At 65.0% G+C, this 53,456-nt stretch carries 58 protein-coding genes (1 of these 58 cut by a window edge); 45 read left to right on the top strand and 13 right to left on the bottom strand.

Annotation, left to right across the window (positions count from 1 at the left end):
• The 31 genes from ACFPME_RS16620 to ACFPME_RS16470 form a co-directional block, all read left to right on the top strand.
• The coding region (locus tag ACFPME_RS16620; protein ID WP_465269163.1) for an EF-Tu C-terminal domain-related protein at positions 1-179 on the top strand (179 nt) is incomplete at its 5' end.
• A gap of 433 nt (positions 180-612) precedes the next feature.
• Positions 613-924 (top strand): 30S ribosomal protein S10, encoded by a 312-nt coding sequence (gene rpsJ / locus ACFPME_RS16615; protein ID WP_007082173.1) that lies wholly within the window; start codon positions 613-615, stop codon positions 922-924.
• 20 nt (positions 925-944) lie between these two features.
• Positions 945-1,586: a 50S ribosomal protein L3 gene (gene rplC, locus ACFPME_RS16610; protein ID WP_377306776.1), complete on the top strand. Its 642-nt coding sequence runs from the start codon at positions 945-947 to the stop codon at positions 1,584-1,586.
• 11 nt (positions 1,587-1,597) lie between these two features.
• Complete coding sequence (gene rplD, locus ACFPME_RS16605; protein WP_377306775.1) at positions 1,598-2,215, top strand: 50S ribosomal protein L4; 618 nt, start codon at positions 1,598-1,600, stop codon at positions 2,213-2,215.
• A complete protein-coding gene (gene rplW / locus ACFPME_RS16600) occupies positions 2,212-2,505 on the top strand; it encodes a 50S ribosomal protein L23 (protein WP_056386840.1) in 294 nt (97 codons plus the stop codon). The genes rplD and rplW overlap by 4 nt, the downstream gene beginning before the upstream one ends.
• A gap of 17 nt (positions 2,506-2,522) precedes the next feature.
• Complete coding sequence (rplB, locus tag ACFPME_RS16595; protein ID WP_007808200.1) at positions 2,523-3,347, top strand: 50S ribosomal protein L2; 825 nt, start codon at positions 2,523-2,525, stop codon at positions 3,345-3,347.
• A 12-nt stretch (positions 3,348-3,359) separates the two neighbouring features.
• Positions 3,360-3,632, top strand: coding sequence for a 30S ribosomal protein S19 (rpsS, locus tag ACFPME_RS16590; protein WP_056386835.1), 273 nt, complete (start codon positions 3,360-3,362; stop codon positions 3,630-3,632).
• Complete coding sequence (gene rplV, locus ACFPME_RS16585; protein ID WP_113723926.1) at positions 3,632-3,967, top strand: 50S ribosomal protein L22; 336 nt, start codon at positions 3,632-3,634, stop codon at positions 3,965-3,967. Before rpsS ends, rplV begins: the two co-directional genes overlap by 1 nt.
• 15 nt (positions 3,968-3,982) lie before the next feature.
• Complete coding sequence (gene rpsC / locus ACFPME_RS16580; protein WP_113723927.1) at positions 3,983-4,735, top strand: 30S ribosomal protein S3; 753 nt, start codon at positions 3,983-3,985, stop codon at positions 4,733-4,735.
• An 11-nt stretch (positions 4,736-4,746) separates the two neighbouring features.
• On the top strand, positions 4,747-5,160 hold the full coding sequence (rplP, locus tag ACFPME_RS16575; RefSeq protein ID WP_113723928.1) for a 50S ribosomal protein L16: 414 nt from the start codon (positions 4,747-4,749) through the stop codon (positions 5,158-5,160).
• A complete protein-coding gene (gene rpmC / locus ACFPME_RS16570) occupies positions 5,160-5,345 on the top strand; it encodes a 50S ribosomal protein L29 (RefSeq protein WP_007082182.1) in 186 nt (61 codons plus the stop codon). Before rplP ends, rpmC begins: the two co-directional genes overlap by 1 nt.
• A gap of 12 nt (positions 5,346-5,357) precedes the next feature.
• Positions 5,358-5,648 (top strand): 30S ribosomal protein S17, encoded by a 291-nt coding sequence (gene rpsQ, locus ACFPME_RS16565; RefSeq protein WP_377306773.1) that lies wholly within the window; start codon positions 5,358-5,360, stop codon positions 5,646-5,648.
• Positions 5,649-5,662: 14 nt separating this feature from the next.
• Positions 5,663-6,031: a 50S ribosomal protein L14 gene (rplN, locus tag ACFPME_RS16560; RefSeq protein ID WP_007513359.1), complete on the top strand. Its 369-nt coding sequence runs from the start codon at positions 5,663-5,665 to the stop codon at positions 6,029-6,031.
• A gap of 15 nt (positions 6,032-6,046) precedes the next feature.
• Complete coding sequence (rplX, locus tag ACFPME_RS16555) at positions 6,047-6,361, top strand: 50S ribosomal protein L24 (RefSeq protein WP_077516239.1); 315 nt, start codon at positions 6,047-6,049, stop codon at positions 6,359-6,361.
• A gap of 8 nt (positions 6,362-6,369) precedes the next feature.
• On the top strand, positions 6,370-6,912 hold the full coding sequence (rplE, locus tag ACFPME_RS16550) for a 50S ribosomal protein L5 (protein ID WP_189440971.1): 543 nt from the start codon (positions 6,370-6,372) through the stop codon (positions 6,910-6,912).
• Between the two features lie 14 nt (positions 6,913-6,926).
• Entirely contained in the window at positions 6,927-7,232 is a 306-nt protein-coding gene (rpsN, locus tag ACFPME_RS16545; protein WP_140649722.1) for a 30S ribosomal protein S14, read from the top strand.
• A 223-nt stretch (positions 7,233-7,455) separates the two neighbouring features.
• The gene (gene rpsH, locus ACFPME_RS16540) at positions 7,456-7,851 is read left to right on the top strand and encodes a 30S ribosomal protein S8 (protein ID WP_377306772.1); all 396 of its coding nucleotides are present in this window, start codon (positions 7,456-7,458) and stop codon (positions 7,849-7,851) included.
• 11 nt (positions 7,852-7,862) lie between these two features.
• Positions 7,863-8,390, top strand: coding sequence for a 50S ribosomal protein L6 (gene rplF, locus ACFPME_RS16535; protein ID WP_377306771.1), 528 nt, complete (start codon positions 7,863-7,865; stop codon positions 8,388-8,390).
• A gap of 87 nt (positions 8,391-8,477) precedes the next feature.
• A complete protein-coding gene (gene rplR, locus ACFPME_RS16530) occupies positions 8,478-8,831 on the top strand; it encodes a 50S ribosomal protein L18 (protein WP_377306770.1) in 354 nt (117 codons plus the stop codon).
• A 129-nt stretch (positions 8,832-8,960) separates the two neighbouring features.
• A complete protein-coding gene (gene rpsE / locus ACFPME_RS16525) occupies positions 8,961-9,470 on the top strand; it encodes a 30S ribosomal protein S5 (protein ID WP_072759978.1) in 510 nt (169 codons plus the stop codon).
• Positions 9,463-9,663, top strand: a complete 201-nt coding sequence (rpmD, locus tag ACFPME_RS16520; protein ID WP_068095376.1) for a 50S ribosomal protein L30 — start codon at positions 9,463-9,465, stop codon at positions 9,661-9,663. Before rpsE ends, rpmD begins: the two co-directional genes overlap by 8 nt.
• A 5-nt stretch (positions 9,664-9,668) precedes the next feature.
• Complete coding sequence (rplO, locus tag ACFPME_RS16515; protein WP_377306769.1) at positions 9,669-10,100, top strand: 50S ribosomal protein L15; 432 nt, start codon at positions 9,669-9,671, stop codon at positions 10,098-10,100.
• Between the two features lie 4 nt (positions 10,101-10,104).
• Positions 10,105-11,427 (top strand): preprotein translocase subunit SecY, encoded by a 1,323-nt coding sequence (secY, locus tag ACFPME_RS16510; protein ID WP_377306768.1) that lies wholly within the window; start codon positions 10,105-10,107, stop codon positions 11,425-11,427.
• Positions 11,428-11,553: 126 nt separating this feature from the next.
• The gene (rpsM, locus tag ACFPME_RS16505) at positions 11,554-11,910 is read left to right on the top strand and encodes a 30S ribosomal protein S13 (RefSeq protein ID WP_149364222.1); all 357 of its coding nucleotides are present in this window, start codon (positions 11,554-11,556) and stop codon (positions 11,908-11,910) included.
• An 11-nt stretch (positions 11,911-11,921) separates the two neighbouring features.
• On the top strand, positions 11,922-12,308 hold the full coding sequence (gene rpsK / locus ACFPME_RS16500) for a 30S ribosomal protein S11 (protein ID WP_113723938.1): 387 nt from the start codon (positions 11,922-11,924) through the stop codon (positions 12,306-12,308).
• Between the two features lie 10 nt (positions 12,309-12,318).
• Positions 12,319-12,945, top strand: coding sequence for a 30S ribosomal protein S4 (gene rpsD / locus ACFPME_RS16495; protein ID WP_113723939.1), 627 nt, complete (start codon positions 12,319-12,321; stop codon positions 12,943-12,945).
• 15 nt (positions 12,946-12,960) lie between these two features.
• Entirely contained in the window at positions 12,961-13,959 is a 999-nt protein-coding gene (locus ACFPME_RS16490) for a DNA-directed RNA polymerase subunit alpha (protein WP_377306767.1), read from the top strand.
• A 40-nt stretch (positions 13,960-13,999) separates the two neighbouring features.
• Positions 14,000-14,383, top strand: coding sequence for a 50S ribosomal protein L17 (rplQ, locus tag ACFPME_RS16485; protein WP_377306766.1), 384 nt, complete (start codon positions 14,000-14,002; stop codon positions 14,381-14,383).
• 188 nt (positions 14,384-14,571) lie between these two features.
• A complete protein-coding gene (locus ACFPME_RS16480) occupies positions 14,572-15,075 on the top strand; it encodes a disulfide bond formation protein B (protein WP_377306765.1) in 504 nt (167 codons plus the stop codon).
• Between the two features lie 29 nt (positions 15,076-15,104).
• Positions 15,105-16,481: a class II 3-deoxy-7-phosphoheptulonate synthase gene (locus tag ACFPME_RS16475; protein ID WP_377306801.1), complete on the top strand. Its 1,377-nt coding sequence runs from the start codon at positions 15,105-15,107 to the stop codon at positions 16,479-16,481.
• A gap of 104 nt (positions 16,482-16,585) precedes the next feature.
• Positions 16,586-17,395: a hypothetical protein gene (locus ACFPME_RS16470; protein ID WP_377306763.1), complete on the top strand. Its 810-nt coding sequence runs from the start codon at positions 16,586-16,588 to the stop codon at positions 17,393-17,395.
• On the opposite strand, the gene ACFPME_RS16465 is transcribed toward ACFPME_RS16470, so the two are convergent.
• The gene (locus ACFPME_RS16465; protein ID WP_377306762.1) at positions 17,392-19,008 is read right to left on the bottom strand and encodes an amidase; all 1,617 of its coding nucleotides are present in this window, start codon (positions 19,006-19,008) and stop codon (positions 17,392-17,394) included. The genes ACFPME_RS16470 and ACFPME_RS16465 overlap by 4 nt on opposite strands.
• Positions 19,009-19,109: 101 nt before the next feature.
• On the opposite strand from ACFPME_RS16465, the gene ACFPME_RS16460 reads away from it, so the two are divergent.
• Positions 19,110-19,856, top strand: coding sequence for a c-type cytochrome (locus ACFPME_RS16460; protein WP_377306761.1), 747 nt, complete (start codon positions 19,110-19,112; stop codon positions 19,854-19,856).
• Positions 19,853-21,145: a c-type cytochrome gene (locus ACFPME_RS16455; protein WP_377306760.1), complete on the top strand. Its 1,293-nt coding sequence runs from the start codon at positions 19,853-19,855 to the stop codon at positions 21,143-21,145. The genes ACFPME_RS16460 and ACFPME_RS16455 overlap by 4 nt, the downstream gene beginning before the upstream one ends.
• A gap of 7 nt (positions 21,146-21,152) precedes the next feature.
• On the opposite strand, the gene ACFPME_RS16450 is transcribed toward ACFPME_RS16455, so the two are convergent.
• On the bottom strand, positions 21,153-21,683 hold the full coding sequence (locus tag ACFPME_RS16450; RefSeq protein ID WP_377306759.1) for a mismatch-specific DNA-glycosylase: 531 nt from the start codon (positions 21,681-21,683) through the stop codon (positions 21,153-21,155).
• Positions 21,667-22,359 (bottom strand): Dph6-related ATP pyrophosphatase, encoded by a 693-nt coding sequence (locus ACFPME_RS16445; protein WP_377306758.1) that lies wholly within the window; start codon positions 22,357-22,359, stop codon positions 21,667-21,669. Before ACFPME_RS16445 ends, ACFPME_RS16450 begins: the two co-directional genes overlap by 17 nt.
• A 184-nt stretch (positions 22,360-22,543) precedes the next feature.
• Between ACFPME_RS16445 and rng the strand changes: the two genes are divergently transcribed.
• Both rng and ACFPME_RS16435 read left to right on the top strand, forming a co-directional pair.
• Positions 22,544-24,016, top strand: a complete 1,473-nt coding sequence (rng, locus tag ACFPME_RS16440; protein WP_377306757.1) for a ribonuclease G — start codon at positions 22,544-22,546, stop codon at positions 24,014-24,016.
• Between the two features lie 36 nt (positions 24,017-24,052).
• Positions 24,053-28,018 carry a YhdP family protein gene (locus tag ACFPME_RS16435; RefSeq protein ID WP_377306756.1) on the top strand — a complete coding sequence of 1,322 codons (3,966 nt, stop codon included), beginning with the start codon at positions 24,053-24,055 and terminating at the stop codon, positions 28,016-28,018.
• Here ACFPME_RS16435 and ACFPME_RS16430 read toward each other — a convergent pair.
• Positions 28,015-29,214 carry a sterol desaturase family protein gene (locus tag ACFPME_RS16430; protein WP_377306755.1) on the bottom strand — a complete coding sequence of 400 codons (1,200 nt, stop codon included), beginning with the start codon at positions 29,212-29,214 and terminating at the stop codon, positions 28,015-28,017. The genes ACFPME_RS16435 and ACFPME_RS16430 overlap by 4 nt on opposite strands.
• A gap of 133 nt (positions 29,215-29,347) precedes the next feature.
• Here ACFPME_RS16430 and tldD point away from each other — a divergent pair, with 133 nt between their 5' ends.
• Positions 29,348-30,787 carry a metalloprotease TldD gene (tldD, locus tag ACFPME_RS16425; protein WP_377306754.1) on the top strand — a complete coding sequence of 480 codons (1,440 nt, stop codon included), beginning with the start codon at positions 29,348-29,350 and terminating at the stop codon, positions 30,785-30,787.
• Between the two features lie 271 nt (positions 30,788-31,058).
• Here tldD and ACFPME_RS16420 read toward each other — a convergent pair whose 3' ends face one another.
• Both ACFPME_RS16420 and proC read right to left on the bottom strand, forming a co-directional pair.
• Positions 31,059-31,634 (bottom strand): YggT family protein, encoded by a 576-nt coding sequence (locus ACFPME_RS16420; protein WP_377306753.1) that lies wholly within the window; start codon positions 31,632-31,634, stop codon positions 31,059-31,061.
• Positions 31,631-32,455, bottom strand: coding sequence for a pyrroline-5-carboxylate reductase (gene proC / locus ACFPME_RS16415; protein WP_377306752.1), 825 nt, complete (start codon positions 32,453-32,455; stop codon positions 31,631-31,633). The genes ACFPME_RS16420 and proC overlap by 4 nt, the downstream gene beginning before the upstream one ends.
• A 369-nt stretch (positions 32,456-32,824) precedes the next feature.
• Between proC and ACFPME_RS16410 the strand changes: the two genes are divergently transcribed.
• On the top strand, positions 32,825-33,862 hold the full coding sequence (locus ACFPME_RS16410; protein WP_377306751.1) for a type IV pilus twitching motility protein PilT: 1,038 nt from the start codon (positions 32,825-32,827) through the stop codon (positions 33,860-33,862).
• Between the two features lie 110 nt (positions 33,863-33,972).
• On the top strand, positions 33,973-35,142 hold the full coding sequence (locus tag ACFPME_RS16405) for a PilT/PilU family type 4a pilus ATPase (protein ID WP_140652219.1): 1,170 nt from the start codon (positions 33,973-33,975) through the stop codon (positions 35,140-35,142).
• 72 nt (positions 35,143-35,214) lie between these two features.
• Here the strand turns inward: ACFPME_RS16405 and ACFPME_RS16400 are convergent, their stop codons facing one another.
• The 7 genes from ACFPME_RS16400 to gshB all read right to left on the bottom strand — a co-directional run bounded on the left by ACFPME_RS16400 (position 35,215) and on the right by gshB (position 41,599).
• The gene (locus ACFPME_RS16400; RefSeq protein WP_377306750.1) at positions 35,215-35,595 is read right to left on the bottom strand and encodes a BON domain-containing protein; all 381 of its coding nucleotides are present in this window, start codon (positions 35,593-35,595) and stop codon (positions 35,215-35,217) included.
• 241 nt (positions 35,596-35,836) lie between these two features.
• Positions 35,837-37,627: a hypothetical protein gene (locus tag ACFPME_RS16395; RefSeq protein WP_377306749.1), complete on the bottom strand. Its 1,791-nt coding sequence runs from the start codon at positions 37,625-37,627 to the stop codon at positions 35,837-35,839.
• Between the two features lie 118 nt (positions 37,628-37,745).
• Positions 37,746-38,672, bottom strand: coding sequence for an aspartate carbamoyltransferase catalytic subunit (locus ACFPME_RS16390; protein WP_377306748.1), 927 nt, complete (start codon positions 38,670-38,672; stop codon positions 37,746-37,748).
• Positions 38,673-38,709: 37 nt separating this feature from the next.
• Complete coding sequence (gene ruvX, locus ACFPME_RS16385; protein ID WP_377306747.1) at positions 38,710-39,156, bottom strand: Holliday junction resolvase RuvX; 447 nt, start codon at positions 39,154-39,156, stop codon at positions 38,710-38,712.
• On the bottom strand, positions 39,153-39,722 hold the full coding sequence (locus ACFPME_RS16380; protein WP_377306746.1) for a YqgE/AlgH family protein: 570 nt from the start codon (positions 39,720-39,722) through the stop codon (positions 39,153-39,155). Before ACFPME_RS16380 ends, ruvX begins: the two co-directional genes overlap by 4 nt.
• Positions 39,723-39,758: 36 nt before the next feature.
• Positions 39,759-40,625, bottom strand: a complete 867-nt coding sequence (locus tag ACFPME_RS16375; RefSeq protein ID WP_377306744.1) for a TonB family protein — start codon at positions 40,623-40,625, stop codon at positions 39,759-39,761.
• Positions 40,622-41,599, bottom strand: coding sequence for a glutathione synthase (gshB, locus tag ACFPME_RS16370; RefSeq protein ID WP_377306743.1), 978 nt, complete (start codon positions 41,597-41,599; stop codon positions 40,622-40,624). Before gshB ends, ACFPME_RS16375 begins: the two co-directional genes overlap by 4 nt.
• 407 nt (positions 41,600-42,006) lie before the next feature.
• Here gshB and pilG point away from each other — a divergent pair, with 407 nt between their 5' ends.
• From pilG to ACFPME_RS16335, 7 genes are all read left to right on the top strand, one after another.
• Positions 42,007-42,372 (top strand): twitching motility response regulator PilG, encoded by a 366-nt coding sequence (gene pilG / locus ACFPME_RS16365; protein ID WP_083573040.1) that lies wholly within the window; start codon positions 42,007-42,009, stop codon positions 42,370-42,372.
• A 22-nt stretch (positions 42,373-42,394) separates the two neighbouring features.
• The gene (locus ACFPME_RS16360) at positions 42,395-42,766 is read left to right on the top strand and encodes a response regulator (RefSeq protein ID WP_377306742.1); all 372 of its coding nucleotides are present in this window, start codon (positions 42,395-42,397) and stop codon (positions 42,764-42,766) included.
• Positions 42,763-43,302, top strand: a complete 540-nt coding sequence (locus ACFPME_RS16355; RefSeq protein ID WP_377306740.1) for a chemotaxis protein CheW — start codon at positions 42,763-42,765, stop codon at positions 43,300-43,302. Before ACFPME_RS16360 ends, ACFPME_RS16355 begins: the two co-directional genes overlap by 4 nt.
• A gap of 130 nt (positions 43,303-43,432) precedes the next feature.
• A complete protein-coding gene (locus ACFPME_RS16350; RefSeq protein ID WP_377306739.1) occupies positions 43,433-45,463 on the top strand; it encodes a methyl-accepting chemotaxis protein in 2,031 nt (676 codons plus the stop codon).
• A 103-nt stretch (positions 45,464-45,566) separates the two neighbouring features.
• Positions 45,567-51,626, top strand: coding sequence for an Hpt domain-containing protein (locus tag ACFPME_RS16345; protein WP_377306738.1), 6,060 nt, complete (start codon positions 45,567-45,569; stop codon positions 51,624-51,626).
• Entirely contained in the window at positions 51,619-53,349 is a 1,731-nt protein-coding gene (locus ACFPME_RS16340; RefSeq protein WP_377306737.1) for a chemotaxis protein CheB, read from the top strand. Before ACFPME_RS16345 ends, ACFPME_RS16340 begins: the two co-directional genes overlap by 8 nt.
• Positions 53,346-53,456, top strand: the beginning of a protein-coding gene (locus tag ACFPME_RS16335; protein WP_377306736.1) for a chemotaxis protein CheW. 426 nt of this gene lie beyond the right edge of the window; 111 of the gene's 537 nt are visible here — the first part of the coding sequence; it begins with the start codon at positions 53,346-53,348; the stop codon falls past the right edge of the window. Before ACFPME_RS16340 ends, ACFPME_RS16335 begins: the two co-directional genes overlap by 4 nt.

Raw genomic sequence — 53,456 nt, 5'->3', positions numbered from 1 at the left:
CCGACGTGACCGGCGCCTGCCAGTTGCCGGACGGCGTGGAGATGGTGATGCCGGGCGACAACGTGAAGATGGTGGTGAGCCTGATCCACCCGATCGCGATGGACGAAGGCCTGCGTTTCGCCATCCGCGAAGGCGGCCGCACCGTCGGCGCCGGCGTGGTGGCCAAGGTCATCAAGTAGGAAGCCTGCGTCGCACAAGGCTGTTCGCAGCCTTGCTGCGGGAAGCGCCTGCACCCGTATCCGTGGAGGCGGCCGTTTTGACGAAATCGTCAGCGGCTACTTCACTAAGGGGATATTTGCAGGTATACTTCGCAGCTTGCTTGTCGACCGAGCCTTGGTTCTGGTCGACCTACCGCGAAATGAGGCACAGGAAGTGCTTCGAGTTCGCCGGCCGGGATGGCCCTCGCAGTGGAATGTTTCGCAGGTTCTGCCTGCTGACGATGTTCCGTTGCGTGATGCAAATTCTGTCCAGGCGAGCCGAATAGCGCTCGCCTGGTCTTTTCGAATTGGGGCCGTGAATGTTCATGGTCGCCGATGTGGTGCAAAGGGTTGTGCGGGGCGGTGAGAAGCCGCTTCGTTTCACATTACGTTCTTTCGACAACAGGACACGGTTATGGCGAACCAGAAGATTCGGATTCGGCTGAAAGCGTACGATCATCGTCTGATCGACCGCTCTGCCAGCGAGATCGTCGAGACGGCTAAGCGCACGGGTGCCACGGTACTCGGCCCGATTCCACTCCCGACCAAGATCGAGCGTTACACCATCCTGACGTCGCCGCACGTCGACAAGGATGCACGCGACCAGTACGAGACCCGTACCCACAAGCGTGTGCTCGACATCGTCGACCCGAACGACAAAACCGTGGACGCGCTCATGAAGCTTGATCTCGCCGCTGGCGTCGATGTTCAGATCAAGCTCGGTTGAGCGACAGACAGGATACGAAGATGAGTATCGGATTGGTTGGCCGCAAATGCGGCATGAGCCGACTCTTCACTGAAGATGGCCGCTCGATTCCGGTGACGCTGATTGAAGCGACGCCGAACCGCGTGACCCAGTTGAAGACGGACGATAACGATGGCTACAGCGCCGTCCAGGTTTCGGCGGGCACCAAGCGCGCGAACCTGTTGACGCAGCCGCTGAAGGGCCATTACGCGAAGGCCAAGGTTGAGCCGGGTCGTGGTCTGTGGGAATTCCGCGTGTCTGCCGACGATCTCGGCAAGTACACCGTGGGCAGCGAGATCAAGGCTGACGACGTGTTCACCGTAGGCCAGATCGTCGACGTTGCCGGCGTGTCGAAAGGCAAGGGCTTCCAGGGCACGATCAAGCGCTGGAACTTCAAGATGGGTGATGCCACCCACGGTAACTCGCTGTCGCATCGCGCACCGGGCTCCATCGGTCAGCGCCAGACTCCGGGTCGCGTGTTCCCTGGCAAGAAGATGTCCGGCCACATGGGTGCGGTGAACCGCACGCAGCAGGGTCTGGAAGTGGTCAAGGTCGACGCCGAGCGTCATCTGATCGCGGTGAAGGGTGCGGTGCCGGGTGCAACCGGTGGCGACGTCATCATCCGCCCGACGACGAAGAGCTGAGGAGAGACGCCATGGAACTCAATGTTATTGGCGCGTCATCGCCTACCAAGCAAGCGCTCAGCGTGTCGGACGAAGTGTTCGGCGGTGAGTACAAGAAGGCCCTGGTCCATCAGGTCGTGATCGCCTATCAGGCGGCCGGCCGTGCCGGTACCCAGTCGCAGCTGTCGCGCGGCGAGATGTCCGGTACCACCAAGAAATTCAAGAAGCAGAAGGGCGGCGGCGCCCGTCACGGTGACTACCGTGCACCGATCTTCGTTGGTGGTGGCCGCACCTTCGCAGCCAAACCGCGCAGCTACGAGCAGAAGGTCAACCGCAAGGCTTACCGTGTCGCCATCCGCTCGATCTTTTCCGAGCTGATTCGTCAGGATCGCCTGAAGGTCGTCGAGAGCTTCGGCATCGAGACGCCGAAGACCTCCGCGATGGTGGCCAAGCTGGCCGAGCTGGAAGTATCCGGTCGCGTGCTGCTGGTGTCGGAAGACGCCAACGAGGCCGTGTTCCTGGCTGCACGCAACATTCCTTACATCCACGTACTGGATGTGATGGGTTTGAATCCGGTCAGCCTGGTCGGTTCCGACCATGTGGTGGTCACGGTTGACGCGGTGAAGAAGATCGAGGAGTGGCTGGCATGAACAACGAACGCATTCTCGATACGCTGCGCGCGCCGCACATCTCCGAGAAGTCGGCGCGGTTGGCCGAGCACAACCAGTACGTATTCGTGGTCGCCCCTGCGGCAACCAAGGCCGATGTCCGCGCTGCCGTGGAAAAGCTGTTCGACGTCAAGGTCGAACAGGTGAACCTCGTCAACACCAAGGGCAAGGTCAAAGCCTTCCGTCAACGCGCTGGCAGCCGCCAGGGCAAGCGTAAGGCCTATGTGCGTCTTGCCGATGGCCAGACCATCGACGTTTCCGCCAAGGCCTGAGCCAGGAGTTCTGTGAGATGGCACTAATCAACCACAAGCCGACCTCGCCGGGTCGTCGTGACGCAGTCAGCGTCAAGACGGAAGGTCTGTACAAGGGCGCGCCGTACGCGGCGTTGACCGAGTCGCAGTCCCGCACCGGCGGTCGCAATCATCATGGCCGCATCACCGTGCGTCATCGCGGCGGCGGTCACAAGCAGCATTACCGCATCATCGACTTCAAGCGTGACAAGGAAGGCATTGCCGCCCGCGTCGAGCGCATCGAGTACGATCCGAACCGCACCGCGCACATCGCGCTGCTGTGCTACGCCGATGGCGAGCGTCGTTACATCATCGCGCCGAAGGGCGTGCAGGTGGACGATCGTCTGGTGTCCGGTCGTGATGCGCCGATCAAGGCCGGCAACTGCCTGCAGCTGCGCAACATCCCGATGGGCAGCACGATCCATTGCATCGAGCTGCGTCCGGGCAAGGGTGCGCAGATCGCCCGCAGCGCCGGTGCCTCGGTGCAGCTGGTGGCACGCGAGTCCGGTTACGCCACGCTGCGTCTGCGCTCCGGCGAGATGCGTCGCGTCTCGGTCGATTGCCGCGCCACCATCGGTGAAGTCGGCAACGGCGAGCACAGCTTGAAGAAGCTGGGCAAGGCCGGCGCCAAGCGCTGGCTGGGTATTCGTCCGACCGTTCGCGGTGTGGTGATGAACCCGGTCGACCATCCGCACGGCGGTGGCGAAGGCAAGACTTCTGGCGGTCGTCATCCGGTCAGCCCGTGGGGCACGCCGGCGAAGGGTTACAAGACCCGTAACAACAAGCGCACGCAGCAGTTCATCGTGCGTCGTCGTACCAAGTAACAGGAAGCCGACATGCCGCGTTCTCTGAAGAAAGGTCCGTTCGTCGACCTTCACCTCGTAAAGAAGGTGGAAGCTGCGGTTTCCGCCCACAACAAGCGTCCGATCAAGACCTGGTCGCGTCGCTCGATGATCCTGCCGGAAATGGTTGGCTTGACCATCGCTATTCACAACGGCCGTCAGCACGTACCCGTACTGATCAACGAGAACATGGTCGGGCACAAGCTCGGCGAGTTCGCGGTGACCCGTACGTTCAAGGGCCATGTCGGCGACAAGAAGGGCAAGTGATGAGCACTGAAGCCAAAGCGATCCTGCGTGGCGCCCGCATTTCGGCGCAAAAGGCACGCCTGGTGGCTGATCTCGTCCGCGGGCTTCCCGTGGGTCGGGCCAGCGACGTGCTCACCTACACCAACAAGAAGGCTGCGCTCCTTGTCCGCAAGGTCCTGCTGTCGGCCGTCGCCAACGCCGAGAACAATCTCGGCGCCGATGTCGACGAACTGAAAGTGGCCAGCATCTTCGTTGATGAAGGTCCGGCGATGAAACGCATGCATGCCCGCGCCAAAGGCCGCGGCTCGCGCATTCTCAAGCGCACCAGCCACATTACTGTGGTTGTTGGTAACTGACCGAGGATAGAGACGATGGGTCATAAAGTTCATCCCACCGGTATCCGCCTCGGCATTGCCAAGGACTGGAACTCGAAGTGGTTCGCCAACAAGCGTGATTACGCCACGTACCTCGTGGCCGACATCAAAGTGCGCGACATGCTGAAGAAGAAGCTGGCTGCCGCCGGTATCTCCCGCATCCAGATCGAGCGTCCGGCGAAAACCGCACGCGTGACGATCCACACCGCCCGCCCGGGCGTGGTGATCGGCAAGAAGGGCGAGGATATCGAGAAGCTGCGCAAGGAAGTTAGCGACATGATGGGCGTTCCGACGCACATCAACGTCAACGAGGTGCGCAAGCCCGAGCTGGACGCGCAGCTGGTTGCCGAGTCGATCGCGCAGCAGCTGGAGCGTCGCATCATGTTCCGCCGTGCCATGAAGCGCTCGGTCGGCAACGCGATGCGCCTTGGCGCACTGGGCATCAAGATCAACGTATCCGGTCGCTTGAACGGTGCCGAGATCGCCCGTTCCGAGTGGAGCCGCGAAGGCCGTGTGCCGCTGCATACCCTGCGCGCCGACATCGACTACGGCTTTGCCGAGGCGAAGACCACCTACGGCATCATCGGCATCAAGGTGTGGGTCTACAAGGGCGAGATCTTCGATCTGGCAGCAGCATCCCAGGAGTCGAAGGACGAGCCGTCGCAGCCGCGCCGCGAAGGTGGCGAAGGTCGTCGTAATGATTCGCGTCGCGAGGCCGGTGACGGCCGTCGCGAGCGGTCTGCGAAGTAAGGAGAGTTGCCATGTTGCAACCTAAGCGAACCAAATACCGCAAGCAGTTCAAAGGCCGTAACGACGGCTTGGCCCAGTGTTCCAATCTCGTCAGCTTCGGCGAGTACGGGCTGAAGGCCATCACGCATGGTGCGCTTACCGCGCGCCAGATCGAAGCGGCCCGTCGTTGCATCACCCGTTACGTCAAGCGTGGCGGCAAGCTGTGGATCCGCGTGTTCCCGGACAAGCCGATCACCAAGAAGCCGATTGAAGTGCGCATGGGCGCCGGCAAGGGCAGCGTGGAGTTCTGGGTTGCCCAGATCCAGCCCGGCCGGATGCTTTACGAGATCGAGGGCCTCGATGAGGTCACGGCGCGTGAGGCGTTCCGTCTGGCGGCAGCAAAGCTGTCGGTGCAGACCCAGTTCGTGACCAGGGCGGTGATGTGATGGCCAGCAAAGATATCAATAACCAGTCGGCCGACGAGTTGAAGCAGCATCTGCTGGACCTGCGCAAGGAGCAGTTCAATCTGCGCATGCAGAAGGGTTCCGGCCAGCTCACTCAGCCGCACCAGCTTCGCCGCGTTCGGCGTGACATCGCCCGCACGAAGTTCGTGCTCGGCGGCAAGAAGTAAGGGACGGCCGACATGAGCGCTACCAAGATCCAAGAAGTCCAGGTTCAATCGGACACCAAGCAGGCGCGTACCCTCGAAGGGCGCGTCACCAGCAACAAGATGGACAAGACGGTCACCGTGCTGGTCGAGCGTCAGGTTCAGCACTGGCTGCTCGGCAAGATCATCCGCCGGTCGACCAAGCTGCACGCACAGGACGACCTGGGTGCGAACGAGGGTGACCTCGTGCGTATCGCCGAATGCCGTCCGTTGTCCAAGACCAAACATCATCGCGTGGTTGAAATCATCACGCGCGCCAACGTCTAAGGGAGGGTGCAATCATGATCCAGATGCAAAGCACGCTTTCCGCAGCGGACAACAGCGGCGCGAAGGAACTGATGTGCATCAAGGTGCTCGGCGGCTCCAAGCGCCGTTACGCCGCGATCGGTGACGTCATCAAGGTCACCGTGAAGGATGCGATTCCCCGCGGCAAGGTCAAGAAGGGCGAGGTGTACAATGCCGTGGTGGTGCGTACCGCCAAGGGTGTACGCCGTCCCGATGGTTCGCTGATCCGTTTCGACGGCAATGCAGCGGTCCTCCTCAACAACAAGCTCGAGCCTATCGGCACCCGTATTTTCGGACCGGTTACCCGCGAGCTGCGCAGCGAGAAGTTCATGAAGATCGTCTCGCTCGCGCCCGAAGTGCTCTGAGCGGAGATCACAAGAATGAACCGTATCCGTAAGGGTGATCAGGTCCTCGTGATCACCGGCAAGAACAAGGGTCAGCGTGGCGATGTGCTGCGTGTTGCGGACGACCGTGTGTTCGTCTCCAACGTGAATCTGATCAAGCGTCACACCAAGCCGAACCCGCAGGCCAACCAGGCTGGCGGTATCGTCGAGCGTGAAGCCTCGATCCATCTCTCCAATGTGCAGCTGTTCAACCCCGCCACGAACAAGGGTGAACGCGTCGGCACCAAAACGCTCGAAGATGGGCGCAAGGTCCGCGTGTTCCGTTCGACTGGCGAGGTCGTGGACGCGTAAGGAACACGATCATGACGCGCCTTGAAAATTTTTATAAAGAGCAGGTAGTTGCCAAGCTCACCGAGCAGTTCGGCTACCAGAACGTGATGCAGGTCCCCCGCATCACCAAGATCACGCTGAACATGGGCGTGGGCGAAGCTGCGGGCAACAAGAAAGTGCTCGAGAACGCCGTGGCCGACATGGCCAAGATCGCGGGCCAGAAGCCGATCACGACCAAGGCGCGCGTATCCGTTGCCTCGTTCAAGATCCGCGACGGCTGGCCGATCGGCTGCAAGGTCACCTTGCGCCGCGCCCAGATGTGGGAGTTCATGGATCGCCTGATCAACATCTCGCTGCCGCGCGTGCGCGACTTCCGCGGTGTCTCGGCGAAAGCGTTCGATGGCCGTGGCAACTACAACTTCGGTATCAAGGAACAGATCATCTTCCCTGAAATCGACTTCGACCAGGTCGATGCGCTGCGTGGCATGGATATCTCCATCACCACCACCGCCAAGACCGATGAAGAAGCGAAAGCCCTGCTGGCAGCGTTCAGCTTCCCGTTCCGCAACTGATAGGCGCGTAATCCATGGCCAAGACATCAATGGTGAACCGCGATATCAAGCGGACCAAACTCGTCAAGAAGTATGCCGCCAAGCGCGGTGAACTGAAGGCGATCGTGCTGAGCTCCACCGCCTCCTACGAGGAGAAGATGGAAGCGCAGACCAAGCTGCAGAAGCTGCCGCGCGACGCCAGCCCGGTGCGCCAGCGCACTCGTTGCGCGTTGACCGGTCGCCCGCGTGCCGTCTACGCAAAGTTCGGCCTTGGCCGCAACAAGCTGCGTGAAGCGACCATGCGCGGCGACGTGCCTGGTCTGCGCAAGGCCAGCTGGTAACAATTACTTTGCAGGACCGGCTGACGGGCAAGCCCCGTCAGCCGCTCACCTGGCTGCACCAACCTGCAGCCGCTGGATGCGATTACCGCATCGTTATTCGCTAAAACCTGAAAATGCTGTTATAGTCGGCGGTCTGCGCAAAGCAGGCCGGCGTCCATGCCGGCTCACAATCTGATTGATTTCCGGTTCTATCGGATATCGGTGCACTCTGAAGGATGTTTTCATGAGCATGACTGATCCCATCGCCGATCTGTTCACGCGCGTCCGCAATGCCCAGGCCATGGGTAAGCCGACCGTGCGTATGCCGTCGTCGAAATTGAAGTTGGCAATCGCCAACCTTCTCAAGAACGAGGGCTACATCCTCGATGCCAAGACTTCCGCTGAGGAAGGCAAGCCGGTGCTCGAGCTCAAGCTCAAATATTTCGAGGGCCAGCCGGCCATCGAGACCATCTCCCGTGTCAGCCGGTCCGGCCTGCGTGTGTATCGCGGCAAGGACGAGCTGCCGAAGATCCTCGGCGGCCTGGGTATCTCGATCATTTCGACTTCCGCCGGTCTTCTGACCGATGCGCAGGCCCGTGCCAAGGGTCTGGGCGGCGAAGTCATCGGCCAAGTGGCGTAAGGAGTCTTTCGATGTCACGTGTTGCCAAACAACCTGTTTCCCTGCCCAAAGGCGTCGAGCTGACGGTCGGTAGCGACAACATCTCCGTGAAGGGCCCCAAGGGCACGCTGACCGTGCACCACCTGCCGGGCGTGACCGTCACCGTCGACAATGGCGTGGCCAGCATCAGCCTGGCCGAAGGTACCGACGACAAGTTCGGTGGTACCGCGCGTGCACTGCTGGCCAATATGGTCACCGGCGTCTCCACGGGTTACGAGCGCAAGCTTGAGCTGGTCGGCGTGGGTTACCGCGTTGCCATGCAGGGCAAGTCGCTGAACCTGAGCCTGGGATTTTCCCACCCGGTGGTGTTCGAGGCGCCGGAAGGCATCAGCATCGAGACCCCGACGCAGACCGAGGTCCTGATCAAGGGCACGGACAAGCAAGTGGTCGGCCAAGTGGCTGCCAAAATTCGCGGTTTCCGCCCACCGGAGCCCTACAAGGGGAAGGGTGTGCGCTACGCCGGTGAGAAGATCACGCTGAAGGAAGCCAAGAAGGCGTAATGCGGGTCCGTTCGTGAGGGTCTGGCCAAAGGCCGGATTTTCCAGAAGAGCCCATGCACAAGCCGATCCGCTTTCAAGGAACTAACGATGAACAAGAACGAAAATCGCCTGCGCCGCGCCAAGTCCACGCGTTGCCATATCCGCAAGCTGGCCGTGGCCCGTTTGTCGGTGCATCGCACCGGTCAGCACCTGTACGCGCAGGTGTTCGACGCTACCGGTCTGAACGTGGTGGCCGCGGCCTCCACCGTGCAGAAGTCGGTGGCCGAGGGTCTCAAGGGCACCAAGAACCTGGCCGCTGCTGCCGCAGTTGGAAAGGCCGTCGCTGAGCGGGCACTGGCTGCGGGCATCGACGCCGTGGCTTTCGACCGCTCCGGTTTCCGTTTTCACGGTCGCATCAAGGCGCTGGCCGATGCGGCGCGCGAAGCGGGTCTGAAGTTCTAAGAGACGGAGTCGGGAGCCGGGTCCAACGCCCAGACCCAGCATTCCCGGTTCGCAACACCGCAGCACACAACTATAAGCGGCCACGCCGCAAGCAAAAGTCCCGGATGGTCCGGGCATACGGAAAAGAACATGTCTTCTACCGATCGCGAAAATTCCGACGGCCTGCTGGAAAAGTTGATTGCCGTCAACCGTGTGGCCAAGACCGTCAAGGGCGGCCGCCAGATGAGTTTCACCGCACTGACCGTGGTCGGTGATGGCGAGGGCAAGGTCGGCTTCGGCTATGGCAAGGCGCGTGAAGTGCCGGTGGCCATTTCCAAGGCCATGGAGCGCGCCCGCCGCCAGATGGTCAACATCGAGCTGAACAACGGCACTCTGTGGTACGCCATCAAGGCCAACCACGGTGCGGCCCGCGTCTACATGCAGCCTGCTTCCGAGGGTACCGGCGTGATCGCCGGCGGCGCCATGCGTGCCGTGCTGGAAGTGGTTGGCGTCAAGAACGTGCTGGCCAAGGCGGTTGGCTCGCGTAACCCGATCAACCTGGTGCGCGCCACCATCAAGGGCCTGCAGGCGGTTGCCTCGCCCAAGAAGATCGCCGCCAAGCGTGGCAAGACCCTGGATGAGGTGCTCGGCAATGGCTAAGTCTCAACAAACCGCCGACAAGACCGTGCGCGTGCGCCTGGTCAAGGGCCTGCGCGGCGTGCAGGCGCGTCATCGCCTCAGCGTCAAGGCGCTGGGTCTGGGCAAGATCAACGACGTCCGTGAACTGAAGGACAGCCCGCAGGTTCGCGGTCTGATCAATACGGTCTATTACCTGGTCCGGGTCGAGGAGTAAGCATCATGCGTTTGAATGACATCCAGCCAGCCGCCGGTTCACACAAGACGCGGTTGCGCGTCGGTCGCGGCATCGGTTCGGGCATGGGCAAGACCGCCGGTCGTGGTCACAAGGGTCAGCATGCCCGCGCGGGCGGCACCCACAAGTACGGATTCGAGGGCGGCCAGATGCCGCTGAATCGCCGGATGCCGAAGGTCGGTTTCCGTTCGAAGTTGAAAGCCGGCAGCCAGGAAGTGTTCCTGTATCAGCTGGCCAACCTCAAGGGTGACGTGATCGACGTCGTCGCGCTGCATCAGGCTGGCCTGATCAATAGCCGCGCGAAGAAGGTCAAGGTCGTTCTGAAGGGTGAAATCGGTCGCGCGGTGAAGTTGTCCGGTCTGCTGGCTACCGCCGGCGCCAAGGCAGCCATCGAAGCGGCCGGCGGCAGCGTGGAGTAATCAGGTGGCTGCAGCCAAGGGCAATGCGCTCGGCAAGCTCGGAAAGCTGACGGAGCTTCGTCAGCGCATCTTCTTCGTGATCGGTGCGCTGGTGGTGTTCCGGCTTGGCTCGTTCATTCCGGTTCCCGGGGTCAATCCGGAAGCGATGACCAGTCTGGTCAACGGCAACGGCCTGATGGACATGTTCAACATGTTCTCGGGTGGCGCACTGGCGCGGTTCTCGGTGTTCGCGCTGGGCGTGATCCCGTACATCTCGGCGTCGATCGTGTTCCAGATGATGGGCTCGGTGATACCGAGCCTGCAGGGGCTGCGCAAGGAAGGCGAGGCCGGCAAACGCAAGATGACGATGTATACGCGCTATGCCACCGTGGCCCTGGCAGCGTTCCAGTCGTTCGGTATTGCGGTGGCGTTGCAGAATCAGGTTGCCGCTGGCGGCGCGCCGGTGGTCTACACGCCGGGTTTCGGTTTCATCATGTCGTCCGTGGTGGGGCTTACCGCCGGCACGATGTTCCTGATGTGGCTGGGCGAGCAGATGACCGAGCGCGGCATCGGCAACGGTATCTCACTGCTGATTTTCGCCGGTATCGTGGCTGGTCTGCCGGGTGCAGTGGTTCACACCCTGGGCATGGCCAACAATGGTGAATTGACGCTGATCATGCTGTTGATGGTGTTCGGTCTTTCGCTGGCGGTAACGGCGTTCGTGGTGTTCATGGAACGTGCCCAGCGGCGCATCACGGTGAATTACGCGCGGCGGTCCGGCGGGCAGAAGGCCTACCAGAACCAGAGCTCGAACCTGCCGTTGAAGATCAACATGGCGGGTGTGATTCCGCCGATCTTCGCATCGAGCCTGCTGATGTTTCCGGCGACGGCGATCAGTTGGTTCAGCACGGGTCAGCAGTCGCGCTGGTTGCAGGATCTGACGCAGTCGCTCAGCCCCGGCAACCCGTTGTATGAAATTGTGTCATCGGTGCTGATCATCACTTTCGCGTTCTTCTACACGGCGATCGTGTTCAACGCCGACGAGACGGCCGACAACCTCAAACGGTCGGGGGCGCTGATACCGGGCATCCGTCCGGGCAAGGCCACGTCCAGCTACATCGATGCTGTGATGACTCGTCTGACCGGCGTGGGCGCGTTGTACCTGGTGCTGGTATGTCTGGTGCCGTCGTTCATGCAGAACGCCTGGCACGTGCCGTTCTATTTCGGCGGCACGTCGCTGCTGATCGTGGTGGTGGTGGTGATGGATTTCACGGCACAGGTGCAGGCGCATCTTGTCAGTCACCAGTACGAGAGTCTGCTCAAGAAGGCCAATCTGCGTCGCAGCTGAGCTGCAGTCGGGGCGGTCAAAGTCGGAGGGTGGCGTCGCCGTAGTGGCGCAGGGCTTTCCAGTTCGGGTAATTCAGGTTAAAATTGCGCGTTTACCGCGCACGAAACGCATCGGAGAAAGAACATCATGGCGCGCATCGCGGGTGTCAATTTGCCGGTCCAGAAGCATGTCTGGGTTGGTCTGCAGAGCATTTACGGTATCGGCCGCAGCCGGGCCAGGAAAGTCTGCGTGGATGCTGGCGTGGTTCCCACCACCCAGATCAAGTCCCTCAGTGAAGGCGAGGTGGAGAAGATCCGCCACGAGATCGGCAAGTACATCGTCGAAGGCGATCTGCGCCGTGAGGTGGGCATGGCCATCAAGCGTTTGATGGACCTGGGCTGCTACCGCGGTCTGCGCCACCGTCGTGGCCTGCCGGTGCGCGGCCAGCGCACGCGTACCAATGCACGTACCCGCAAGGGTCCCCGTCGCGCGATCAAGAAGTAACGGATCCGAATATGGCTAAGCCGGTTAAAGCAAAGAAGAAGATCAAGCGCGTTGTCACGGATGCCGTGGCCCACGTGCAGGCCTCCTTCAACAACACCATCGTCACCATCACCGATCGCCAGGGCAACGCCTTGTCGTGGGCTACTGCCGGCGGCGCCGGTTTTCGTGGTTCGCGCAAATCGACCCCGTTCGCTGCCCAGGTTGCCGCCGAGAAGGCTGGCCGCGCTGCAGGCGACTACGGCGTGAAGACTGTCGAAGTGCGCATCAAGGGCCCAGGCCCGGGGCGTGAGTCGGCGGTGCGTTCGTTGAACGCGCTGGGCTACAAGGTGCTCAACATCATCGACGTCACGCCGATTCCGCACAATGGCTGCCGTCCCCCCAAGAAGCGTCGAGTCTAAGGAGTAACCCATGGCCCGTTATCGTGGAGCTACCTGCAAACTCGCCCGTCGCGAGGGTGCGGATCTCAGTCTGAAGAGCCCGGCGCGCGCGCTGGACTCCAAGTGCAAACTGGAAAACAAGCCCGGCCAGCATGGCGCGAACAAGCGCATGCGCATGTCCGATTACGCCGTTCAGCTTCGCGAGAAGCAGAAGGTCAAGCGTATCTATGGCGTGCTTGAGCGCCAGTTCGCCAACTACTATTCCAAGGCGGCGACATCCAAAGGCAACACCGGTGAAAACCTGTTGCGCCTGCTCGAGAGCCGTCTGGACAACGTCGTCTATCGCATGGGCTTCGCGGTTACCCGCGCCCAGGCCCGCCAGCTGGTCGCCCACAAGGCGATCCTGGTCAATGGCAAGAAGGTCAACATTCCTTCCTACCAGGTACGCCCGGGCGACGCGATCGCATTGACCGAGAAGGCACGCACCCAGTTGCGCGTGCAGGAAGCTGCGACCGTGTTCGACACCATGGACTTGCGTCCGATATGGGTCGAGGTCGACGCCAAGAAATTCGAAGGTACGTTCAAGTCGGTGCCGGATCGCGGTGACCTGCCGTCCGATATCAATGAAGCATTGATCGTCGAGCTTTACTCGAAGTAATCACCGGAGCTCTGCATGGCAGTTTCGTCAACTAGTGTGCTGCGGCCTCGGGGCCTCAGCGTCGAACAGCTCGGAGCCAACCGCGCCAAGGTGGTGGTCGAGCCGCTCGAGCGTGGCTTCGGCCATACCCTGGGCAACGCGCTGCGCCGCGTACTGCTCTCCTCGATCCCTGGTAGTGCCATCGTCGAGGTTGAAATCGATGGCGTGCTGCACGAATACACCACCCTGGAAGGCTTGCAGGAGGACGTCATCGAAGTCCTGCTCAACCTCAAGGACGTGGCGATCCGTCAGCATACGGGTGATGAAGTCACCCTGACCCTGTCCAAGAAGGGCAAGGGCGTGGTCACGGCCGGCGACATCGTCGTCGACCACTCGGTGGAAATCATCAACCCCGAGCACGTGATCTGCCACCTGACCAAGGACATCGCGCTCAACATGCGTCTGAAGGTGCGACGCGGCGTCGGCTACCAGCCGGCCAGCACGCGCCAGCATCCGGATGACGAGGCCCGTCCGATCGGTCGTCTGCAGCTCGACGCGTCGTTCGCGCCGGTGTTGCGCGTGGCTTACGAAGTGGATGCCGCTCGTGTCGAGCAGCGCACGAATCTCGATAAGTTGATTCTCGATATTGAGACCAATGGAACGATCGGTGCGGAAGACGCGGTTCGCAAGGCCGCAGAGATCATCAACGACCAGCTGTCGGTGTTTGGCGACTTCTCGCGTCGCGAGAGCGCCACCGACAAGGCGGAGAAGAGCGGTTTCGATCCGCTGCTGCTGCGTCCGATCGACGATCTCGAGCTCACCGTGCGTTCGGCAAACTGCCTGAAGGCCGAGAGCATCTACTACATCGGCGATCTGGTACAGAAGACCGAAGTCGAGCTGCTGAAGACGCCGAACCTGGGCAAGAAGTCGCTGACCGAGATCAAGGACGTGCTGGGCGGGCGTGGTCTCGCACTCGGCATGAAACTCGAGAACTGGCCACCGCCGGGTCTCTCGCACGGCATGCAATTGGGCTGAGGTTGTAGCTCGGCCCCTTTAAAGAACTGGAACCAAGACCATGCGCCACCAAAAATCCGGACGCAAACTCAACCGCACCAGCAGCCATCGCGAAGCCATGTTTCGCAACATGGCCTCGTCGCTGGTCAAGCATGAGCTGATCCGTACTACCCTGCCCAAGGCGAAGGAACTTCGCCGTGTTGCCGAGCCGCTGATCACGCTGGCCAAGACCGACGGTGTGGCCAATCGCCGACTCGCCTTCTCGCGCATGCGCGACAAGGAAGCGGTTGGCAAGCTGTTCGTCGAGCTGGGCCCGCGTTACAAGGAGCGTCCTGGCGGTTACCTGCGCATCCTGAAGTGCGGCTTCCGCCCGGGCGACAACGCGCCGATGGCGTATGTCGAGCTGGTCGGTCGCCCTCAGGTCGAGGCCGTCGACGCCGAATAGGCTTTGCTGGCTTGCCCGAGCGGATGGACGTCAAGACGTCCATTCATGAAACCCGGCAGTGCCCCTGCCGGGTTTTTTTTGTCGCAAGCGGCGGGCGGGCGGAATTTTCGATCTCGGAACAGAGCAACATTGCTGACAGCGCGGCGGCGAAGAGGTAATGTCGTCGTTCCGCAACGCAACATTTCGCCATGAACCCTTTCCGCTGGTCCTATCGTGTCATTTTTTTCACGGGCTTCCTCGTCTGCGTCGGCTTGCTCGGCTTCGCATTGTTCGCGGAGAAGTACTGGCATCTGTTCCCGTGTCCGCTGTGCATCTTCCAGCGCGTCGGCTTCATCGTGATGGCTGTGTTCTTTCTGCTGGGCGCGTTGCACGCGCCACGTAGCGGTACGCGCTGGATCTATACCGGCGGCGTGTTGCTGGGTGCGCTGTTCGGGATGGTCGTGGCGGGCCGGCATTTGTGGATCCAGTCGTTGCCGGCGGACCAGATCCCGTCGTGCGGCCCGCCGCTGGACTATATGTTCAGCGCCTTTCCGTTTGCCCGTGTACTGCAACTGGTGTTCACCGGGTCGGGTGAATGCGCCACGGTGGAGCCGATCCTGGGCCTGCCAATGCCGGCGTGGACGCTGTTGTGGTTCGTCGTGCTGGCTGTGCTCGCCATCGTGGCCACCCGTCGCCGGCAGGTGCAGCAATGAGCGCTTTCACCTCGATCAAGGCTGTACCGATGAATGCCGGATTGCCCGACGCCGTCACGCCCGAGAGCTGGGCTCCCGACTCCTGGCAGGACCGCGTGGCGCTGCAACAGCCGCGCTACGACGATGCCGCCGAATTGGCCGAGGCCTGTGCGCATCTCGCGCAGCTGCCGCCGCTGGTGACTTCGTGGGAGGTGCTGGCGCTCAAGCAATCGCTGGCCGAGGCGCAGGAAGGCCATCGGTTCCTGTTGCAGGGAGGCGATTGCGCGGAGAGTTTTGCCGACTGCACCAGCCCGCTGATTTCCAATCGCCTGAAGGTGCTGCTGCAGATGAGCCTGGTGCTGGTGCATGGCTTGAAGAAGCCGGTGCTGCGCGTAGGCCGCTTCGCCGGGCAATATGCGAAGCCGCGCTCGGCCGACACCGAGACGCGCGACGGCGTGACCTTGCCGAGCTTCCGTGGCGACGTGGTGAACAGCCCGGCGTTCACCGCCGAGGCGCGCCGGCCCGATCCGCAGCGATTGATCCAGGCGCATGCACACTCCGCGCTGACCATGAACTTCGTGCGCGCGCTGATCGATGGCGGCTTCGCCGATTTGCATCATCCGGAATACTGGGACCTGGCGTGGGTCGAGCATTCCCCGCTGGCCGCCGAGTACCGGCAGATGGTTGCCGGCATCGGCGACTCGTTGCGTTTCATGGAAACCCTGGCCGGCCCGATCGCCGGCTTCTCCAGGGTGGATTTCTTCACTTCGCACGAAGCGCTGTTGCTGCACTACGAGCAGTCGCTGACCCGCCAGGTGCCGCGCCATCCAGGCTGGTTCAACCTGTCCACCCATTTCCCCTGGATCGGCATGCGCACGGCCTCGCTCGACGGCGCGCATGTGGAGTACTTCCGCGGCATCCGCAATCCAGTGGCGGTCAAGGTCGGCCCTTCGGTGACGCCAGAGCAGCTATTGCCGTTGATCGATGCGCTGAACCCGCACGACGAGCCCGGCCGCCTGACGCTGATCCACCGCATGGGGAATGCGAAGATCGGCACCGCTCTTCCGCCGCTGCTGCAGGCGGTGAAAAGGGAAGGGCGCCGCGTGTTGTGGGTGGCCGATCCGATGCACGGCAATACCGAAAGCACCTCGAATGGCTACAAGACCCGCCGCTTCGACAACATTCGCGGCGAGCTCGATCAGGCGTTCGACCTCCATGCGGCGGCTGGTACCCGCCTTGGCGGCGTGCACCTGGAGCTGACTGGCGAGGACGTCACCGAGTGCATGGGCGGCGCGCGCGACCTGTCGGAAACCGATCTCGATCGCGCCTACAAGTCGATGGTCGATCCACGCCTCAACTACGAACAATCGCTGGAGCTGGCGATGCTGATCGTGCGCAAGTCGGTCGGCGGCGGCGCCGGCGCCTGAGTGATCGGCCATGACGGATGTCATGGCCGATCACTGGCACGTTGCACTGGAGTGCAGGTGCCGGATGGGTGAGGATCGGCCCTTCCGAAGGGGAGCATCGAACAGTGACCGGGAAGAACCTTGCGGCGCCGCGCGTCGATCTCTGGACACTGGCAGGGCTGGTGCTGCTGCTGTTGCCCTTGCTGACCATGGCGCATGAGCTGATGGGGCACGCGCTTGCCTGCGTCGCCAGTGGCTACCGGCCCAGCGAACTCGGCGCCTATTACGTCGAATGCCCCGCTACGGGAAGCTGGGACAGGCGCATCGTCGCGATGGCCGGCACGGCTGTGGACGTGATCCTGGCAACACTGGCCTACCTCGCCTGGGGGCGGATGAAACGGCCGCTGCCGAGGCTGGCGCTGTGGATCGTGTTCACCGTGAAAGGCATGGTGGCCGCGGGCTACTGGATGTTTTCCGGCGTATCCAACCTCGGCGACTGGGGGCCGGATGTGGGTGGCGGCATCGGCCCGCTGCCGTGGCCATGGCTGTGGCGAGGCGCCATGTTCGCTGTGGGCTTGTACGTCTATATCGCGGTGGTTCGCCGGGCCATACGCATGATGATCGCAATGCTCGGAGGTGGCGAGCAGGCCCGCCGCACCCAGTGGAAGATCGCGATGACGATCTACCTGATCGGCGGTGTGTCGGCCTTGCTGGTCAGCCTGTTCAATCCGTTGGGTATCGCGATCACCCTGATGTCGGCGATCGCTTCATCGTTTGGCGGTACGGCGGGACTGTTCAACGTGGCCTATTTCCGCCGCTGCGATCAGCCCCCGCGCGATTTCGTGATCGGCCGCCAGCACGCCATCGTTGCCGCCGGCGTAGTGATGACGCTGGCATTCGCGGCGGTGCTGGGACCGACGGTCTACCTGCACTAGCGTTGCCGCAAGGCGGCCACCGGCTTGCCGCCGACCGTGTCGAGGAACTGCGGCGGCTGCCATGCCTTGGCGTGTTGCTCGAAGCCATAGGCGATCGAGATCAGCGTCGGCTCGCTCCACTTCGCGCCGAACAGCACGATGCCCACCGGCAGGCCGTGGGCAAAGCCGGCTGGTACGGCGATCGACGGATACCCGGCCACGGCCGCCGGCTGCGAGGCGCCGCCGACGGTGGGATCCCCGCTGACGATGTGGTCGCCGAGCACCGGATCGGTCATGAAGGCCGGTCCCCACGACGGCGCCAGCAAGGCATCCAGGTGTTGCGCCTTCAAGGCGGCGTCTATGCCCTGCGGGCCGGACAGCCGCTTCGCCTTGGCGAGCGCGCTGGCATAGGCCTTGTCGCCGAGCGGCCCCTTCTTCTGCGCCTGCTCGAACAGCTCCTGGCCGAACCAGGCCATCTCGGTCTCGGCATGCGTCTGGTTGAACGCGATCAGGTCGGCCAGCGTCTTCACCTTGAGGCCGCTGCGGCTGGCCAGATAGGTATTGATGTCGTGCTTGAAGTCGTACAGCAATACAGTGATTTCCGGCTTGCCGAGTTCCGCCAGGTGCGGCAGCACGACGGGGTCGACGATGATCGCGCCCTGCGCCTTCATCAGTGCGATCGACTGATCGAGTACGCGATCGGCATTCGGTTCGGCGCCGGCCAGCTGGCGCACGACGCCGATGCGCTTGCCCTTCAGTCCGTTCGGGTCAAGGAAGCGGCGGTAGTCGGTGGCGTGCCTGTCCGCCTCGGCGGTGGCCGGGTCGCGCGGGTCGCTGCCGGCGATCACGCTGAGCAGGGCGGCGGCGTCGGCCACGCTGCGCGCCATCGGGCCGGCGGTGTCCTGGCTGTGGCTGATAGGCACGATGCCGCTGCGGCTGACCAGCCCCAGCGTGGGCTTGATCCCGACGATGCCGTTCATTGCGGCGGGGCAGATGATCGAGCCATCGGTCTCGCTGCCGATCGCCGCGGTAACCAATCCGGCCGCCACCGCCGCCGCGGAGCCGGCGCTGGAACCGCACGGGTTGCGGTCCAGCACATAGGGATTTCGGGTCTGCCCGCCACGCCCGCTCCAGCCGCTGCTGGCGTGGTTGGAGCGGAAGTTGGCCCATTCGCTGAGGTTGGTCTTGCCCAGGATCAGCGCACCGGCCTTGCGCAGCCGCTCGACCAGCCCGGCGTCGCGCGGCGCCGGCGCATCGGCCAGCGCCAGCGAACCGGCGGTGGTGAGCATGCGGTCGCCGGTGTCGATGTTGTCCTTGAGCAAGACCGGGATGCCGTACAGCGGGCTGCGTGACCCTGCGCCATGGCGCGCGTCATCGAGCGCGCCGGCCAGCTTCAGCGCATCGGGGTTCGTCTCGATCACCGCATGCAACGCCGGGCCGGATCGATCGATCTGCTGGATGCGTTCGAGGAGTTGCTGGGTCAGCTGTCGGCTGTCGAGCGTGCCGGCGTCCATGCGTTGCTGCAGCTGGGAGATCGATGCATAGGCGGCGGGTGGCAATACATCGGCGGCAATCGCCGGAACCGCCACCAGCGCGGTGACGAGTGCGGCGAGACAGACGGCTGAACGGCTCACGGTGACCCCCGGATTCGACGGATGTGGCATGTTGTCGCGACGCATCAGCTTAGCGCCAAGTCCAATCGGAGGGGGCTGCCGCGGACGCCTATAATCGGCGGATGAACACGAACGAACATCTGTCTCCTGCCAAGCCGATCGCCGCGGTATTGCTGGGTGTCGCCATGCTGTCTGGCGCGACCGTGCACGCCGCCGATTCACCGCCGATTCCCGACACCCTGCAACAGCGTATCGCCGCCTGCACCACCTGCCACGGCGTGCATGGCGAGGGCATACCGGGCAGCGGGTACTTCCCTCGTCTGGCCGGCAAGCCAGCGGCCTATCTGGCCCGGCAGATGCAGGATTTCCAGAACGGCCTGCGCAAGTACGCACCGATGGAGTACACCGTGCGCCAGCTGAGCCCCGCTTACATGAGGGAAATCGCCGAATACTTCGCCGCACAGCAGGTGCCTTACAGCCGTTCGCCCTTGCCGGCAGTCTCCGCGGCCACGTTGCAACGCGGCGAGCAACTGGTCAGCAAGGGTGATCCGGCACGCAAGATTCCCGCGTGTGCCAGTTGCCATGGCAGCCAGCTCACCGGGGTGGAGCCGTCCACGCCCGGCCTGGTCGGGCTGCCGTATGACTACATCAGCGCCCAGCTGGGCTCGTGGCGCACGCATACCCGCAGCACGGTGGCACCCGATTGCATGGCGTTGGTGGCCAACCGGCTGAGTGATTCGGACATCACGGCGGTGGCGGCCTCGCTGGCCAGTCGCCAGTTGCCGGCCGACACGCATGCTCAGGCGGCCGGCTCGGTGACGCCGCCGCTGCGCTGCGGCGTGCTGGGTGTCACCGGAGACACGCCATGAGAAAGTTGCGCTGGTGGTTGTTGCTGGTCGTCGTGCTGGCCGCGCTGTTGCTGGGCTGGATACTGCTGGGCGGTCGCGGCAGTACGCCGACATCCCCCTCCGCCAGCAAGGTCACGGCCGCGACGCTGCAGGACCCGGGCCTGATCGCCAAGGGCACGTACCTGACCCTCGTCGGCGACTGCGCTGGTTGCCATACCACGCAGGGCGGCGCGCGCTTCGCCGGCGGGCGCTCGCTGGCCACGCCGTTCGGCAACATCCCTGTGCCCAACATCACCCCTGATCGCGAAACCGGCCTGGGCGACTGGAGCTTCGAGGATTTCTGGCAGGCGCTGCATGCCGGCAAGGGGCGGCACGGCGAACTGTTGTACCCGGCGTTTTCGTATACCTCCTACACCAAGGTGAATCACGATGACGCGCTGGCCATCTTTGCCTACCTGCAATCGTTGCCGCCGATCCATCAGCCCGCCACCGCGCCGTCGCTGGCGTTTCCTTACAGCGTGCGCAAGAGCCTGGCGGCGTGGCGTGCGCTGTATTTCAGGGAAGGGGAGTTCAAGCCCGATCCGGCGCAGTCGCCGCAGTGGAATCGCGGGGCCTATTTGGTGCAGGGCCTTGGCCACTGCAATGAATGCCATGCCGCGCGCGATTCGCTCGGCGGCACCGCCGGCGACCAGCATCTCACCGGGGGCCAGATTCCGATGCAGAACTGGTACGCACCGGATCTGAGCACGCAGCGGAACGGCGGCCTGCAGGGCTGGGGCGAGCAGGACATCGTCGACCTGCTGAAAACGGGCCAGTCGGCCAAGGGTGTGGCGTTCGGCCCGATGGCCGGCGTGATCGCCAGCAGCACCCAGCACATGACGAACGACGACCTGCATGCGGTTGCCGCCTATCTGCATTCACTGCCGCCGCGTGCGCCGACGGTGCCGGACACCCAGTTGTTCAATGCGAAGGCCATCGTGCAGCAGGGCGGGAAGGTCTATACCCGGCACTGCGCGGAATGCCATGGCAAGAACGGCGAGGGCGTCGCCGGGGTGTATCCGCCGCTGGACGGCAACTCCTCGGTAACCGAGCCGAGCGGCATCAACGCCACCCGCATGATTCTGCTCGGCGGCTTCGCCCCGGTCACCGCCGCCAACCCGCGACCGTACTCCATGCCGCCGTTTGCCCAGCAGCTGAGCGACAGCGAGGTGTCCGCGGTGGCCAGCTACATCCGTCGCGCATGGACCAACCAGGCGTCGGTGGTGCGGCCGGAGGACGTCAGCCAGTATCGGCATACGCCGATCGACTGAATCGCGGTCAGGAACCCGTGGAAGTCCCGCCGACGGAGCGGTACAGCTGACCCAGCGCCAGCCATGGCCGGGAGGTCCAATGGCCGCGCGCCTGACCCGAAGGCGACGGCAGCACGAACAACCGCGTGCTGCCGATGACTTCGTCCTGCAAACCGTAGTGGGCCGCATGGCCCAGCGCGGCACGTGCCGCGTTCTTGCTGGTGAACGCGAGCAGGCGCGGCTGGTGGCGTTCAATCTTGGCGAGCAGGGCCGGCACGTCGAACGCATCGCGCGGCAGCTCGTTGTCGTTGCCGCTGTGGCGCTTGGCCAGGTCGGTGAGGCCGATACCGTATTCCGGCAGCAGCAGGAACTCCGCCGGCGCGAACAGGCGCGGAGTCAGTCCGGCTTCGAACAGTGCGCGCCAGAACAGATTGCCGGGATGGGCGTAGTAGGCGCGTTCGGCGGCGGAGCGCTTGCCGGCGGCGGTGCCGCAGAACACCAGCGCGAGGCCGGGCTGCAGCACATCGGGCAGGACGTGGCGGTCAACTTTTCGCGGCATGGTCGTCCAGCAGGAAATCGGTGAACTGGAAACGCCCGTCGCGCAACACCGATTCGCCGCGCCGCAGCTTCAGCGGATGGCGGAACAGCGGGCCGGCATGACTCAAGGTGTGGAATTCGCCGCGTTCGCCGCAGGGATCGACGCCGGCCGGCAAGGTATCGAGCAGGGCGGCATCGTAGGCGCGGCCACAATACTCGGCGTCGAGCTGCTGGGTGTCGACGCAGCACAGCATCGCGCGATGGCCCTCCGCGACGAAGCGTCGCGATAGTGCTGCGGTGTCCTCGCCCCACAGCGGAAACACCGCGCGCCAGTTCTCGCGGCCGAGCTGGCGCACGCGGTAGTCGCGCACGTCCTCCAGGAACAGGTCGCCGAATGCGCAATGGCGGATACCCGGCCAGCGCATCCGCGCCTCGACCAGCGCCTGTGCGTGGGCCGCCTCGTAGGCCTCGTTGCTGCCGGGCCAGTCCAGCATCACCTCGACCAGCGGCAGCCCGAGCGCGGCGGTCTGCGCCAGCAGTACCTCGCGTTGCACGCCGTGCATGGCGATGCGCTGGTAATTGCGGTTGACCGTGGTGAGCAGGCCGACCACCCGCCATTGCGGGTCGGCCCGAAGGCGCTGCAGCGCCATCAGGCAGTCCTTGCCGCCGCTCCAGGCCAATAGAATCTCGGTGGTCATGCGCCGGCTCCCGTATCGTCCGCCATGGCCACGATACCGCGGTGCGCCATGGAACTGGTCGCGTCCGGGGCCGCAGCGGGCAGGACTTTGTGATCCGGGGCAGTGAATGCGGTTCTTCCAAAATGCTTCATCGACAGGTTGCGCCCGCAGCCGCTATAAAGATGGTCAATCTGGGGAGTATGCGGTGAGTGAAGAAATACTGATCAACGTGACCCCGCGCGAGACCCGGGTCGGGGTGGTCGAGAACGGCATGCTGCAGGAGGTGCATGTCGAGCGGGCGTCCCGTCGAGGCTATGTCGGCAACGTCTACAAGGGGCGGGTGCAGCGGGTGATGCCCGGCATGCAGGCGGTATTCGTGGAGATCGGGCTGGAGCGCGCGGCGTTCCTGCACGCCTCCGACATCGTGCGTCCGCCGGCCGCCGAGGGCGCCGAGTCCAATGGCAACGGCCACATTCCCTCGATCAGCGAACTGGTGCACGAGGGCCAGGAGATCGTGGTGCAGGTGGTGAAGGACCCGATCAGCACCAAGGGGGCGCGGCTGTCGGCGCACCTGTCGATCCCCTCGCGCTATCTGGTGTTGTTGCCGTATGCGCGCACGCTGGGCATTTCCGCGCGGATCGAGGACGAGGCCGAGCGCCAGCGGCTGAAGGACGTGCTGAACCCGCTGATCGGCGATACCCCGCTTGGCTACATCGTGCGCACCAATGCCGAGGGCCAGAGCGCCGAGTCGCTGGCCTTCGACGTGGCCTACCTCACCAAGGTGTGGCGAGTAGTGCAGGAGAACATCGCCAAGGCGAAGACGGGCGAGCGCGTCTACGAGGAATTGTCGCTGCCGCTGCGCAGCCTGCGCGACATGCTCAACGACGACATCGAGAAGGTTCGGGTGGATTCGCGCGCGACCTACGAGAAAGTGGTCAAGTTCGTGCACAAGTTCATGCCGCAGCTGGACGACCGCGTTGAGCACTACGACGGCGAGCGCCCGATCTTCGACCTTTACGGCGTCGAGGACGAAATGCAGCGCGCGCTGAAGAAGGAAGTGCCGTTGAAGTCCGGCGGCTACCTGATCGTCGACCAGACCGAGGCGATGACCACGATCGACGTCAACACCGGCGCCTACCTGGGCACGCGCAACCTGGAGGAAACCGTCTACCGCACCAACCTGGAGGCAGCGCAGGCCGCGGCGCGCCAGCTGCGACTGCGCAACCTGGGCGGCATCATCATCATCGACTTCATCGACATGAGCGATGAGGAACACAAGCGCCAGGTACTGCGCATGCTCGGCAAGGGCCTGGCGCGCGACCACGCCAAGACCACGGTGTACCCGATGTCGGCGCTGGGCCTGGTCGAGATGACCCGCAAGCGCACCACCGAAAGCCTGGCCCGCCAGCTGTGCGAGCCGTGCCCCGCCTGCAACGGCCGCGGCGTGCTGAAGACCGCCGAAACGGTGACCTACGAGATTTTTCGCGAGATCACCCGGGCGGTGCGCCAGTTCAACGCGCAGAAGCTGCTGGTGATGGCGAACCCGGCCGTGGTCAACCGCATCCTGGAGGAAGAGTCCGGCGCGGTGGCCGAACTGGAAGAGTTCATCTCCAAAAGCATACGCTTTCAGGCCGAAGAGCATTATTCGCAGGAACAGTTTGATGTCGTGTTGTTGTAAATCAGGCTGCTGCACATCCGGCCTGGATCGTCGCGCGTGAACGCGTTGTGGCAGCGGCGGCTGCATCGTTGCGCCCGCGCTGTGGGCTGGATCGCCGGAAGCACGGTGATTCTGCTCGCCGTGCTGATGGCGTTGAGCCAGTTGCTGCTGCCGTTGCTGGCGCAGCACCCGGCGTGGCTGGCGGCGCAGCTCAGCCAGCGCCTGCAGCGGCCGGTCGGCCTCGCGTCCGTCGAGGCGCGTCGTACGGCATCCGGGCCGCTGTTCGTGATGCGTGGCGTGACTATCGGCGCCGCCGGTGCAGGCGGCACCGCGCTGCGCATTCCCGAGGCCGAGCTGAAACTCGACTTCGGTGGCTGGTTGTTGCCGTCGCGGCACGTGCTCAACCTGCACGTGCGCGGGCTCCAGCTGGATGTGCGGCACGACGCTGGTGGCTGGCATGTCAACGGCATCGGGATGGCGGGCGGCGCGAACCGCCAGCCGCTGTCGCTGGGGCCGCTGTCGCTCGGCCTGTGGCTGGAGGATCTTCGCGTGGTGGTCGACGACGCCACACTGGGCAGGCACTACGCCTTGCTGTCGCGGCAATTGCGGCTCAGCCGGCAGGGCGAACAGATCCGCTTTGCCGGCCTGCTGCAGCGTGAAGGTGTCGCCGCGACCGTGCGCACTGCCGGCCGCTTTCGCCAGGGAGGCCGCAGCGGCCAGCTGTGGATCGGCATCGACGGCGCTCAACTGAAGCCGTTGCTCGATGGCATCGACATGGACGGCTATACGGCCAGCCATGGCAGCGGGCAGGTGAGCGTCTGGCTCGACTGGCGCGACGGCAAGCTGGGCCGCAGCCTGATCAGGTTCGATCTGGATACGCTGGCGGTGAGCTCGGCCTCCGGAGGCCGAGCTCAGGTGGCGGCCCTGCACGGGTTGGCCGGCGTGCGCAAGACCGGCGATGGCTATGACGTGCGCTGGGCCGGCGACGACGGCAGCGCGCTGGCGCTGAGCCTGCACCAGCCCGGCAGCCCGCAGGCCAGCGCGGGTGTTGCCGCGCGCAAGCTGCAGCTGGCGCCGCTGCTGCCATGGCTGGCGCTGCAGCCGGCGCTGTCGCCGGCGTTGGGGCAGTGGCTGGGCGGTGGGCATCCGTACGGGGAGCTGAGCCGGGTCGCACTGCGCTGGAACCGGGCTACCGGATTGCAGTCGCTGGAGGTGTCCTTCGCCGACCTGGGCATCGAGCCGGTCGGCAAGCTGCCCGGCGTGAGCGGTGTCAGCGGCGAGCTGCGCGGCGACGCCGAGGCGCTGTCGCTGGAGCTGCCGCCACAAGCCCTTACGCTGCAGTTTCCGCACGAGTTCCGTCAGCCCTTCGTGTTGTCGAGGCTGGGAGGCACGCTGGCGTTCTGGATGCAGGACGGCAACCGGCACATCGGCGTCGATGCGCTGGATTTCGTCGGCACCGGCTACGCTGGCCAAGCTCGCGGGGAAGTGACGCTGCCGGCGCAGGGCGGCGCTCCGTTCGTGGACATGTACGCCGCGCTGGATCACGCCGACGTGCCTGCGGCCAAGCTGTTCTGGCCGCTTGGTTCGATGTCGCCTGGCACCATCGCCTGGCTTGACCGGGCACTGGTGGCGGGCCATCTCGACCAGGCGCAGGTGCTGCTGCGCGGCGACATGGCCGACTGGCCATTCCGCCACAACGAAGGACGTTTTGAAGCGCGCGTGGCGCTCAGCAACCTGGCCCTCGATTACGGCACGGGCTGGCCTCGCGCTTCCGGCATCGACGCGGTGGCCAGCTTCGTCAACAACGGCATGCTGGTCGAAGCCAGCGGCGGCCAGTCGCTCGGCGTGACGGTGGGCAAGGCGGTGGCGCTGATCCCGGACTTCGGCGGCGGCCTGCTCGATCTGAATGTGCAGGGCAGCGGCAGCGGCAGCGGACTGCTGGAGTTCGCACGCAAGAGCCCGATCGCCCTGCGCGAGGCCGATACCCTGGCCAAGCTGAATCTGGGTGGCAGTGGCACGTTCGCGTTTCATCTGGGCCTGCCGTTGAAGAAGGTCGAGGACATGCAGCTGCAAGGCACCGCGCAACTGCAGGGCGCCGACCTCGTCGCGCCGGACTGGAACCTCAAGCTCGACAAACTCACCGGCCCGCTGCGCTTCGATGCGCATGGCCTGCAGGTCGGTCCGCTCGACGCCACCTTTCGCGGCCAGCCGTCGCGTTTGCAGATGGCGATTGCGGCGGCCAACAGCGATCCAGCCACGGTGTTGTCGGCGCAGCTGCGGGGCAGTTACGCGATGGCCGAACTGGTGCAGGACTACCCGTCGCTGCATTGGCTGGGCCAGCTCGCCGACGGGCGCAGCGATTTCGATATCGGGTTCACCATCGCCCACGCGCCCGGCAGCAACGCGCTGGCGCAGACCCTCAGCGTCGACTCGCCGCTGAGCGGGATCGCGCTGGCGCTGCCGGCCCCGCTGGACAAGCCGGTGGCCACCAGCCTTCCCTTGCACTTGACGATGAGCCTGCCGATCGGCGGCAGCGACCTGCACGTGGCGCTGGGCGAGGTGATGCGTGGACGCCTGCGCCTCTCCGATGGGCCGCAGCGGCCGCTGGCCGCCACGCTGGCCTTCGGCAACCAGATGCCGGACATGCTGCCGCCACGCGACCTGCGCATCCGCGGCCACGCCAGCCAGCTCGACGTCACCGGCTGGGTGCAGCGCGTCGTGGGCGGCAGTGGCGGCGATGGTCCCGGGCTGGAAAGCATCGACGTCAGCACCGATCAGGCTGGCTGGTTCGGTCGCCCGATGGGGCCGCTGAACCTGCGCGCCAAACCGCAGCCTGATGTGCTGAGCATCGACGCGGAGGGTCCCGCAATGGCCGGCAACTTCAGCGTGCCAACGGTGGACCTGGGCAAGCGCGGCGTCACCGCACGGCTGCAGCGGCTGCACTGGCCGAAGGATCCGACCCCGCCCGCCAGCGGCCATCCGGGCAAGGCCGCCGTCAGCTCCGCTGCCACGGCTGTCGCTCCCGCCACCGACCCCGCCAATACCGGCATCAATCCGGCGGCGTTGCCGCCGTTCCATCTGTGGGTGGGCGACCTGCGCCTGGGTGACGCCAAGCTCGGCGAGGCGAGATTGGAAACCTGGCCCACCCCCAACGGGCTGCACATCGAGCAACTGCGCGCGCTTTCAAGTCGCGTGCAAATCAATGCCAGCGGCGACTGGAACGGCAGCGCCCGCAACAGCCAAACCCACATGAGGATCAGTTTCGCGGCCGAGGATCTCGGTGCGATGCTGGGCGCGTTCGGCTTCGACGGCCTGGTCAACGGCGGCAAGACGCATGACCAGCTCGACGCCAGCTGGCCCGGCGGGCCCAGCGCATTGTCTCTGGCCACCATCATGGATGGCACCCTCAGCATCCACGTCAGCGACGGCCGCATCCCCGAGGCGACCTCGCCGGGCGTCGGACGGCTGCTCGGGCTGGTTTCGCTGGCCGAGCTGCCGCGCCGGCTCACCCTGGATTTCGGCGACGTGTTCGGCAAGGGGCTGGCGTTCGATTCGATCGCCGGCGACTTCCATCTGGCCGGCGGCAATGCCACCACCGACAACCTGCTGATCGCCGGCTCCTCGGCCAACATCAGCATCAGCGGGCGCACCGGCCTGCGCGCCCACGATTACGATCAGGAGATGCGGGTGGTGCCGCACGTCGGCAACAGCCTGCCATTGGTAGGCGCGGTGGTCGGCGGCCCGATCGGCGCGGCCGCCGGCTTCGCGGTGCAGGGCCTGCTCGGCCGGGGCCTGAACAAGGCCGCCAGTGCGCGCTACCGGGTAACCGGGACGTGGGACAAGCCGGTGATCACCCTGATCGAGAAACACGAGGTCCCGCTCACGCCGGTGGCACCGCTGCTCGATCGCTCCGTCGGCCTGCCGGCCGTTGCCGGCAGTGCCGCATTGCCGCCGGCTGGCCTGCTGCCCGCGCCCTCCACCAGCGTCAGTTCGCCGGCTCCGCCCAGTTCGGCCCGGCATTAGCCCTGCGGCGGCGGCTCGGTGGGCGTCGTATTGCCGCGAAACGGAAACAGCTGCTGCCTGATGAAGCCGTCCGGCATGTAATCGCCGACGACGCCATAGCGCGCAGGGAACTTGTTCTTCGATTTCACCGCGGTGCCGAACAGGTAGTCGAGAAACGCGTAGTGCGCCGCATAGTTCCTGTCGATCGCCTCGTCGTCGGAGGCGTGGTGCCAGTGGTGGAAGTCCGGCGTCACGAGCAGGTACTTCAGCGGCCCCCACGGCAGATGCACGTTGGCGTGGTTGAACACCGCCTGGAAACCCACGATCAGGATGTAGCCGTTCATCGCCGCCTCGCTGAAGCCGAGGATGTACAGCGGCGCCAGCACGCATACGCGGGTGAAGACCAGCTCCAGCATGTGCTGGCGCGAACCGGCCAGCCAGTCCATCGTTTTCACGCTGTGGTGCACCGCGTGGAAGCGCCACAGGAACGGCACCTCGTGATATGCGCGATGGGTCCAGTACTGCGCCAGGTCGGCCACCAGCACGCACAGCAGCAGCTGCGGCAGGAACGGAATGTGCTGCACGGCCTGCTGGAAGTGGCTGCTGACCAGCCAGCCGAACAGGTGGTGCAGCAAGAAATTCACCGTCAGCAACGCCAGCCCCACGATGAAATGGTTTACCGCGAAATGCTTCAGGTCGGTCTGCCATTCTTTGCGGAAGATCGCCTGGCCGCGGTACAGCGGAAACAGTTTTTCGATCACCACGAAGATCAGCGTGGAGCCGAGCAGGTCCAGGATGAACCAGTCCAGCCCCAGGTACGGCGTGTGATCGGGGAACTCGCCCACCGGCACGCGCGAGCCGCCCAGTGCCACCGCTGCGATCACCAGCACGAACGCCACGATGTTGAGGTTGCGCTGGCGGTTGAGGATCAGATTGCCCAGCGAGATGCCGCCGGCCACCAGCAGCGCGACCAGCAGCAGCTGGCGCAGCACGTCGATCGAATACTTGTGGCGCAGGTCCGGCGTGGTCAGGTACTGCGGAAAGTGGAACGCCAGCACCGCCAGCAGGCACAGGAAGCCCAGCGACAGCGCGAGGATGCTGGTGATCATGCCGCGGCCCGGCTTGAGTTCGCCATCGCCGTGCAGCAGGTCGCGGGTTTCCGCCACCGGCGCCTTCACCGCGCGGCGGATGGCTTTGCGTTTGGAGTGTTCGCTCACGAGTGTTCCTTCACGTCAGGCGCCGGCTGGCGCTGTCGCGCATGGTAGCCCAGCGTGCCGAATCCGCGCTTTAAAGCAGTCGGCAGCAGCCCCATGTGGGATAGTTCAAAGATCGACCGAGAAACGAAGGCCCATGGATTCCCTGATCGCGCTAGCCGAAAGCAAGCTGTTGTCTCCCGGCGGCATCGCCACTGGCGACCTCGACCGTGTGTTCACCCAGCTGATGGGCCCGTCGATCGACGCCGCCGACCTGTACTTCCAGCATTCGCGCAGCGAGTCGTGGCTGCTGGAAGAGGGCATCGTCAAGGACGGCAGTCATTCGATCGAGCAAGGCGTGGGCGTGCGTGCGATGTCCGGCGAGAAGACCGGCTTTGCCTATTCCGACGAGATTGTGTTGCCGCAGCTGCTGGAAGCGTCGAAGGCGGCCCGCGCGATCGCGCACGACGGCAACGGCGCCGGCAAGCCGCTGGCCTTGAACGGCGCGCGCCAGCTGTATCCGGCGATCGATCCGGTCGAAAGCCTGCCCAATCCCGACAAGATCGCGCTGCTGCGCGAGGTCGATGCGTATGCCCGCGCGCGCGACCCGCGCGTCAAGCAGGTCATCGTCAGCCTCGCCGCCACCATCGACACCATCCTCATCGCCGCCTCCGACGGCACGCTCGCCGCCGATGTGCGCCCGCTCGTGCGGCTCAGCGTGCAGGTGATCGCCGAGCAGAACGGCCGGCGGGAGCAGGGCCACTCCGGCGGCGGCGGTCGCTACGGCTATCGCGAATTGATGGAGAACGGCCGCGCCCTGGCGTTTGCCGATGAGGCCGTGCGCCAGGCCCTGGTGAACCTGGATGCGGTCGATGCACCGGCAGGCAACATGACCGTGGTGCTCGGCCCTGGTTGGCCGGGCGTGCTGCTGCACGAGGCGATCGGCCACGGGCTCGAAGGCGACTTCAACCGCAAGGGCAGCTCTGCGTTCTCCGGCCGCATCGGCCAGCGCGTGGCCGCCAGGGGCGTCACCATCGTCGACGACGGTACGCTGGCCGGTCGTCGCGGTTCGCTCAGCATCGACGACGAAGGCACACCGACCGAGTGCACCACCCTGATCGAGGATGGCATCCTAAAAGGCTATATGCAGGACAAGCTCAACGCGCGCCTGATGGGCATGGCGCCCACCGGCAACGGTCGCCGCGAGTCGTTCACCACGCTGCCGATGCCGCGCATGACCAATACCTACATGCTGGCCGGTTCGTGCGACCCGGCCGAGATCATCCGCTCGGTGAAGAAGGGCCTGTACGCGCCGAACTTCGGCGGCGGCCAGGTCGACATCACCAACGGCAAGTTCACCTTTTCCGCGAGCGAGGCGTATCTGATCGAGGATGGCAAGATCACGCAGCCGGTGAAGGGGGCCACGCTGATCGGTTCGGGCCCGGACGTGCTCCATCGCGTGTCGATGATCGGCAACGATCTGGCGCTGGACGAAGGCGTGGGCGTGTGCGGCAAGGACGGGCAGAGCGTGCCGGTCGGCGTAGGCCAGCCGACGCTGAAGATCGACTCGATGACGGTGGGCGGGACGGCGTCGTAGGTTGTCGGCCGCGCGCCTGGCCACCATCGGCGCGAAAGCCGCAATCGCCTCTGCGACTCCAACGGGAGGCATCCGAGCGAAGGATGATCAGTGGATCGCGCAGGATCGGCCAGTGTGATGCCACTGGCGCGAGAAACGCGGCGCACGATCCTTGATCTCGTTCCAGCCCTGCGGCAAGGGGCCTTCCATGTATCGGCAGAAGGATACGACACGTGCGCCGGCCCGCCGCCGCACGGCACGCGGGGCGGGTTGGCCGGGTCGCGAGGGACCCTCAGCCGACCATGGCCAGGCGGGCGCCCAGATCGAGCAGCGGGGCGGCGATCAGCAGGCGGGCCAGCAGCAGCACGATCATCACGGCCATCGGTGCGAAGTCGATGTTGCCGGCGATGAGCTTGCCGTGCAGCGGGCGCAACAGCGGGGCGACGATGCTGCCGGCCAGCCGCAGCAGCGGATGGCGACGATCGACGGCGAACATGCTCAGCAGTGACCAGCCGAAAATCAGGATCAGGTAGAACAGCAGCACGAAGTCGAGCAGCTCGGCCAGCGCCAGCACCACGGCGCCGGCCGGATGCGGCATCACGCCGAGCAGGGCGAACAGCAACAGGCGCTTGACCAGCATCGCCACCCACGCCAGCAGCAGCGCGGCCAGATTGATCCGGCGCCAGTTCGGCAACACGCGACGGATCGGTGCGAGCACGGGGTTGGTGTAGCGATAGACGAACTGGCTGAGCGGGTTGTTGAAATCCGCGCGGCAGGCTTCGGCCAGCACGCGCAGCAACAGCAGCGTGACGACGGCGTCGAACGCCAGCTCGATCAGCATGGACAGCGCATTCAGAAGGTAGCTCACGAGACGTTATCCAGTTCGGCGGCGAGTTCCACGCCGCGCCGGGTGGCGGCGGCGACGGCACGGGCGACGATGCGTGGCAGCTCGTCGGCATGGAAGCTTTCCAGTGCGGCCTGGGTGGTGCCATGGGGCGAGGTGACGCGCTGGCGCAGAACGGCGGGATCCTCGCCGCTTTCGACCAGCATGCGCCCCGCACCGAGGCAGGTTTGCGCGGCAAGCGCGCGGGCGGTGGCGCGCGGCAGGCCCTGGGCGACGGCGGCGGCTTCCAGGGCTTCGACCAGGGCGAAGAAGTACGCCGGCCCGGAACCGGAGACGGCGGTGACGGTATCCATCAGCGCTTCGTCGTCGACCCAGCGGGTGATGCCGGCAGCGTCCAGGATGTGCTGCGCTTGCGCCTTCTGCGACGGGCTTACCCGGTTGTTCGCGCACAGGCCGGTGGCGCCGGCACCGATCAGAGCCGGAGTGTTGGGCATGCAGCGCACGATCGGCAGGCCGCTGCCGAACCAGCGTTCCAGCTGGTCGAGCCGCACGCCGGCGGCGATCGAGATCAGCAGCGGGCGATGGCGCTGCAGGGTGTCGCGCAGTTCCAGCTGGATCGCCGGCATGATCTGTGGCTTTACCGCGAGCAGGATGACTTCCGCCTCGGCGGCGGCGAGGCGGCTCTCGGCATAACAGGCGATGCCGAATTCGCTGCCCAGCAGTTGCCTGGCTTGGGCCAGCGGCTCGGCCACGCTGATGGTGGCGGGGGCGACGCCGGTTTTCAGCAAGCCGCCGATCAGGCTGCGCGCCATGTTGCCGCCGCCGATGAAGGCAAGTCGTGTCATTCAGGGTTCCTCAAGCCATCCAGACTGCCTACCTTACCGGAGCAGGCGCCGTGGTGAAGCAGTTTCTCGATCTGCGAAGGCACCTCGCGGATCGGAGGGCAGGCATGCCGGCGCGGGCCCCAAGGACCGTTTTGGCGGGCGTACCCAAACCGGGTCGACAATTTGCGCGCCGCCGTGTGGAAACACTGGCCGCACAGCCGCTTGCGCGAGTAGTATCGACGCGGCTGCAAGGGGGCTCGGATCGTTCGTTCAGGTAGTCGTGGCGCGTGCGTCACGCGCGGTGGCACACCACGCCGACGAATGTCACCGGTTTCCTGCGTGGCTCTCGAATTCATGCCATCCAGACGATCGGTTGAGGGGAACGACAAGATGGACATTGCCGAACTGCTTGCTTTCTCGGTGAAGAACAAGGCCTCGGACTTGCATTTGTCCGCCGGGCTGCCGCCGATGATCCGCGTTGACGGCGACGTTCGCCGCATCAACATTCCCGCGCTTGAACACAAGCAGGTGCATTCGCTGATCTACGACATCATGTCGGACAAGCAGCGGCGCGACTACGAGGAGTTCTACGAAACCGACTTCTCGTTCGAGATCCCCGGGCTGGCGCGTTTCCGCGTCAACGCGTTCAACCAGAACCGCGGCGCCGGTGCGGTGTTCCGCACCATTCCGTCCGAGGTGCTGACCCTGGAAGACCTTGGTTGCCCGCGCATCTTCAAGGAGCTGATCGAGCAGCCGCAGGGCCTGATCCTGGTGACCGGCCCGACCGGCTCGGGCAAGTCGACCACGCTGGCGGCGATGGTCGACCACATCAACAAGAACGAATACGGGCACATGCTCACGATCGAGGACCCGATCGAGTTCGTGCACACCTCGCAGAAGTGCCTGGTCAACCAGCGCGAGATCCACCGCGATACGCTCGGCTTCAACGAGGCGCTGCGTTCGGCGCTGCGCGAGGATCCCGACTACATCCTGGTCGGCGAGTTGCGCGACCTGGAGACCATCCGCCTGGCGCTGACGGCGGCGGAAACCGGCCATCTGGTGTTCGCCACCGTGCATACCAGCTCGGCGGCGAAGACGATCGACCGCATCATCGACGTGTTCCCCGCCGGCGAGAAGCCGATGGTGCGCTCGATGCTTTCCGAAAGCCTGCGCGCGGTGATCTCGCAGTCGCTGCTGAAGAAGGTCGGCGGCGGGCGCATCGCGGCGCACGAGATCATGGTCGGCATCCCGGCGATCCGCAACCTGATCCGCGAGGACAAGGTGGCGCAGATGTATTCGTCGATCCAGACCGGCCAGCAGTTCGGCATGCAGACGCTGGACCAGTGCCTGCAGGATCTGGTCAAGCGCGGCCTGGTGACGCGCCAGCAGGCGTCCACCTACGCCAAGAACAAGGACAGCTTCAAGTGACGCCGGGATTCGGGAAGCGGGAGTCGGGCTCGGCGAGCGGCAAAGCCCGGACTCCGGTGTCAGTGTTGACGAATCCCGAATTCCGCATCCCAAATCCCTGAGGTACCGCCATGAGCGACTTTGATTTCACCTCATTCCTGAAACTGATGGTGCACAAGAAGGCCTCCGACCTGTTCATCACGGCGGGCGTCGCCCCTTCGATGAAGGTGCAGGGCCGGATCGTGCCGATCACGCAGAGCCCGCTCAGCGTGCAGCAGTCGCGCGACATGGTGCTCAACGTGATGACGCCGGGCCAGCGCGAGGAATTCGAGAAGACCCACGAGTGCCAGTTCGCGATCTCCGCGCAGGGCGTGGGCCGTTTCCGCGTGTCTTGCTTCTACCAGCGCAATTGCGTCGGCATGGTGCTGCGCCGGATCGAGTCGAAGATTCCGACGCCGGAGGAGCTCAACCTGCCGCCGGTGATCAAGCAGCTGGCGATGACCAAGCGCGGCATCATCGTGTTCGTGGGTGCCACCGGTTCGGGCAAATCGACCTCGCTGGCGGCGATGGTCGGCTATCGCAACCTCAACTCGACCGGCCACATCATCACGATCGAGGACCCGATCGAGTACGTGCACAAGCACGAGGGTTGCATCATCACCCAGCGCGAAGTCGGCATCGATACCGACAGCTGGGACAATGCGCTGAAGAACACGCTGCGCCAGGCGCCCGATGTGATCATGATCGGCGAGGTGCGCACGCGTGAGGGCATGGACCACGCGATCGCGTTTGCCGAAACCGGCCATCTTGTGCTGTGCACCCTGCACGCGAACAATGCGAACCAGGCGATGGACCGCATCCTGCATTTCTTCCCGGAGGACCGTCGCCAGCAACTTCTTATGGATCTGTCGCTGAACCTGAAGGGCATCGTGGCGCAGATGCTGATCCCCACGCCCGATGGCAAGGCGCGGCGGGTCGCGGTGGAAGTGTTGCTGGGTACGCCACTGGCGCAGGATTACATCCGTCAGGGCGAGATCCACAAGCTGAAGGAGCTGATGAAGGAATCCACCCTGCTCGGCATGAAGACCTTCGACCAGAGCCTGGTCGAGCTGTATCACGCTGGCGAGATCAGCTACGAGGATGCGCTGCGCCATGCCGACAGTTCCAACGAGGTGCGCCTGCGCATCAAGCTGGCGCAGGGCGGCGATGCGCACACCTTGTCGCAGGGCCTGGACGGCGTGGAGCTGGAGGAAACCCGCGACACGCAGAATTTCGGCGGCAGCAATCTGCTGAATCGCTGAGGCGTTCCGTCGCAAGCCTAAATGAAGAAGGCGCCCGAGGGGCGCCTTCTTCATTTGGTTTATGGCCAGTTGCTATTTCTCGGCGGGCGGCGTGCCGCCAACCGTCAGGCCGCTGATATCGACGCTTTTCACGCCCTTGACGAGTTGGGCGACGCGCTGCGCCCGCATCTTTTCGTCCTGGGTGGATACGGTGCCGGTGAGAGTCACCACGCCATCGCTGGTGGATACCGAGATATCGTTGGCCGAGACACCCTTGGTGGTGCCGAATTCGGATTTCACCTTGGTGGTGATCCACGCATCGGCCGCCTTGTCGGGCACGGTCTGGTTGTCGGCCGATTTCTGCATCGGCGGGCTGGCATCGTGCGCCATGGCCTGGCTCAGCGGCACGGCGGCGAAAGCAAGCGCAAGGCCGGCGGCAAACGTGCTGTTGCGAAGGATTGAACGAGTACGCATGACAATCTCCTTGCTGGATGAGGTCTTTCGGCGGTGGCGGCCATTGGCGCCGCCAGCCTCCGTAGTCATGGCAACAGCCGCGCCGTGAACGGCAGGTGGTGGTGGCTGCGCCGGTTCAGCCCGCGATTACCAAGGCGAAGGCGAGGTCACGGCGATGTTGCCTTGACGTTCTCGCGTGTCGAATTGCGCGCATGAAAAAACCGGGACGCTGCGGCGCCCCGGTTCTTGTGATCGCGGTTCTTTACTTCAGGACAGTGTGACTGCTGATCACGGCGCCGGCTTCGTCCACGTGCATTTCGGCGTCGATGCTCTCGACGCGTTCGGCCTGGGACTTCATCGCGGCGAATTGCGCTTTCGAGCGCGCGGCATCGGCGGCGGCCTGGGCGCCGTGGTCGTCGCCATCGACGCTGTCGATCGACGGCTCATCGCTCTTGCTGATCGCGGCGGTTGCGGCAGCCAGGCTGTCGACCTTTTGTTCCACCAGCTGCAGCCAGCCCAGGTACATCGCGCCGGTCAGATGCATGCGGGTCATCTGGCCGGCATCGCCGATGGGATCCTTCAGCGTATCGGCAAGCTTGCCGTCTTCGCCCGCACCCACGCCGAGCGCAAGTGCCTTGTCGCTCATGGCAAGCCATCCCGGCTGTCCCAGCATGCTGGTCATGTCCTTGGGCAGCGGTACCGGCTTGCCGTCGTTGGCGGGCTTCAGCTGGGTCAGCGCAGGCACCATCATCTGACCCATCGCGAGCAGGCCGGCGGGGTTGCTGGTACCCAGCACGAGGCGGCCACTGAAGGTCGGCATGCTGGGGTTCTGGCCGGGCCCCAGCGAATCGAGCGCGATGCGCAGGCCGAGCATGTCGCCAAACGGGGGGATCGCTGCCTTCTGCATGGCCGGGCCGAGCTTGGCGAAACCGTCATTGAGATCGGTCAGGCTGGGGCAGGTGAACGGCGCAGCGGCCACGGCATCGGCCTGCGCCAGCCAGAACGTGCGCAACTGCGCCACCGGCACGGCCAGGCTCAGGTCGAACGGTGCGGCGCCGCTGCGGCCCAGGCCAGGCAGCTCCACCTTGAGGCTGGCAAACGCCTTGCTGATGTCCGCGGCCAGCGCCACATCGAAACGCACGTCCTGGTGTTTTGCATCGAGCTGGGTGTAGCCGAAGCTCAGCATCGGTACGCGCGCGGCGATGCGCGCAGCGTCGGTTGCGCAACTCGGCGAGGATTGAAGTTGATTGGCCACCGGCTCGCCGGTCTTGGCGGACTCGGCCTCGGCATGGGCCTTCTGGATCGCGCCGATCAGCGGATCCCTGCCGCTCACAGCCAAGGGCAGGGCGCGGGTCAGATCGAGGTCGCCAACCAGCCATTTCTGATAACCCTTGGCCTTGGCCAGCGTGGCCAGGCGACCGTCGTCCTGCAGGTTTTTCTGCGGTCGATCCAGGCCCAGTGCTTGGCGCAGCAGGGCCGGTGACGCGTCGGCCGGGAGCAATGCCGCCACGGCCTGCTTGTCGACCATGGCCAGGATCATTTCCGTGCCCGAAGCGGCGAAGACGTACTTGCGATAGCTCTGCTTGTCCGCGTTGGCGAGATCGAGCTTCTTGCCGTATGCGGTTTCCAGCCGGCCGATGAAACCCTCGAAGGCCCTGGGGTCGCTCAGCTGGAAGCGCAGGACCGGCGCCAGACCCAGGCCGTAAAGCGCGGAGTAGCCCTTGAGGTCCAGCCCGACGCCCCGGGCGAAGGCCTCGACGGTCTTGCCGTTGAACTCGGCGCGCAAGGCGCGTAGCAGGCGGGCCCCGTCGGGGTCCTTTGCAGCCAGCCGGTCGGCGGCGGAATCGAGCTGGGCCAGATTGGACGGCAGCTGGGCGTCGGCCTGGGCGAGCAAGGCCGAGCGGGTGCTGTCGTCCATGATGTCGAGATTGGCTACGACGTAAGGCGTGTCCGCCGGTACGAAAGCCAGCGGTGCGTCCTTGTCCTTGTGCCCGCAGGCCGCCAGCATGACGCCGGCGAAGCCCAGCGCGATGTATCGCGTTGTCGATCGCATGGTGGTCCCCAGAAATGATGGATGGTACGCGGGTATTATGCCCGCTTGCGCGTGGCGACGTTGCCCGGAGACGCCGGCCGGCGCGGCCTGGCAGCGCAGGCTGGCTATCGCTGCTGGCTCAGCGGGCTAGTACTTCGTTGAGCACGGCCATGCGCACGAACACGCCGTTGCCGACCTGCTCGAGAATGCGCGACTGCGCGCCGTCGGCCACGTCGGTGGCGATCTCGATACCGCGGTTGATCGGCCCCGGATGCATCACCAGGCAGCCCTTGGCGGCAAGCGCGAGGCGGCGCCGATCGAGTCCGTAGTGGTTGAAGTACGCCGCCTCGTCGGGCAGGTCGATGGAGGCCATGCGCTCTTTTTGCAGGCGCAGCATGATGACGGCGTCGGCACCTTCGATGGCCTGGTCGAAATCGCTGCAGCGGCGGCCCTGCGGCATCTCCTCGGCCGTCGGCATCAGTTCGGCCGGCCCACAGAGCCGGATTTCCCGGACGCCGAGCGTGCTCAGCGCGTTGATGTCCGAACGCGCCACCCGTGAATGCTTGATGTCGCCGCAGATCACCACGCTGAGGTTCTCGAAATCGGGCCGGTGCTGGCGGATGGTGAGCGCATCCAGCAGACCCTGGGTGGGATGCGCACGGTTGCCGTCGCCGGCGTTGATCACCGATACGCCGCTCATCGCGTGGCGCACCAGCTCGTCCGGCGTGCCCGATTGCTTGTGGCGCACGACGATCGCGTCGAGGTGCATCGCTTCCAGCGTGTGCAGCGTGTCGAACAGCTCCTCGCCCTTGCTCGTGGACGACAGGCCGATATCGAAGTTGATCACGTCCGCACCCAGCCGCCGGGCGGCGAGTTCGAACGAGGTGCGCGTGCGCGTGGAGGGTTCGAAAAACAGGTTCAGCACGGTGCGTCCGGCCAATATGTCGAGCTTGCGCGTGCCGTGCGCGCAGGCGTCGCGCAGCGCCTCGGCGCGATCGAGCAGGCGCTCGATCGTCTCGCGCGGGAGGTTTTCCAGGGTGGTCAGATGGCGCAGGCGAGGGCTCATGGCAGCAAGTCTGAAGATGGGGAAAGAGGAGCGCTTTTCAGTGTCCCGCGTCGCCTGAAGGCAAGGCAGCGCCGATCAGCCAGCGTTCGAGAATGACGGCGGCAGCTTCGGCATCGATGCGGGCTGCATCGCGGCGGCGCTTGAGGCCGGCGGCGCGGGCGCCGGCAAATCGCTGCGCGGCTTCCTGCGAGCTGTGGCGCTCATCGACGAGGATCACCGGCAAGCTGTAGCGCTGTTGCAGCTGGGCGGCAAAACGGCGGGCGCGGAGGCTGGCGGGCTGCTCGGCGCCATCGAGCGTCAATGGCAGGCCGACCACCAGGGTGTCGGGCCGCCACTCCTGGTGCAAGGCATCGAGCCGGTTCCAGTCCGGGCTGTCGTCGCTGACGGTGACGGTGGCCAAGGCCCTCGCATCGGCGGTGAAGGTGTTGCCGATCGCCACGCCGGTAAGCCGGCTGCCGACATCGAAGCCGAACGCGTAGCTCATGCGTGGCCCGCGTAACCGGACAACTGGCGCGGGTCGACCCCGACCAAGCCGGCGGCCGCACCCCAGCGCTCTTCCAGCGGCGTGTCGAACACCACCCGGCCGCAGGCCTCGGTGGTGAGCCACGCGTTCGCCATCAGCTCCTGCTCCAGCTGGCCCGCTCCCCAGCCAGCGTAGCCGAGCACCATGACGGCCTGGCGCGGTCCTTCGCCAGCGGCCATCGCCACCAGGATGTCGCGCGAGGTGGTGACCGACCAGTCGGGATTGATGCGGTAACTGGATTCCCAGTCACCGGGTTCGTGATGCAGCACGAAACCGCGTTCCTGCTGCACCGGGCCGCCGATCAATACCGGCGCATCGGCCAGCTCGCTGTCCATGCATTCGAGCTTCATCTGGGCCAGTACATCCCCGAGCCGATACTCGGACAGTTGATTCACCAGCAGGCCAACCGCACCGTCCTCATCGTGCTGGCACAGTAACGCCACACCGCGCGAGAACGGCGGTTCGGCCAGGTTGGGCATGGCGATCAGGAAATGCCCGGTGAGGGTGTTCGGCGCGATGGTGACCATGGCCCATTGTAAGCCCGGCGGGTGCCGGGCCGCTGGCTATTTGTTGCGCAATACGTCGCCGGGCAGAAATTGCCAGGTGCGGGTGATGTAGAGCTCGTCCACATTGCTGTCTTTCGGCAGGGGCGGGAAAGGCGCGGCGAGCCGCACGATGCGTTCGCCGGCGGCGTCCAGCAACGGATGCCCGGAGCTCTTGATGATCGTGATGTTCTTGATGCTGCCGTCGCGATTCAGCCCGACGGTAAGCAGCAGATCGCCGTACAGCCGGCGCCGGCGCGCCTCGTCCGGGTAATTGAGATTGCCGATCCGCTGCACCCGGTCCGACCAACCGCGCATGTAGCTGGCGTAGACGTATTCCCGGGTATTGGCCGAGATGAATTTCTTCTTCGGTCGCTTGGCCAAGGCTTCGGTCTGCTGGCGCAATTCGGCCGCCAGCTGGGCGATCGCCTGCTGACGCTTCAACTCGGCGGCGGTCGGGGGACGATCCTGCGGATCGACTTCCGGCTGCGCGGTATCGCTGGACACGGTGAAATCGCTGGTGCCGCGGGTGGTGACCATCCGCGTCGGGGTGGCCTCGTGCGGTTGCGGCGTGGCCGCATCGACCGGTTGCGCGGCGATGCCCGGATCGGGCTTCGGCAGCGCGCCGGAGAACATCTGCGACGGCCGCGCGGCACGGTCGCTCTGGCCGCCGCCGCTGTTGTTGGCCTGGGCCAGGAAATCCGCCTTGTCCGGTGCCTCCTGGTTGGCTACGTTGACCAGGGTCACGTCCAGCGTGGGCAGGCTGGGCGTGGATTTCGCGAATTGGAAGGTAATGCCCAGCAGCAACACGCCGTGCAGAAGCAGCGAGAACAGCAAGGTTGCACCGATGGGGTTCGGTGCGGAGGCAACAGTGGCCGTGGTGCTCACGCGATGCGCTTTCCAATGACGTGCTGCTCGATGACGTCGAACAGCTGGCCGGCAATGTTAATCCCGAACTGCGCATCCAGCTCGCGCACGCAGGTCGGGGATGTGACGTTGATCTCGGTCAGGTAGTCGCCGATCACGTCCAGCCCCACGAACGCCAACCCGCGGCGGCGCAGTTCGGGCGCCACCTGCGCCACGATCCAGCGATCGCGATCGGACAGCGGCACGCCTTCCCCGCGGCCACCGGCGGCCAGGTTGCCGCGGAACTCGTCGCCCTGCGGAATGCGCGCCAGCGCATAGGGTACGGGTTCCCCGTCGATCACCAGGATGCGTTTGTCGCCCGCCGTGATCTCCGGGATGAACTTCTGGGCAACCACCAGTTGCCGTCCTTCCCCGTGAGTATCCCCGGCCAGCAGGGTTTCGAGCATCGAATTGAGGTTGGTGTCGCCGGCCCTGACCCGGAAGATGCCGCGCCCGCCCATGCCATCCAGCGGTTTCAACACCACCTCGCCATGCTCGAGGACAAAACGACGAAGCTCGCCGGCATCGCGGGCCAGCAGGGTGGGCACGATGCATTGGGGGAACGACAAGGTGAACAGCTTCTCGTTGCAGTCGCGCAGCGAGCGAGGATCGTTGATCACTTTCACGCCGAGGCGCTGGGCGGCTTCCAGCACCATGGTGTCGTAGATGAATTGCGCGTTGACCGGGGGATCCTTGCGCATCAGGATCACGTCCAGTTCGCCCAGGTTGCGCCAATGCGGCGCTCCCAGCGCGTACCAGCGCTGCGGGTCTTCGCTCAGACTCAGCGTGGCCATCCGCGCCCAAGGGGCGCTGTCGCGGATCGCCAGGTCGCCCTGCTCGAAGTAATGCACCGAGTGGCCCCGGCGTTGCGCCTCCAGCAGCATCGCAAAGCTGGTGTCCTTGGCCATCTTGATCGCGCCGATGGGATCCATCAGCACGCCGACCGAAAGGGTCATCGTGGTTCTCCGTTGGTGGTCTGGTCCGTGCATCGGTCCAGGCTGGCGTGAATCGTCAGATCGCTATACTAAAGCGCTTGGCTGCCGAGCCCCATCGCGGTCGGCAATTTGCACGATCCATGCTGTCGCCAGTGGCCAGTTGGTGCCAATATGGGTCATGTTGTGCGGACGGCAGGCAGCCCCGGCGATTATCGCTTGACAGTCTCGGCGGGCAGGCAGTACACAACAAAACCATGGATGCCTGCCGCAGAGCGGGTGTGGATGGCTGGATCTCGATGTTTTTTTACATGCGCACTATGCGGCATGGCTGTTGCATGTCTTGGTGCCTATCCTGAGCTCGGGGCGGGCCGCAGGGGGAGTAAGTGAATTTGAACGTGAGCGCTAACGATTTGGCTGGTCTGAAGGTCATGGTGATCGATGATTCCAAGACCATCCGCCGGACCGCGGAAACCCTGCTGAAGAAAGAGGGGTGCGAGGTGTTGACCGCCGTCGATGGATTCGAGGCGCTGGCCAAGATATCGGACCAGAAGCCCGCCATCATCTTCGTCGATATCATGATGCCGCGGCTGGATGGCTATCAGACCTGCGCACTGATCAAGAACAATCCCCAGTTCCGCGCCACGCCGGTGATCATGCTGAGTTCGAAGGATGGCCTGTTCGACAAGGCGCGCGGCCGCATCGTCGGTGCCGAGCAGTATCTGACCAAGCCGTTCACGCGGGATGAGCTGCTTGGTGCCATCCATCGCCACGTCAGTACGGTATCGAGCCACTGACTGCAGATTCTGAGGGGGACCTGTGGCCACTATTCTCATCATCGACGACTCGCCGACCGACGTGCGCGTGTTCACCACGCTGCTTGAACGGGCAGGCCATCAGGTTGTCGCTGTCAGCACCGCTGAAGAGGGCATCGAGCGCGTCCGCGCCGAGCTGCCCGACCTTGTCATCATGGACGTCATCATGCCCGGCATGAATGGTTTCCAGGCGACCCGCACGCTTACCCGCGATCCCGCCACGGCGGTGGTGCCGATCGTGATGATCACCACCAAGTCCATGGAAACCGACCGCGTATGGGGTTTGCGCCAGGGGGCCCGGGCGTTCATCACCAAGCCGGTGAACGAGAAGGAGCTGCTGGCCTGCATCAATGATTTGTTGCCGAGCAAGACATGAACCAGTCCGTCAACCGCACTCCTTTCGAAATTCTGGCGCGCTACGAGCGGTTGTCGCTGGCTCACGCGTCCGATACGCAAAACAAGCTGGAGGCCCCGGGACTGTGGCGCGGCATCGGTTTTCGGGTGGGCTCGCGCCTGCTCGTCAGCGGCATCGACGAGATCAACGAGCTGCTGGCGGTGCCCCTGCTGACTCCGGTGCCCGGCACCCAGCCTTGGCTGCTCGGCGTGGCCAACGTGCGCGGCAATCTGGTTCCGGTAATCGATTTTGCGCGCTATCTGTTCGGCGAGCGCACGCAGCATACCGACCGGACCCGGCTGCTGGTGGTGCGCCAGGGCGGCGGCAACGTGGCGTTGCTGGTGGATGAGGTGTTCGGCCAGCGCACCGTGGACGAGGAGCAGCGCCGCGAGGCCGGACGCGAAGACGACGCGCGGCTCACCCGGTTTGTCGAGAGCAGGGTAGGTGAGCAGCAATTGGCTATTTTCAGCATGAATCGACTGGTGCGTGCACCGGATTTCCGGCACGCCGCAGCCTGACTCGGTCAGGCTGCCAGGAGAGGGCGGGCGCCGGTTGAGGTCGTAAGCGTGTAACAGCAATTCCCTGGCCAGTACTCGCGTCCGATGGATGTGCAGCCGGTAACGTACTTAGTTAGACGATGAGGTGAACATGAGCACTACAGGGGGCGTCAGCAGGGAACGCGGTTACACCGCACTCATTGTCCTGCTGCTGATTGCGATCGGCTTCGCGGCACTGGACTTTTTCCTGCTCAACCAGAAGAACGGTGAGGATCGCCAGGCGATTGCGCTGACCACGCAGATCCAGGTGCTGTCGCAGCAGACGGCGAAATTCGCGCTGGAGTCGGCGGACGGCAATACCGACTCCTTCAAGGAACTCGAAAGCACCCGCAACAGCATCGATTCGGCGGTGCAGCGGCTGAACAAGGGTGACCCGAAGAGCGGCATGCAGCCCTATGCGGACAACAGCGCGACGCCCGCCGGCCGCGCGGTAAGCGCGCTCGACGCCTCCTGGAAGCAGCTGGACGCCGACATCGGCAAGATCCTGTCCAACAAGGCCGTCGTGGTCGATTCCGGACAGCGCGCCAGTACGTTGTCGCAGCAGATGCCCCTGCTCAACTCGAGCATGGAGCAGGTGGTCAACATCCTGCAGCAGCGCAACGGCAGCTCCGAACAGATGCTGGGCACGTCCCGCCAGATGCTGTCCGCCGACCGCATCATCCGTCGCGTGCAGGAAGTGCTGCAGGGTGGCGACAACGCCCAGTCGGCAGCCGATGGCCTGTCCCGCGATGCGCAGTTGTACGGCAGCGTGCTGAAGGGGCTGATCACCGGCAACGCCGACAGCGGCGTGAAGCCGATCGGCGATGCCAATGCGCGCAAGATACTCACCGACATGGATGCCAGCTGGACCACGCTGGCCGATCCGGTTGCCAAGCTGGTGTCCGCCGCGGGCAATCTGGCCGACGTGAAGCACGCCGGCAACCAGGCCTCGCTGGATTCGCAGACGGTGCTGCTGCGCGCAAACGATCTGTCCGAGCAGATCGGCAAGCTGCCGCTGCGCCGGTTGTTCCCGAATGTCTGGTGGGGCCTGCTCGGCGCGATCGCCGCGGTAGCCTTCGCCCTGTTGCTGGTCATCACGCTGGTGCGCGATCAGCGCAAGCGGTTCGCCAGCAGTACCGAGCTGAACCAGCGCAACCAGGAGGCGATCATGCGCCTGCTGGACGAGATGGGCTCGCTTGCCGAAGGCGATCTCACGGTCAAGACCACGGTATCGGAAGACATCACCGGCGCCATCGCCGACTCGGTGAATTACGCCATCGACGAGCTGCGTTCACTGGTTACCACCATCAACGAGACCTCCGAGCAGGTGTCGTCGTCGGCGCAGGAAACCCAAACCACCGCGCGGCATCTGGCGAACGCGGCGGAGCAACAGGCGCAGCAGATCAGTTCGGCGACCTCGGCGATCAACCAGATCGTGAGTTCGATGGACATCGTGTCGAAGGACTCCGCCGAGTCGGCGGACGTGGCGGAGCGCTCGGTGAAGATCGCGTCCCACGGCGCCGAGGTGGTGCGCGAAACCATCTCGGGCATGGACTCGATCCGCGACCAGATCCAGGAGACCTCCAAGCGAATCAAGCGCCTGGGCGAATCCTCGCAGGAGATCGGCTCGATCGTCGAACTGATCAACGACATTGCCGAGCAGACCAACATTCTGGCGTTGAACGCAGCGATCCAGGCGGCCTCTGCCGGTGAGGCGGGCCGCGGTTTCGCGGTCGTGGCGGACGAAGTGCAGCGACTGGCCGAACGCTCGACCAGCGCGACCAAGCGCATCGAGACGCTGGTGCAGACGATTCAGTCCGATACCAACGAAGCGGTGAACTCGATGGAGCAGACCACCGCCGAGGTGGTGGCAGGTGCGCGCCTGGCCGAGGACGCCGGCAGCGCGCTGGGCGATATCGAACGCGTTTCGCACGATCTGTCCGCGCTGATCCAGAACATCTCTACCGCGGCCCGCGAGCAGTCGGCGGCAGCGACGGATGTCTCGCATTCGATGAACGCAATTCAGGAAATTACCTCGCAAACCTCGCAAGGTGCGAGCCAGACGGCCGACTCGATCGGTACGCTGGCGCAGCTCGCGAGCGACCTGCGGCGATCGGTGGCGCATTTCAAGCTGCCAGGTTGACATCGGCCGGGCCAGATCATGGCCCGATTGAGACAAGTACAAGACAGGGGGCAGTCTCGCTGGTTGCGTGATGCTTGCATGATGCAACCGCTGAGAGAGGCGCATGAGACTTCAAGACCATATCGATTTCACCACGCTGCAGTGGGTCAAGCCGGAGCTCGACGATACGTTGTCGATCGCCCGCGAGGCACTGGAGTCCTACGTCGACAATCCGGGCAAGCGCGACTTCATGCGCACTTGCGCGGATCACCTGCATCAGGTGCAGGGCACCTTGCAGATGGTCGAGCTGTATGGCGCGGCGATGGTGACCACGGAGATGGAGACGCTCGCCATCGCGCTGCTGGAGGATCACGTCGCCTATCGTGAAGAAGCGTATGCCGCATTGATGCGCGGCCTGATGCAGCTGCCCGATTATCTCGAGCGGCTGTCCAGCGGCCATCGCGATGTGCCGGTGGTGTTGCTGCCACTGCTCAACGACCTGCGCGCGAGCCGCGAACAGGAGCCGCTGCCCGAGTCGGCGATGTTCCACCCGAATCTGGATGCGTTCCTGCCGGAGCAGGCCCCCGCAGCGATGAGCGAGGCGTATGCCGATGCGCATCGTGGCGAGCTGGTGGATCTGCGCCTGCGTTTCCAGCAGCAACTGCTGAACTGGTTTCGGGGGCAGAATGCGGCACAACAACTGAGCGGAATGCGCAAGACGCTCCTGGCGATCAGCGCGCGTTGCTACCACGTGCATGGCCGACGCCTGTGGTGGATTGCCGCCGGCGTGCTGGAAGGTCTGGAGCAGGGGTCCCTCAAGGGCTACGCCGGTGAAGTGCGCCAGCTGATCGGTAAGGTCGACCGCAGCATCCGCCTGCTGATCGAGCAGGGTGAAGTCGCCCTGCGCGGCGGCGAGGCGGACGACGTGGCGTGCAGGTTGCTCTACATCGTCGCGCAGGCCAAGCAGCGCAGTCCTCAGATGGAACTGCTGCGTACGACCTATGCGCTGGACAGCCTGTTGCCGGACGCCAGCGAGCTGGAGCACGCGCGCGGCTCGATGGCGGGGCACAACCGCGCGCTGCTCGATTCGGTATCGCGCGCACTGAAGGACGACCTGTTGCGGGTCAAGGAGGCGCTGGATCTGTTCCTGCGCCAGCAGGACGGCGATCCCGCGCAACTGTCGGCGCAGGGCGAGGTGCTCGAGCGCGTCGGCGACACGCTGGGCATGCTGGCGCTGGCTGTGCCGCGTCGGGTGGTTACCGAACAGCGGCGGGTGCTCGACGAGATCGCCAACCGCTTGCGTCCCGCAGACGAGGAAACCCTGCTCGATGTGGCCGGTGCGCTGCTGTACGTCGAAGCGTCGCTTGACGATCACATCGAGAGTCTCGGCTCCGAGGACGAGCCTGGCGCCGGCGACGCCATCCACGGTTTGCCGCGCAGCGAAGCGCTGGGCGTGGTCACCACCCTGATGCAGGAAGCGATCGGCAATACCGGCAGAGTGAAGGAGGCGATCGTCGCCTTCGTCGAGTCCGGCTGGGAACACGATCGCCTCGCTGGCGCGCAATCGCTGATGGACGAGGTGGCCGGCGCCATGCGGATGCTGTCATCGCCGCGTCCGGCTGAACTGGCCAAGGGTGTCGGCCGTTTCATCGGCTACGAATTGCTGGACGATCGGCGCGTCCCCAGCGGCACGCAGATGGATCATCTGGCGGATGCGCTGGCGGCGCTCGAATATTACCTCGAGGCGGCGCGTGAACATCGCGGTGGCCTGGAGCATATCCTTGACGTGGCCGAACACAGTCTTGGCCAGCTGGGCTACTGGCCGGTTCCGGCCGCGCGTGCGACTCCCGCCAGCGCGCCCGCCGAGGCGCCCTGGACAACATTGCCGATGGCCACAGGTTTCGGCATCGAGCACGAGGAACATCCCGAACTGACCGAGTCCGTCAGCCTGCTGGTGGGCAACGATCCGTCACAGCTGTTCGTGGGCGAGACCGAACCCCAAACCGTGAACGCACACGATCTGGACGGGCTGCGTCTGACCCCGACCGAAGCGACTGCACCCGCGGTGCTGGAAGGCGATGCGCCCGACAGCCAGGAAGGCGACTGGACCGAGATCGAGGAAGAGGTTTTCGAGCAGGTTCCGATGCGCGATCCGCTGGCCGCGAAGACCAGCTTCAACATCAATGCGGAAGGCATCGACGACGATATCCGGGAGATCTTCCTGGAGGAAATGCAGGAAGAGATCGACAACCTGCGCGGCGCCGAAAAGGTGTGGCTCGCCGATCCGACGCAGAACTCGCCGCTGATCAGCATCCGTCGTTCGTTCCACACCCTGAAAGGGTCCGGCCGCCTGGTCGGTGCCGGCGTGCTCGGCGAGTTTGCGTGGAAAGTGGAGGACATGCTCAACCGCGTGCTCGACAACACGATCGAGCCGGACCAGAACGTGCAGGCCTTGGTGCGGCACGCGATCGAGGCATTGCCGCAGCTGCTGGCTGCGCTCAAGGGCGACGGCACGCCGACCGCCCCGCTCAGCGCCATCATGCATACCGCCGGGCAGCTTGCCGCCGGCAACCAGGTGCGCCTGGAAGACCACGCGCCGCTGGCCACGGAAATGGTCCGGCGCGTCGTGCGCCGCCGCGTGCCGCGCGCCGACGCCATGGCGGCTGCCGTCCCGGAGGCCGGTCTGACCGACGCGCTCGCGGCCGCCGCCGCGCAGCCGGTCGAGGCTGAGCCGTCGATCGCGATGCCGGTGTTGCCGCCGGTGGATCCAGTGTTGCTGGAGATCCTGCGCAGCGAAGTGGCGCAGTACCTGCAGACCATCCGCGCCGCCATCCAGCGCAGCGAAAGCGAGCTGCCGGTCGGCGAAGAACTGTTGCGGGCGGTGCATACCCTGCACGGCGCGATCGCCATGGTCGACATTCCGCTGCTGACCCAGCTGTTGTCGCCGCTGGAAGGGCTGTTCAAGCGGCTGCGCGCGGCCAATTTGCCGTTGTCGGCCGACGGCGTGCGTCTGCTGGGCCAGTCGATCGATCTGGTCGATCACGTGATGGGCCAGTTTGATGCGGTCGAGCCGCACTTGCCGAATGCGGAAGCACTCACCGCGCAGATCACGGAGATGCGCGACCACTATCCCGAGTCTCAGGTGGCGCACGTTGTCTACGAGCCCCGCCCTGACGAGATGGATCAGGCTGATGCCGCGGCGACCGCTCATGTCGACGGCAGCGAGGCGACCATGGTCGCCTCGCTGGACGCAAGCATGCTGGAGGCTGAAGCACCGGTCCGGCAGCCCGCGGCGGCAACCCCCGCCGAAGATGCTCGGCCGCCACAGATGAGTCCGGACGAAATCCATCACGCCGAGGTGGCGGCCGAGCTGGTAGCGGCGCTGGACGCGTTCGAACCGCAGGAAGCCAGCGCAGCGCGCGTCGCTGCGGAACATGCCGCCGCCGAGCAGGCCGCCGCAGAACGCGCCGTCGCCGAGAAGCTGGCTGCCGAGCAGGCTGCCGCAGAACGTGCCGCCACCGAGAAGCTGGCTGCCGAGCAGGCCGCCGCAGAACGCGCCGTCGCTGAGGAACTGGCTGCCGAACAGGCTGCTGCAGAACGCGCCGCCGCCGAGAAGCTGGCTGCCGAGCAGGCGGCTGCGGCCGAACGCGCGGCTGCGGAGAAGCTCGCAGCCGACCAGGCTGCGCAGGTCGCTGCGGCCGAGCAATTGGCTGCCGAACAAGCCGCGGTCGACGAAGAAACGGAACAGGGCAATGCAGAGGTAAGCCAGGAGCCTGCCTATGCGTTGGCTGGCTCGGGCCACATCGACGCCGATTTGCTGGAGGTGTTCATCGATGAGGCGCGCGAGATCCTCGACCACGCCGACAGCGTGCTTGCGCAATGGCACGCCGAGCCGGCCGAGCTGTCGCACGTCGCGGAGCTGCAGCGTGATCTGCACACGCTCAAGGGCGGCGCGCGCATCGCGGGGCTGGTGCCGGTGGGGGATCTTTCCCACGCGATCGAGACCCTGATCGAGAAGCCGATCCGCGACAAGGCAAAAACCGGCACGCTCATTTCCGCGCTGGAGGCGAGCTTCGACCAGTTGCATTCGCTGGTACAGCAGATATCCCAGGGCCAGGCGCCCGAGTATCCGCAGGCCACGATCGATCACCTGCTGAGGCTGGCTGGCGAGACGACCCTCACCGACGACGCGGTCCTCGCTGCCGTTGCCGCGACGGAATCGGACGTTGCGCCTGCACCGGCCGCGTCGCTGCCAGCGGCGCGGCAGACGGCCAATGCGCTCGATCTGCCCGAGCTGCTGCCGGAAATGGAGGAGGAAGTACGTTCCTCGCAAGAACAGATCCGAGTTCGCGCCGACCTGCTTGACAGCCTGGTCAACCATGCCGGCGAAGTGGCGATCTACCGTTCGCGACTGGAGCAGCAAGTTGCCGGCTACCGCTTCAACCTGGTGGAGCTCGAGCAGACCGTGTCGCGCCTGCGCAGCCAGTTGCGCATGCTGGAAATCGAGACCGAGGCGCAGATCATCGCGCGCTTCCAGCGCGAGCATCGCGAAGCGGGTCTGACCGTGTTCGATCCGCTCGAGCTCGATCGTTACTCGCAGCTGCAGCAGTATTCGCGTGCACTGGCGGAGTCGGTGTCCGATCTGGTGTCCATCCAGAACATGCTGGACGAACTGACGCGCCAGGCGGAAACCCTGCTGATCCAGCAGTCGCGGGTCAGCACCGAGTTGCAGGACGGCCTGCTGCGCACGCGCATGCTGCCGTTCGACACGATGGTGCCGAATCTGCGCCGCACGTTGCGGCAGGCTGCGCAGGAGCAGGGCAAGAACGCCCAGCTCTACGTGGACGGCGCCCACGGCGAAATGGATCGCAACCTGCTCGACCGCATCAAGGCGCCGTTCGAGCACATGCTGCGCAACGCCATCGCGCATGGCATCGAGACCCCGGCCGAACGCCGCAAGGCGGGCAAGCCAGCCGAAGGTGCCGTGCATATCCGGGTTGCGCGAGAAGCCACCGAGGTGGTCATCCGGGTCAGCGATGATGGTCGAGGGTTGAATCGCGAGGCCATTCGCAAGCGCGGTATCGAGCGCGGCCTGCTGCGCGCCGAAACCAGGCCAACCGACAACCAGTTGCTCTCGCTGATCACTCAGACCGGTTTCTCCACGGCGAGCAAGGTCACCCAGCTCGCCGGCCGCGGGGTCGGCATGGACGTGGTGGCGAACGAGATCAAGCAGCTTGGGGGTTCGCTCTCGATCGAGTCGGAGGAAGGCAAGGGCACCACGTTCGTGCTGCGCCTGCCGTTCACTCTGGCGGTGACCCAGGCAATCCTGGTGCGCATCGGGGAAGCGACGTTCGCGATTCCGATGACCTCGGTGCAGGGCGTGGCGCGAGTCAACCCGGAGGACCTGACCGCCCTGCTGGCCGAGGACGAGCCATCGTTCCAGTACGGCAACGAGGACTACGGCATCCACGATCTGGCCGAGCTGCTGGGCCTGCCGCCAGGGCTTCCGGCGGAAGGTGAGCAGCAGCCGTTGCTGTTGACCCGCGCCGGCGATCTGCGCGCGGCGATCCGCATCGACGCCGTGCTCGGCTCGCGCGAGATCGTGGTCAAGTCGGTCGGCCCGCAGATCAGCTCGGTACCGGGCCTGCTCGGCGCCACCATCATGGGCGACGGTTCGGTGCTGATCATTCTGGATCTGGCGCCGCTGGTCCGTCACGGCATCATCCGCCGCGATCAGCGTCTGGCCGAAGGCCTGAGCGCCGTGCGGGCGCCGGTCGTCGAGGAAGTGCAGGTGCGGCCGCTGGTGATGGTGGTGGATGACTCGATCACCATGCGCAAGGTCACCGGCCGCGTGCTGGAGCGCCACGAATACGAAGTCAGCACGGCCAAGGACGGCGTCGACGCGTTGGAGAAACTGCACGAGCGCGTGCCCGATCTGATGCTGCTTGACATCGAGATGCCGCGCATGGACGGTTACGAGCTGGCCACCCACATGAAGGCCGACCCGCGGTTGCGCGACGTGCCGATCATCATGATCACCTCGCGCAGCGGCGACAAGCATCGCCAGCGCGCTTTCGATATCGGCGTGGATCGCTACCTCGGCAAGCCGTACCAGGAAGCCGAACTGCTGGTGCAGATCAGCGAGGTCCTGGAGCAACGTGCGGCGGAGCTGGTTCATGACTGACTCGGCTCCGGCAGTCGCCCTGCTGTTCGACGACACCGAACTGGGTAAGCAGTTGCGCGAGGCATTGCACGAGCGCGGCGCGCGCATCGTCCACGAGGGTGGCGTGTCCAGCCTCACCCGAGAACTGCTGCAACAGGTTGGCGCCGATGTACTGGTGGTCAACCTTGACGACAGCGCCGACGACGCGCTCGATCAGCTCTACGAGGTGATCGACGGCGATCGTCCGCGCGTGGTGTTCAACGATGCGCACGCCAGCCGCACCCTGATCGGCTGGGACCGCGCCCGCTGGGCGCGTCATCTGGCAGTCAAGGTGCTGGCGATGGGCGACGTCGACCCGCCGCGCCCCGAGGACGCCCGTACCGTCGAGGCGGTGCAAGCCGCGGTGCTGGAGCCGATGTCGCGTGATGCCGAGCCAGCGCCAGTGGCCTCGATCGCCGAGGTGGCGATTGCCAGCCAGCCAGTGCGGCAGCCTTCCGCGGAGCCGATGGTGGAAATGGAAGCAGACATCGACGCCGAGTCGGTGCCCGACTTCCTCATGCACGACGATCCGGGTCGGCACGAACAGATCGCCACCGCCGAATCGGAGAATCTGGCCGCCGAACTGGAAGCCCTGCTGGCCTCCGACGAGCTGCCGGCCGACGAGGAAGACACCGGCACCGGTCCGCGTCATTTCGATGAGGGGGAGTTGCCACCGCTGCATGATGGCAACTTCGGTTGGTCGGCCATGACCGAGCCCGAGGTGCCGCTGGCGCCATCGTTGTCCGTGTCGAACGGCGGCACTTCGTCGGACAGGCCTTCATCGTCATTCGGTGCCGATGATCTGCAGCTCTCCCCGGCGATGGATCCATCGATCACGGCCCAGCCCGCCCAGGTGGCCGAGCCGGTGCCGGCCGACGCGATCGCTTCCGTGCGTGCGCCCGACGCCTGGGCGTTGCTGGACGACGATGCTCCGCTGGCGCCGGTGGCTGCCGAGCAACCGGACGCCGCCGCTTTTGGCATCGAAAAACTCAGCGCCGCCGATTTCCTCGCGCCCGACGTCGAGCCGATCGCCCACGGAGTGGAGGCGTTCATGAGCCTCGAACTGGTCTCGATGGAAGAGGCCATCGCGCCACAGGCCTATGTGCACGATCACGAAATGCAGCTCGATGACCTGGGTTCCGCGCTGAGCCGGATCGTGGTGCTGGGTGCGGCAAGCAGCGGGGTCGACTCTGTTTGCGAATTTCTGGCCGCGTTGCCGGCGACCACAAGGCTGACCTTTCTGCACACCCAGCACCTGGGCGGGCAGTCGGACGCTGCCCTGGTGGAGCGGTTTGCCGCGCCCTGCGCGTTGCCGGTCCGCCTGGCCGAACGGGGCGGCCGGGCCGGTGCCGGCGAAGTACTGGTGGTGCCGGCCGGGCACCAGGTGCGGGTGCGCCGCGATGGCTCCATCGAGTTGCTGGCAAACGGCAACGATGCATCCGCGGACCCCTCGATCGACGCCAGCCTGACCATGGCGGCCAGCGCCTTCGGTCGCGATGCGCTGGCGATCGTGTTCGCCGGGCGCGGCAACGACGCCGTCGCTGGCGCGCAGGCGATCCATGATCGCGGCGGCCAGGTCTGGGTAGAGTCGTCGTCCGGCGAGCATTTTGCCGACATGGTCAGCGGAATATTCGCCGAGCGACTGGTCAGTTTTTCCGGTACGCCGCCCCAGTTGGCAGCGCATCTGATCGAGGTGTTCCCATGAGTGATCCGCTGCCGCGTGAAATTCGCTGCGTCCTGGTGCCGGTAGGCAATCTTCGGCTGCTGCTGCCCAACGCAACCATTGCCGAGGTGGTGACCCAGAGCAAGCCC

It is taken from the genome of Rhodanobacter umsongensis, from assembly GCF_042654965.1.
GTDB classification, from domain to species: Bacteria; Pseudomonadota; Gammaproteobacteria; order Xanthomonadales; family Rhodanobacteraceae; genus Rhodanobacter; species Rhodanobacter umsongensis.
The sequence above is the reverse complement of the archived record's forward strand: the minus strand, read 5'-3'. Positions and strand labels throughout refer to the sequence as shown.

Excerpts from the sequence above, each read along its gene's own strand:
- rpsJ (WP_007082173.1), top strand. The coding sequence starts at position 613 with ATGGCGAACCAGAAGATTCGGATTCGGCTGAAAGCGTACGATCATCGT.
- rplC (WP_377306776.1), top strand. The coding sequence starts at position 945 with ATGAGTATCGGATTGGTTGGCCGCAAATGCGGCATGAGCCGACTCTTC.
- rplD (WP_377306775.1), top strand. The coding sequence starts at position 1,598 with ATGGAACTCAATGTTATTGGCGCGTCATCGCCTACCAAGCAAGCGCTC.
- rplW (WP_056386840.1), top strand. The coding sequence starts at position 2,212 with ATGAACAACGAACGCATTCTCGATACGCTGCGCGCGCCGCACATCTCC.
- rplB (WP_007808200.1), top strand. The coding sequence starts at position 2,523 with ATGGCACTAATCAACCACAAGCCGACCTCGCCGGGTCGTCGTGACGCA.
- rpsS (WP_056386835.1), top strand. The coding sequence starts at position 3,360 with ATGCCGCGTTCTCTGAAGAAAGGTCCGTTCGTCGACCTTCACCTCGTA.
- rplV (WP_113723926.1), top strand. The coding sequence starts at position 3,632 with ATGAGCACTGAAGCCAAAGCGATCCTGCGTGGCGCCCGCATTTCGGCG.
- rpsC (WP_113723927.1), top strand. The coding sequence starts at position 3,983 with ATGGGTCATAAAGTTCATCCCACCGGTATCCGCCTCGGCATTGCCAAG.
- rplP (WP_113723928.1), top strand. The coding sequence starts at position 4,747 with ATGTTGCAACCTAAGCGAACCAAATACCGCAAGCAGTTCAAAGGCCGT.
- rpmC (WP_007082182.1), top strand. The coding sequence starts at position 5,160 with ATGGCCAGCAAAGATATCAATAACCAGTCGGCCGACGAGTTGAAGCAG.
- rpsQ (WP_377306773.1), top strand. The coding sequence starts at position 5,358 with ATGAGCGCTACCAAGATCCAAGAAGTCCAGGTTCAATCGGACACCAAG.
- rplN (WP_007513359.1), top strand. The coding sequence starts at position 5,663 with ATGATCCAGATGCAAAGCACGCTTTCCGCAGCGGACAACAGCGGCGCG.
- rplX (WP_077516239.1), top strand. The coding sequence starts at position 6,047 with ATGAACCGTATCCGTAAGGGTGATCAGGTCCTCGTGATCACCGGCAAG.
- rpsN (WP_140649722.1), top strand. The coding sequence starts at position 6,927 with ATGGCCAAGACATCAATGGTGAACCGCGATATCAAGCGGACCAAACTC.
- rpsH (WP_377306772.1), top strand. The coding sequence starts at position 7,456 with ATGAGCATGACTGATCCCATCGCCGATCTGTTCACGCGCGTCCGCAAT.
- rplF (WP_377306771.1), top strand. The coding sequence starts at position 7,863 with ATGTCACGTGTTGCCAAACAACCTGTTTCCCTGCCCAAAGGCGTCGAG.
- rplR (WP_377306770.1), top strand. The coding sequence starts at position 8,478 with ATGAACAAGAACGAAAATCGCCTGCGCCGCGCCAAGTCCACGCGTTGC.
- rpsE (WP_072759978.1), top strand. The coding sequence starts at position 8,961 with ATGTCTTCTACCGATCGCGAAAATTCCGACGGCCTGCTGGAAAAGTTG.
- rpmD (WP_068095376.1), top strand. The coding sequence starts at position 9,463 with ATGGCTAAGTCTCAACAAACCGCCGACAAGACCGTGCGCGTGCGCCTG.
- rplO (WP_377306769.1), top strand. The coding sequence starts at position 9,669 with ATGCGTTTGAATGACATCCAGCCAGCCGCCGGTTCACACAAGACGCGG.
- rpsM (WP_149364222.1), top strand. The coding sequence starts at position 11,554 with ATGGCGCGCATCGCGGGTGTCAATTTGCCGGTCCAGAAGCATGTCTGG.
- rpsK (WP_113723938.1), top strand. The coding sequence starts at position 11,922 with ATGGCTAAGCCGGTTAAAGCAAAGAAGAAGATCAAGCGCGTTGTCACG.
- rpsD (WP_113723939.1), top strand. The coding sequence starts at position 12,319 with ATGGCCCGTTATCGTGGAGCTACCTGCAAACTCGCCCGTCGCGAGGGT.
- ACFPME_RS16490 (WP_377306767.1), top strand. The coding sequence starts at position 12,961 with ATGGCAGTTTCGTCAACTAGTGTGCTGCGGCCTCGGGGCCTCAGCGTC.
- rplQ (WP_377306766.1), top strand. The coding sequence starts at position 14,000 with ATGCGCCACCAAAAATCCGGACGCAAACTCAACCGCACCAGCAGCCAT.
- ACFPME_RS16480 (WP_377306765.1), top strand. The coding sequence starts at position 14,572 with ATGAACCCTTTCCGCTGGTCCTATCGTGTCATTTTTTTCACGGGCTTC.
- ACFPME_RS16475 (WP_377306801.1), top strand. The coding sequence starts at position 15,105 with ATGAATGCCGGATTGCCCGACGCCGTCACGCCCGAGAGCTGGGCTCCC.
- ACFPME_RS16460 (WP_377306761.1), top strand. The coding sequence starts at position 19,110 with ATGAACACGAACGAACATCTGTCTCCTGCCAAGCCGATCGCCGCGGTA.
- ACFPME_RS16455 (WP_377306760.1), top strand. The coding sequence starts at position 19,853 with ATGAGAAAGTTGCGCTGGTGGTTGTTGCTGGTCGTCGTGCTGGCCGCG.
- ACFPME_RS16450 (WP_377306759.1), bottom strand. The coding sequence starts at position 21,683 with ATGCCGCGAAAAGTTGACCGCCACGTCCTGCCCGATGTGCTGCAGCCC.
- ACFPME_RS16445 (WP_377306758.1), bottom strand. The coding sequence starts at position 22,359 with ATGACCACCGAGATTCTATTGGCCTGGAGCGGCGGCAAGGACTGCCTG.
- tldD (WP_377306754.1), top strand. The coding sequence starts at position 29,348 with ATGGATTCCCTGATCGCGCTAGCCGAAAGCAAGCTGTTGTCTCCCGGC.
- proC (WP_377306752.1), bottom strand. The coding sequence starts at position 32,455 with ATGACACGACTTGCCTTCATCGGCGGCGGCAACATGGCGCGCAGCCTG.
- ACFPME_RS16410 (WP_377306751.1), top strand. The coding sequence starts at position 32,825 with ATGGACATTGCCGAACTGCTTGCTTTCTCGGTGAAGAACAAGGCCTCG.
- ACFPME_RS16405 (WP_140652219.1), top strand. The coding sequence starts at position 33,973 with ATGAGCGACTTTGATTTCACCTCATTCCTGAAACTGATGGTGCACAAG.
- ACFPME_RS16400 (WP_377306750.1), bottom strand. The coding sequence starts at position 35,595 with ATGCGTACTCGTTCAATCCTTCGCAACAGCACGTTTGCCGCCGGCCTT.
- ACFPME_RS16395 (WP_377306749.1), bottom strand. The coding sequence starts at position 37,627 with ATGCGATCGACAACGCGATACATCGCGCTGGGCTTCGCCGGCGTCATG.
- ACFPME_RS16390 (WP_377306748.1), bottom strand. The coding sequence starts at position 38,672 with ATGAGCCCTCGCCTGCGCCATCTGACCACCCTGGAAAACCTCCCGCGC.
- ruvX (WP_377306747.1), bottom strand. The coding sequence starts at position 39,156 with ATGAGCTACGCGTTCGGCTTCGATGTCGGCAGCCGGCTTACCGGCGTG.
- ACFPME_RS16380 (WP_377306746.1), bottom strand. The coding sequence starts at position 39,722 with ATGGTCACCATCGCGCCGAACACCCTCACCGGGCATTTCCTGATCGCC.
- gshB (WP_377306743.1), bottom strand. The coding sequence starts at position 41,599 with ATGACCCTTTCGGTCGGCGTGCTGATGGATCCCATCGGCGCGATCAAG.
- pilG (WP_083573040.1), top strand. The coding sequence starts at position 42,007 with ATGGTGATCGATGATTCCAAGACCATCCGCCGGACCGCGGAAACCCTG.
- ACFPME_RS16355 (WP_377306740.1), top strand. The coding sequence starts at position 42,763 with ATGAACCAGTCCGTCAACCGCACTCCTTTCGAAATTCTGGCGCGCTAC.
- ACFPME_RS16350 (WP_377306739.1), top strand. The coding sequence starts at position 43,433 with ATGAGCACTACAGGGGGCGTCAGCAGGGAACGCGGTTACACCGCACTC.
- ACFPME_RS16345 (WP_377306738.1), top strand. The coding sequence starts at position 45,567 with ATGAGACTTCAAGACCATATCGATTTCACCACGCTGCAGTGGGTCAAG.
- ACFPME_RS16340 (WP_377306737.1), top strand. The coding sequence starts at position 51,619 with ATGACTGACTCGGCTCCGGCAGTCGCCCTGCTGTTCGACGACACCGAA.